Origin of the sequence: Campylobacter sp. 1569, assembly GCF_024723675.1 — a bacterium.
Taxonomy (GTDB): Bacteria; Campylobacterota; Campylobacteria; order Campylobacterales; family Campylobacteraceae; genus Campylobacter_D; species Campylobacter_D jejuni_C.
Genome location: NZ_JANQDB010000008.1, coordinates 1 through 57,671, shown reverse-complemented (window position 1 = coordinate 57,671; position 57,671 = coordinate 1). Strand labels below are relative to the sequence as shown.

At 29.9% G+C, this 57,671-nt stretch carries 53 protein-coding genes, 1 tRNA gene, 1 other RNA gene and 2 pseudogenes (1 of these 57 running past the window's edge); 20 read left to right on the top strand and 37 right to left on the bottom strand.

Features of this window, described 5'->3' with window-relative positions; all coding sequences use genetic code 11:
* Both pseB and dcd read right to left on the bottom strand, forming a co-directional pair.
* Positions 1 to 589 carry the 5' portion of a UDP-N-acetylglucosamine 4,6-dehydratase (inverting) gene (gene pseB, locus CAMP5060_RS05430; protein WP_337218032.1) on the bottom strand. 419 nt of this gene lie to the left of the window's left edge, so 589 of the gene's 1,008 nt are visible here — the first part of the coding sequence; its start codon is at positions 587 to 589; its stop codon lies off the left edge, out of view.
* A 50-nt stretch (positions 590 to 639) separates the two neighbouring features.
* The gene (dcd, locus tag CAMP5060_RS05425; RefSeq protein WP_214135933.1) at positions 640 to 1,200 is read right to left on the bottom strand and encodes a dCTP deaminase; all 561 of its coding nucleotides are present in this window, start codon (positions 1,198 to 1,200) and stop codon (positions 640 to 642) included.
* Between the two features lie 131 nt (positions 1,201 to 1,331).
* On the opposite strand from dcd, the gene accB reads away from it, so the two are divergent.
* Positions 1,332 to 1,781 (top strand): acetyl-CoA carboxylase biotin carboxyl carrier protein, encoded by a 450-nt coding sequence (gene accB / locus CAMP5060_RS05420; protein WP_214100210.1) that lies wholly within the window; start codon positions 1,332 to 1,334, stop codon positions 1,779 to 1,781.
* Position 1,782: 1 nt separating this feature from the next.
* Entirely contained in the window at positions 1,783 to 3,114 is a 1,332-nt protein-coding gene (locus CAMP5060_RS05415; RefSeq protein ID WP_039619123.1) for an acetyl-CoA carboxylase biotin carboxylase subunit, read from the top strand.
* Between the two features lie 17 nt (positions 3,115 to 3,131).
* Here CAMP5060_RS05415 and CAMP5060_RS05410 read toward each other — a convergent pair whose 3' ends face one another.
* Positions 3,132 to 3,959 (bottom strand): peptidylprolyl isomerase, encoded by an 828-nt coding sequence (locus CAMP5060_RS05410; RefSeq protein WP_337218031.1) that lies wholly within the window; start codon positions 3,957 to 3,959, stop codon positions 3,132 to 3,134.
* A 64-nt stretch (positions 3,960 to 4,023) separates the two neighbouring features.
* Here CAMP5060_RS05410 and gltX point away from each other — a divergent pair, with 64 nt between their 5' ends.
* The 4 genes from gltX (at position 4,024) to gdhA (ending at position 8,942) form a co-directional block, all read left to right on the top strand.
* Positions 4,024 to 5,415 carry a glutamate--tRNA ligase gene (gltX, locus tag CAMP5060_RS05405; RefSeq protein ID WP_039642190.1) on the top strand — a complete coding sequence of 464 codons (1,392 nt, stop codon included), beginning with the start codon at positions 4,024 to 4,026 and terminating at the stop codon, positions 5,413 to 5,415.
* Complete coding sequence (locus CAMP5060_RS05400) at positions 5,415 to 6,650, top strand: malic enzyme-like NAD(P)-binding protein (RefSeq protein WP_337218030.1); 1,236 nt, start codon at positions 5,415 to 5,417, stop codon at positions 6,648 to 6,650. Before gltX ends, CAMP5060_RS05400 begins: the two co-directional genes overlap by 1 nt.
* A 246-nt stretch (positions 6,651 to 6,896) precedes the next feature.
* Complete coding sequence (locus CAMP5060_RS05395; RefSeq protein WP_087700479.1) at positions 6,897 to 7,562, top strand: MqnA/MqnD/SBP family protein; 666 nt, start codon at positions 6,897 to 6,899, stop codon at positions 7,560 to 7,562.
* Between the two features lie 12 nt (positions 7,563 to 7,574).
* The gene (gene gdhA / locus CAMP5060_RS05390; protein ID WP_087700478.1) at positions 7,575 to 8,942 is read left to right on the top strand and encodes an NADP-specific glutamate dehydrogenase; all 1,368 of its coding nucleotides are present in this window, start codon (positions 7,575 to 7,577) and stop codon (positions 8,940 to 8,942) included.
* Between the two features lie 23 nt (positions 8,943 to 8,965).
* Here gdhA and CAMP5060_RS05385 read toward each other — a convergent pair whose 3' ends face one another.
* The 4 genes from CAMP5060_RS05385 to selA are packed head-to-tail and all read right to left on the bottom strand — an operon-like array spanning position 8,966 to position 13,375.
* Entirely contained in the window at positions 8,966 to 9,493 is a 528-nt protein-coding gene (locus CAMP5060_RS05385) for a hypothetical protein (protein WP_214100207.1), read from the bottom strand.
* Complete coding sequence (locus CAMP5060_RS05380) at positions 9,480 to 10,193, bottom strand: thioredoxin fold domain-containing protein (RefSeq protein WP_214100206.1); 714 nt, start codon at positions 10,191 to 10,193, stop codon at positions 9,480 to 9,482. The genes CAMP5060_RS05385 and CAMP5060_RS05380 overlap by 14 nt, the downstream gene beginning before the upstream one ends.
* Positions 10,194 to 10,245: 52 nt before the next feature.
* A complete protein-coding gene (gene selB / locus CAMP5060_RS05375) occupies positions 10,246 to 12,051 on the bottom strand; it encodes a selenocysteine-specific translation elongation factor (protein WP_337218029.1) in 1,806 nt (601 codons plus the stop codon).
* Positions 12,044 to 13,375 carry an L-seryl-tRNA(Sec) selenium transferase gene (gene selA, locus CAMP5060_RS05370; protein WP_214100205.1) on the bottom strand — a complete coding sequence of 444 codons (1,332 nt, stop codon included), beginning with the start codon at positions 13,373 to 13,375 and terminating at the stop codon, positions 12,044 to 12,046. The genes selB and selA overlap by 8 nt, the downstream gene beginning before the upstream one ends.
* Before the next feature lie 89 nt (positions 13,376 to 13,464).
* On the opposite strand from selA, the gene CAMP5060_RS05365 reads away from it, so the two are divergent.
* Positions 13,465 to 15,117 carry a 4Fe-4S dicluster domain-containing protein gene (locus CAMP5060_RS05365; RefSeq protein WP_214100204.1) on the top strand — a complete coding sequence of 551 codons (1,653 nt, stop codon included), beginning with the start codon at positions 13,465 to 13,467 and terminating at the stop codon, positions 15,115 to 15,117.
* 10 nt (positions 15,118 to 15,127) lie between these two features.
* Here the strand turns inward: CAMP5060_RS05365 and CAMP5060_RS05360 are convergent, their stop codons facing one another.
* From CAMP5060_RS05360 to modA, 4 genes are all read right to left on the bottom strand, one after another.
* Positions 15,128 to 15,442 (bottom strand): DMT family transporter, encoded by a 315-nt coding sequence (locus CAMP5060_RS05360; protein WP_087700472.1) that lies wholly within the window; start codon positions 15,440 to 15,442, stop codon positions 15,128 to 15,130.
* Positions 15,443 to 15,633: 191 nt separating this feature from the next.
* Complete coding sequence (locus CAMP5060_RS05355; protein ID WP_337218028.1) at positions 15,634 to 16,488, bottom strand: ABC transporter ATP-binding protein; 855 nt, start codon at positions 16,486 to 16,488, stop codon at positions 15,634 to 15,636.
* Positions 16,482 to 16,871 (bottom strand): hypothetical protein, encoded by a 390-nt coding sequence (locus CAMP5060_RS05350; RefSeq protein WP_039628889.1) that lies wholly within the window; start codon positions 16,869 to 16,871, stop codon positions 16,482 to 16,484. Before CAMP5060_RS05350 ends, CAMP5060_RS05355 begins: the two co-directional genes overlap by 7 nt.
* Positions 16,868 to 17,614: a molybdate ABC transporter substrate-binding protein gene (modA, locus tag CAMP5060_RS05345; protein ID WP_337218027.1), complete on the bottom strand. Its 747-nt coding sequence runs from the start codon at positions 17,612 to 17,614 to the stop codon at positions 16,868 to 16,870. Before modA ends, CAMP5060_RS05350 begins: the two co-directional genes overlap by 4 nt.
* Before the next feature lie 217 nt (positions 17,615 to 17,831).
* On the opposite strand from modA, the gene CAMP5060_RS05340 reads away from it, so the two are divergent.
* From CAMP5060_RS05340 to CAMP5060_RS05330, 3 genes are read left to right on the top strand one after another with little or no spacing between them, the layout of a single operon-like run.
* Positions 17,832 to 18,518 (top strand): MlaA family lipoprotein, encoded by a 687-nt coding sequence (locus CAMP5060_RS05340; protein ID WP_087700468.1) that lies wholly within the window; start codon positions 17,832 to 17,834, stop codon positions 18,516 to 18,518.
* Between the two features lie 9 nt (positions 18,519 to 18,527).
* Complete coding sequence (locus CAMP5060_RS05335) at positions 18,528 to 19,097, top strand: Tgt2/MlaC family protein (RefSeq protein ID WP_261530410.1); 570 nt, start codon at positions 18,528 to 18,530, stop codon at positions 19,095 to 19,097.
* A complete protein-coding gene (locus CAMP5060_RS05330; protein ID WP_087700466.1) occupies positions 19,097 to 21,562 on the top strand; it encodes an MMPL family transporter in 2,466 nt (821 codons plus the stop codon). Before CAMP5060_RS05335 ends, CAMP5060_RS05330 begins: the two co-directional genes overlap by 1 nt.
* A gap of 24 nt (positions 21,563 to 21,586) precedes the next feature.
* Here CAMP5060_RS05330 and rdgB read toward each other — a convergent pair whose 3' ends face one another.
* A complete protein-coding gene (gene rdgB, locus CAMP5060_RS05325; protein ID WP_214100198.1) occupies positions 21,587 to 22,204 on the bottom strand; it encodes an RdgB/HAM1 family non-canonical purine NTP pyrophosphatase in 618 nt (205 codons plus the stop codon).
* A gap of 76 nt (positions 22,205 to 22,280) precedes the next feature.
* On the opposite strand from rdgB, the gene CAMP5060_RS05320 reads away from it, so the two are divergent.
* Positions 22,281 to 23,582 carry an MFS transporter gene (locus tag CAMP5060_RS05320; protein WP_214135942.1) on the top strand — a complete coding sequence of 434 codons (1,302 nt, stop codon included), beginning with the start codon at positions 22,281 to 22,283 and terminating at the stop codon, positions 23,580 to 23,582.
* 6 nt (positions 23,583 to 23,588) lie between these two features.
* Here the strand turns inward: CAMP5060_RS05320 and CAMP5060_RS05315 are convergent, their stop codons facing one another.
* Together CAMP5060_RS05315 and ruvB are read right to left on the bottom strand one after the other, a co-directional pair.
* Positions 23,589 to 24,632, bottom strand: a complete 1,044-nt coding sequence (locus CAMP5060_RS05315; protein WP_337218026.1) for an AI-2E family transporter — start codon at positions 24,630 to 24,632, stop codon at positions 23,589 to 23,591.
* A complete protein-coding gene (ruvB, locus tag CAMP5060_RS05310) occupies positions 24,622 to 25,632 on the bottom strand; it encodes a Holliday junction branch migration DNA helicase RuvB (RefSeq protein ID WP_039619088.1) in 1,011 nt (336 codons plus the stop codon). Before ruvB ends, CAMP5060_RS05315 begins: the two co-directional genes overlap by 11 nt.
* An 87-nt stretch (positions 25,633 to 25,719) precedes the next feature.
* On the opposite strand from ruvB, the gene CAMP5060_RS05305 reads away from it, so the two are divergent.
* The 4 genes and pseudogenes from CAMP5060_RS05305 to CAMP5060_RS05290 all read left to right on the top strand — a co-directional run bounded on the left by CAMP5060_RS05305 (position 25,720) and on the right by CAMP5060_RS05290 (position 28,460).
* Positions 25,720 to 26,130 carry a histidine phosphotransferase gene (locus CAMP5060_RS05305; protein WP_261545132.1) on the top strand — a complete coding sequence of 137 codons (411 nt, stop codon included), beginning with the start codon at positions 25,720 to 25,722 and terminating at the stop codon, positions 26,128 to 26,130.
* 1 nt (position 26,131) lies between these two features.
* Positions 26,132 to 26,490, top strand: a transfer-messenger RNA (tmRNA) gene (ssrA, locus tag CAMP5060_RS05300).
* A gap of 243 nt (positions 26,491 to 26,733) precedes the next feature.
* A pseudogene (locus tag CAMP5060_RS05295) lies at positions 26,734 to 26,896 on the top strand (hypothetical protein); the annotation flags it as partial.
* 1 nt (position 26,897) lies between these two features.
* Positions 26,898 to 28,460 carry a DUF4435 domain-containing protein gene (locus CAMP5060_RS05290; protein WP_337218025.1) on the top strand — a complete coding sequence of 521 codons (1,563 nt, stop codon included), beginning with the start codon at positions 26,898 to 26,900 and terminating at the stop codon, positions 28,458 to 28,460.
* Between the two features lie 29 nt (positions 28,461 to 28,489).
* On the opposite strand, the gene CAMP5060_RS05285 is transcribed toward CAMP5060_RS05290, so the two are convergent.
* A complete protein-coding gene (locus tag CAMP5060_RS05285) occupies positions 28,490 to 29,419 on the bottom strand; it encodes a ribose-phosphate pyrophosphokinase (RefSeq protein ID WP_039619082.1) in 930 nt (309 codons plus the stop codon).
* A gap of 64 nt (positions 29,420 to 29,483) precedes the next feature.
* A complete protein-coding gene (locus CAMP5060_RS05280) occupies positions 29,484 to 29,888 on the bottom strand; it encodes an acyl-CoA thioesterase (RefSeq protein WP_039619080.1) in 405 nt (134 codons plus the stop codon).
* 64 nt (positions 29,889 to 29,952) lie between these two features.
* Between CAMP5060_RS05280 and ciaB the strand changes: the two genes are divergently transcribed.
* A complete protein-coding gene (gene ciaB / locus CAMP5060_RS05275; RefSeq protein WP_337218024.1) occupies positions 29,953 to 31,788 on the top strand; it encodes an invasion protein CiaB in 1,836 nt (611 codons plus the stop codon).
* An 18-nt stretch (positions 31,789 to 31,806) separates the two neighbouring features.
* Here the strand turns inward: ciaB and CAMP5060_RS05270 are convergent, their stop codons facing one another.
* From CAMP5060_RS05270 to CAMP5060_RS05175, 20 genes are all read right to left on the bottom strand, one after another.
* The gene (locus tag CAMP5060_RS05270) at positions 31,807 to 32,001 is read right to left on the bottom strand and encodes a hypothetical protein (RefSeq protein ID WP_214135946.1); all 195 of its coding nucleotides are present in this window, start codon (positions 31,999 to 32,001) and stop codon (positions 31,807 to 31,809) included.
* Entirely contained in the window at positions 31,994 to 33,463 is a 1,470-nt protein-coding gene (locus tag CAMP5060_RS05265) for a Y-family DNA polymerase (protein WP_337218023.1), read from the bottom strand. The genes CAMP5060_RS05270 and CAMP5060_RS05265 overlap by 8 nt, the downstream gene beginning before the upstream one ends.
* A gap of 97 nt (positions 33,464 to 33,560) precedes the next feature.
* Positions 33,561 to 33,650 (bottom strand) — tRNA-Ser (locus CAMP5060_RS05260).
* Positions 33,651 to 33,699: 49 nt separating this feature from the next.
* Positions 33,700 to 34,254, bottom strand: a complete 555-nt coding sequence (locus CAMP5060_RS05255) for a PepSY-associated TM helix domain-containing protein (protein WP_214135948.1) — start codon at positions 34,252 to 34,254, stop codon at positions 33,700 to 33,702.
* 63 nt (positions 34,255 to 34,317) lie between these two features.
* Complete coding sequence (gene pssA / locus CAMP5060_RS05250) at positions 34,318 to 35,028, bottom strand: CDP-diacylglycerol--serine O-phosphatidyltransferase (RefSeq protein WP_337218022.1); 711 nt, start codon at positions 35,026 to 35,028, stop codon at positions 34,318 to 34,320.
* Positions 35,025 to 35,642 (bottom strand): phosphatidylserine decarboxylase, encoded by a 618-nt coding sequence (locus CAMP5060_RS05245; protein WP_337218021.1) that lies wholly within the window; start codon positions 35,640 to 35,642, stop codon positions 35,025 to 35,027. Before CAMP5060_RS05245 ends, pssA begins: the two co-directional genes overlap by 4 nt.
* Positions 35,642 to 37,564 (bottom strand): ATP-dependent zinc metalloprotease FtsH, encoded by a 1,923-nt coding sequence (gene ftsH / locus CAMP5060_RS05240; RefSeq protein WP_337218020.1) that lies wholly within the window; start codon positions 37,562 to 37,564, stop codon positions 35,642 to 35,644. The genes CAMP5060_RS05245 and ftsH overlap by 1 nt, the downstream gene beginning before the upstream one ends.
* Positions 37,564 to 38,400: a 50S ribosomal protein L11 methyltransferase gene (locus CAMP5060_RS05235; RefSeq protein WP_214100190.1), complete on the bottom strand. Its 837-nt coding sequence runs from the start codon at positions 38,398 to 38,400 to the stop codon at positions 37,564 to 37,566. Before CAMP5060_RS05235 ends, ftsH begins: the two co-directional genes overlap by 1 nt.
* A 12-nt stretch (positions 38,401 to 38,412) precedes the next feature.
* A complete protein-coding gene (locus tag CAMP5060_RS05230; RefSeq protein ID WP_039619063.1) occupies positions 38,413 to 38,790 on the bottom strand; it encodes a chemotaxis response regulator CheY in 378 nt (125 codons plus the stop codon).
* A gap of 113 nt (positions 38,791 to 38,903) precedes the next feature.
* Positions 38,904 to 40,667: a UDP-N-acetylglucosamine 4,6-dehydratase (configuration-retaining) gene (gene pglF / locus CAMP5060_RS05225; RefSeq protein WP_214125766.1), complete on the bottom strand. Its 1,764-nt coding sequence runs from the start codon at positions 40,665 to 40,667 to the stop codon at positions 38,904 to 38,906.
* Position 40,668: 1 nt separating this feature from the next.
* Positions 40,669 to 41,829 (bottom strand): UDP-N-acetylbacillosamine transaminase, encoded by a 1,161-nt coding sequence (pglE, locus tag CAMP5060_RS05220; RefSeq protein ID WP_087699233.1) that lies wholly within the window; start codon positions 41,827 to 41,829, stop codon positions 40,669 to 40,671.
* Complete coding sequence (pglD, locus tag CAMP5060_RS05215) at positions 41,826 to 42,422, bottom strand: UDP-N-acetylbacillosamine N-acetyltransferase (RefSeq protein ID WP_214135951.1); 597 nt, start codon at positions 42,420 to 42,422, stop codon at positions 41,826 to 41,828. Before pglD ends, pglE begins: the two co-directional genes overlap by 4 nt.
* Entirely contained in the window at positions 42,409 to 43,011 is a 603-nt protein-coding gene (gene pglC, locus CAMP5060_RS05210) for an undecaprenyl phosphate N,N'-diacetylbacillosamine 1-phosphate transferase (protein WP_039626890.1), read from the bottom strand. Before pglC ends, pglD begins: the two co-directional genes overlap by 14 nt.
* The gene (gene pglA, locus CAMP5060_RS05205; RefSeq protein WP_337218019.1) at positions 43,004 to 44,131 is read right to left on the bottom strand and encodes a N,N'-diacetylbacillosaminyl-diphospho-undecaprenol alpha-1,3-N-acetylgalactosaminyltransferase; all 1,128 of its coding nucleotides are present in this window, start codon (positions 44,129 to 44,131) and stop codon (positions 43,004 to 43,006) included. Before pglA ends, pglC begins: the two co-directional genes overlap by 8 nt.
* Complete coding sequence (pglB, locus tag CAMP5060_RS05200; protein ID WP_214135954.1) at positions 44,128 to 46,266, bottom strand: undecaprenyl-diphosphooligosaccharide--protein glycotransferase; 2,139 nt, start codon at positions 46,264 to 46,266, stop codon at positions 44,128 to 44,130. Before pglB ends, pglA begins: the two co-directional genes overlap by 4 nt.
* Before the next feature lies 1 nt (position 46,267).
* Positions 46,268 to 47,368 (bottom strand): N-acetylgalactosamine-N,N'-diacetylbacillosaminyl-diphospho-undecaprenol 4-alpha-N-acetylgalactosaminyltransferase, encoded by a 1,101-nt coding sequence (pglJ, locus tag CAMP5060_RS05195; RefSeq protein ID WP_337218018.1) that lies wholly within the window; start codon positions 47,366 to 47,368, stop codon positions 46,268 to 46,270.
* Between the two features lies 1 nt (position 47,369).
* Complete coding sequence (gene pglH / locus CAMP5060_RS05190) at positions 47,370 to 48,434, bottom strand: GalNAc-alpha-(1->4)-GalNAc-alpha-(1->3)-diNAcBac-PP-undecaprenol alpha-1,4-N-acetyl-D-galactosaminyltransferase (RefSeq protein WP_214135956.1); 1,065 nt, start codon at positions 48,432 to 48,434, stop codon at positions 47,370 to 47,372.
* A complete protein-coding gene (pglK, locus tag CAMP5060_RS05185; protein WP_337218017.1) occupies positions 48,431 to 50,125 on the bottom strand; it encodes a BC-type lipopolysaccharide transporter PglK in 1,695 nt (564 codons plus the stop codon). Before pglK ends, pglH begins: the two co-directional genes overlap by 4 nt.
* Entirely contained in the window at positions 50,119 to 51,105 is a 987-nt protein-coding gene (galE, locus tag CAMP5060_RS05180) for a UDP-glucose 4-epimerase GalE (RefSeq protein ID WP_039626879.1), read from the bottom strand. Before galE ends, pglK begins: the two co-directional genes overlap by 7 nt.
* 58 nt (positions 51,106 to 51,163) lie before the next feature.
* Positions 51,164 to 51,943 (bottom strand): 3'-5' exonuclease, encoded by a 780-nt coding sequence (locus tag CAMP5060_RS05175; protein ID WP_337217109.1) that lies wholly within the window; start codon positions 51,941 to 51,943, stop codon positions 51,164 to 51,166.
* Between the two features lie 65 nt (positions 51,944 to 52,008).
* Here CAMP5060_RS05175 and waaC point away from each other — a divergent pair, with 65 nt between their 5' ends.
* The 4 genes and pseudogenes from waaC to CAMP5060_RS05155 all read left to right on the top strand — a co-directional run bounded on the left by waaC (position 52,009) and on the right by CAMP5060_RS05155 (position 56,630).
* Positions 52,009 to 53,028: a lipopolysaccharide heptosyltransferase I gene (gene waaC, locus CAMP5060_RS05170; protein ID WP_337218016.1), complete on the top strand. Its 1,020-nt coding sequence runs from the start codon at positions 52,009 to 52,011 to the stop codon at positions 53,026 to 53,028.
* A complete protein-coding gene (locus tag CAMP5060_RS05165; protein WP_337218015.1) occupies positions 53,025 to 53,897 on the top strand; it encodes a lipid A biosynthesis lauroyl acyltransferase in 873 nt (290 codons plus the stop codon). The genes waaC and CAMP5060_RS05165 overlap by 4 nt, the downstream gene beginning before the upstream one ends.
* Positions 53,898 to 53,905: 8 nt before the next feature.
* Positions 53,906 to 55,453 carry a glycosyltransferase family 2 protein gene (locus CAMP5060_RS05160; protein WP_337218014.1) on the top strand — a complete coding sequence of 516 codons (1,548 nt, stop codon included), beginning with the start codon at positions 53,906 to 53,908 and terminating at the stop codon, positions 55,451 to 55,453.
* Between the two features lie 3 nt (positions 55,454 to 55,456).
* Positions 55,457 to 56,630 (top strand): annotated as a pseudogene (locus tag CAMP5060_RS05155) (glycosyltransferase family 2 protein).
* On the opposite strand, the gene CAMP5060_RS05150 reads toward CAMP5060_RS05155, so the two are convergent.
* The gene (locus CAMP5060_RS05150) at positions 56,614 to 57,609 is read right to left on the bottom strand and encodes a capsular polysaccharide synthesis protein (protein ID WP_337218013.1); all 996 of its coding nucleotides are present in this window, start codon (positions 57,607 to 57,609) and stop codon (positions 56,614 to 56,616) included. The pseudogene CAMP5060_RS05155 and the gene CAMP5060_RS05150 overlap by 17 nt on opposite strands.
* Between the last annotated feature and the right edge of the window lie 62 nt (positions 57,610 to 57,671).

The window sequence follows — 57,671 nt, the reverse complement described above, 5'->3', positions numbered from 1 at the left end:
TTCTCTCATCTGTGATAGGAAGCTCTTTAGCGCCTTCATTGATTAGTTTTTTAAAAAATGGTATAACAGAACCTCTTGAGCCTACTACATTGCCATATCTTGTAACGCTAAATTTAGTATGAGAATTTCCTGCGATGTTATTTGCTGCTACAAAAAGCTTATCGCTTGCAAGCTTTGTAGCTCCGTATAAATTAATAGGATTGCATGCTTTATCGGTTGAAAGAGCGATACATTTTTCTACATTATTTTCCAAACACGCATCGATTACATTTTGTGCTCCATGGATATTAGTTTTTATGCATTCCATTGGATTATATTCTGCAATTGGTACATGTTTCATAGCAGCTGCATGGATAACAAAGTCAACATCTTTCATTGCTATATTTAATCTTTCTTTATCTCTTATATCACCTATGAAATAACGCATGCAAGTATCATTAAATTCTCTCGCCATTTCAAATTGTTTGAGTTCATCTCTTGAATAAATGATGATTTTTTTGGGTTTGTATTTTTGAAGTAAAGTTTTAGTATAAGTTTTTCCAAAACTTCCTGTACCACCAGTGATTAAAATACTTTTTCCATTAAACATATTTATTTTCCTATTACTTGACTAAGTTTTTATATCGGCTGAAAATAAAATTATTTTAAAATTCTTGGTAAAGTTATACCTGTTTGGGCTTGGTATTTGCCTTTTTTATCAGCATATGTTACATCACAAGGCTCATCTCCTTGTAAAAATAAAACTTGAGCTATACCCTCATTAGCATAAATTTTAGCAGGTAGTGGGGTTGTGTTTGAAATTTCTATAGTGATATGTCCTTCAAAACCTGGCTCAAAAGGGGTTACATTTACTATGATACCACATCTTGCATAAGTGCTTTTGCCAAGACAAATAGCCAAAACATCATTTGGCATTTTAAAATACTCAACCGTTCTTGCAAGTGCGAAAGAATTTGCAGGTACTATACATACATCGCCTACAAAATCTACTACATTTTCCTCTACAAAATTTTTAGGATCTACAACAGTGGAATTTACATTAGTAAAAATCTTAAATTCTCTTCCAACTCTTATATCATATCCATAGCTTGAAAGCCCATAACTAACTATACCTTTACCTATATTTGCTTCGCAAAATGGCTCTATCATATTGTGTTTTAATGCCATTTTTTTGATCCAATTATCTGCTTTTAAGCCCATTTTTGTCCTTTATAATTAAAGTGAATTTTTAAATTATATCTTAAAATAAAAGTAAAAAATAAATAATTGAAGTTATTTTTAGTATTTTTATATATAATTATAAATTAAGTCTTATAAATTAAGGAGAATATATGACAAAAGAAGAAATCAAAGAACTAATGCAACTTTTTGCAGAAGCAAATATAAGCAAGATTAAAATAAAAGAACAAGATGGATTTGAAATAGAACTTGAAAGAGATATGTGTTGTGAATTACCAGCTCCAGCTCCTGTTACTCCAGCCCCACAGCCAATTAATGTGAATGTAGTTAATGAAACCAAAGCAAGCTCAAACTCTTCTAATAAGCCAACTATCAACAGCCCTATGGTAGGTACTTTTTATCAAGCTCCAAGCCCAGGTGCAGCGCCTTTTGCTAAAGCAGGACAAACTATTAAAAAAGGAAGCACTATAGCAATTATTGAAGCGATGAAAATCATGAATGAAATCGAAGCTGAATATGATTGTAGGATAGTAGAAGTATTAGTTGCAGATGGTCAGCCTGTAGAATTTGGTATGCCTTTATTTGTGGTGGAGAAATTATAAAATGGAAATTAAAAAAGTTTTAATAGCAAATCGTGGAGAAATTGCATTAAGAGCTTTAAGAACTGTAAAAGAAATGGGAAAAAAAGCAATTTGTGTGTATTCTACCGCAGATAAAGACGCTTTGTATTTAAAATATGCTGATGCGAGTATTTGCATAGGAAATGCTAGAAGTTCAGAAAGTTATTTAAATATCCCAGCTATTATTAGTGCGGCTGAAATTAGCGAAGCTGATGCGATTTTTCCAGGATATGGATTTTTAAGTGAAAATCAAAATTTTGTTGAAATTTGTGCAAAACATAATATCAAATTTATAGGTCCTTCAGTAGCTGCTATGGCGCTAATGAGTGATAAAAGTAAAGCAAAACAAGTAATGCAAAGAGCCGGCGTGCCTGTAATCCCAGGAAGTGATGGAGCTTTAGGTGGGGTTGAGGCGGCTAAAAAGCTTGCTAAAGAAATAGGTTATCCTGTGATTTTAAAAGCAGCAGCAGGTGGTGGTGGCCGTGGTATGCGTGTAGTTGAAGATGAAAAAGATTTAGAAAAAGCTTATTGGTCGGCAGAAAGTGAAGCTATGAGTGCTTTTGGCGATGGCACTATGTATATGGAAAAATATATCCAAAACCCACGTCATATAGAAGTGCAAATCATAGGAGATAGCTTTGGTAATGTGATACATTTGGGTGAGAGAGATTGCTCTATGCAAAGACGCCATCAAAAACTTATAGAAGAATCTCCTGCAATTTTACTAGATGAAAAAACAAGAGCAAGACTTCATGAAACAGCAGTTAAAGCTGCGAAAGCTATTGATTATGAAGGTGCGGGAACTTTTGAGTTTTTAGTAGATAAAAATTTAGATTTTTATTTTATTGAAATGAATACGCGTTTGCAGGTTGAGCATTGTGTGAGTGAAATGGTAAGTGGGGTAGATATTATCGAGCTTATGATTAAAGTAGCAGAAGGGTATCCTTTACCAAAACAAGAAGAAATTAAACTTAAGGGTCATTCTATAGAATGTAGAATTACTGCAGAAGATTCTAAAACTTTCTTACCTTGCCCAGGTAAAATCACAAAATACGTAGCTCCAGCAGGACGTAATGTTAGAATGGAAAGCCATTGTTATCAAGATTATAGTGTGCCTCCTTATTATGATTCTATGATTGGAAAATTAGTTGTTTGGGGAGAAGATAGAAACACAGCTATAGCTAAAATGAAAATAGCCTTGCAAGAGCTTATTGTAGGTGGAATAAAAACAACCAAAGATTTTCATTTAGCGATGATGGATAATGCAGATTTTATCAATAATAATTATGATACAAATTATCTTTCAAGACATTAATTTAAGATAGGTTTAACCTATCTTAATTCCTCTATATGAGCGTTTGCTCTTATTTTATCAAGATGATTTTTTAAGGCTTGTTCTCTTTGGGTTAGAGTGTAAACATTACTAACTTGGTCTTTGATTAAATCAAATTCGATAGGGTTTTTGCCATATTTTTCTTTTACAAAATACACTATATAAGCATTTTCACCATTTAATACTGGAGTAAATTCTCCTATTTTTGTATTATTTAACAAAGCAAGTAATCTTGGATCTAAACTAGCCGCATTTAAACTAATGGCCTTTGATTTAATCTGAGAATTTTTATACATAGGGTTTTGTGCAAGCTGTTGTAAAAGTTCAGGATTGGTAGAATTGTAAACAACTAAGTCTATGTTTGAAAAAGTGCTAAATTTATCAAGATTGCTTTCATAAAAATGTTTTAGTGTTTCATCGTCAATATTGATTTTTGCATTTTGCATTATGCTTCTATAAAGTTTTTCTCTTTCAAGATCTTTTCTAACTTTGTTTTTAAAAACTTCAAAACTTAAACCATCTTTTTCTATCTTTGCTTGCAAACCATTGATGTCAGTTTTATTGCCTTTTGCTATTTGGGCTAATTTTTCATTAAGCTCAAAAGTGCTTACATAAATTCCTAGCTTTTTAACTTCACTTTGTTGAACTTTATCATCTACTAAAAATGCTATAGCCTTTTGCTTATCATTGGTTTTTAATTCTTTCATGGTTTGTTCTATATCATAAAGAGTAATAGGTTGATTTTCTACTACCATTGCCACACCGCCAATGGTTTGAGCATATAAAATATTTGCAGCAAAACAACAAGATATTAAAAATTTTCTCATATGAAACCTTTATTTAAGTGTAAATATAGCATTATAACAATAAAAATTTAAAAAAGGTAAAAATATGCAAGAAATTACAACACGTTTTGCTCCTTCTCCAACAGGATATTTGCACATAGGAGGGCTTAGAACGGCTTTATATAATTATCTTTATGCAAGAAAAAATAAGGGTAAATTTTTATTGCGTATTGAGGATACGGATTTAAAAAGAAATTCACAAGAAGCTACACAAGCTATTATAGAAGCATTTAAATGGTGCGGACTTGATTATGATGGGACGATTGAGTATCAATCCCAAAGATTTGATATTTATAAAAAATACATTCAAAAATTATTAGATGAGGGTAAGGCTTATTATTGTTATATGAGTAAAGAAGAGCTTGATGAGTTAAGAGCTAAGCAAGAAGCAGCTAAAGAGCGCCCAAAATATGATGGTAGATATAGAGATTTTAAAGGAACTCCGCCAAGTGGTATTGAGCCTGTAGTGCGTATAAAAGCACCACAAAGTGGAGAGATTAAATTTATAGATGGTATTAAAGGCGAGGTTAGTTTTAAGGCTGAAGATATTTTAGATGATTTTGTAATCGCAAGAAGTGATGGTAGCCCAATTTATAATTTAACCGTTGTAATTGATGATGCACTAATGGGTGTGAGCGATGTTATAAGAGGAGATGATCATTTATCAAATACTCCAAAACAAATCGTTCTTTATGAGGCACTAGGCTTTAAAATTCCTAAATTTTATCATGTGGCTATGATACATGGTGAAGATGGTAAAAAACTTTCTAAGCGTCATGGAGCAACTGATGTGATGGAATATAAAAATATGGGAATTTTGCCTCAAGCCTTGCTTAATTTTTTAGTGCGTCTTGGTTGGAGTCATGGTGATGATGAGATTTTTTCTTTAGAAAGTATGCAAGAACTTTTTGATCCAAATCATATCAATAAAAGCGCTTCTTGTTATAATTTTAAAAAGCTAGAATGGCTTAATGCTCATTATATTAAAACTTTACCTTTTGAAGAAATCAATAGACAATTAAAAGATTTAGGATTTGATTTAAGTCAGTATGAAAAAGCAGGATTTTTACTGGATATGTTAAGAGAGAGAGCTAAAACCCTGCATGATATTATTAGCGGGGCTAAAGTGTTACTAAATGACCCAAAAGAATATGATCAAAAGGCTGTAGACAAATTTCTTAATGTAACAAATTTAACTTATTTGGAAAAATACGCTATGGTTTTAAATGAGCAAAAAAATGCTTGTGAATTTGAAGAATTAACTAATCAATTCTTAGAAGAAAATAATCTTAAGTTAAAAGATCTAGCTCAAGCCATACGCATTGCACTCACTGGAAGCTCGGTAAGTCCTAGTATTTTTGAAGTATTAGAATTTTTAGGAGTGCAAAAAGCTAAGCTTAGAATAGAAAATTTACTAACTTACATGAAGGGGAAATAATGAATTTAAAAGAAGAGGCTTTAGAATACCACTTAGGTGGTAAAGTAGATATTGTTGCTAGAAAGCCTATGGATAGTGCGCATGATTTATCCTTGGCTTATTCTCCAGGGGTTGCTGAACCTTGTGTTGAGATAGCAAAAGATGAAACTTTAGCTTATAAATACACTAACAAAGCTAATTTAGTTGCTATAGTAAGTGATGGTAGTGCGGTTTTGGGGCTTGGCAATATAGGAGCAAGTGCAAGTAAGCCTGTGATGGAAGGAAAGGCTTGTTTGTTTAAAAAATTTGCTAATGTTAATGCTTATGATTTAGAAATCAACGCTCATAGTGTAGATGAGATTGCTACTTTTTGTAAAGCTATAGCGCCTACTTTTGGAGGGATCAATTTAGAGGATATTTCAGCACCAAAATGCTTTGAAATAGAAGCTGCTTTGCAAGATCTTGGAATTCCTGTAATGCATGATGATCAACACGGAACTGCAATCATTTCTACAGCAGGATTAATGAATGCTATGGAAATTAGCGGTAAAAAATTTGAAGATATTAAAGTAGTGGTAAGTGGTGCGGGTGCAGCGGGTATTGCAAGTGCTAGAATGTATAGAAATTTAGGGGTTAAAAATATCGTTTTAGTAGATAGCAAAGGTGTGATTAATACCCAAAGAGATGATTTAAATAAATACAAACTAGAATTTGTAAGCGATACTAAAGATAGTACTTTAAGAGAGGCCTTAAAAGGCGCTGATGTATTTTTGGGTTTGAGTGCACCTAAGATTTTAGATGATGAGATGATTTTAAGTATGGCTAAAGATCCTGTGATTTTTGCGCTAGCTAATCCTGTACCTGAAGTAATGCCTGAAGATGTTAAAAGAGTTAGAAATGATGCTATAGTTGGAACAGGTAGAAGTGATTATCCAAATCAAATTAATAATGTTTTAGGTTTTCCTTTTATCTTTAGAGGAGCTTTAGATGTAAAAGCGACTAAAATCACCGAAAATATGAAAGTTGCCGCTGCGAAAGCTTTGGCTGATTTGGCTAAACTTGAAGCAACTGATGAGGTAAAACAAGCTTATGGTGTAGAAGAGCTTAGCTTTGGCAGAGATTATGTGATACCAAAACCATTTGATAGCAGGGTAAAAGCTGTAGTTAGTGCTGCTGTGGCAAAAGCTGCGGTTGAAGATGGAGTGGCTTTGGTAAAAGAATTTGATTATCAAAAATATTTAGCAAGTTTACAATAATTTTTTTATATTAAGTTTTATTTAAAATAATTTTTTGAATAAAACTTAATTTTTATTTTCAATCTTTTAGTTTGACTTTTCGATTTATAATTTTCAATCCAATAAAATTAAGTAATAAAATAATTTCTTACACTAAATGTTAAAATTTGATATAAATTTTAGTATTGATTATATTTTTAATTAAATTAATTTATATTTAAGATATTTTTTTATAGGATACTAGTACTTAATCATAGAAAGGCTAAGATGATTTTTGGAAAGATAGATTATCTTAATTTACTCCCTTTACATATCTATCTTAAAAAAACAGCTTTTCCTAGCTATGTTAAGCAAACTACAGAATACAAAAAAGGGGTTCCTAGTAAGCTAAATCGCCATTTGTATTTTAGACGCATTGATGCAGCGATTATTTCAAGTATTGAAAGTCGTAGAAAAAAATACAAAACCTTAAATGTGGGAATTTGCGCAAGCAAAAAGGTAAAAAGCGTTTTAGTGAAAAAACATTCTCAAAGCAAAGAAGATGCAAGTTCTGCAACTTCTAATGCTCTTGCAAAAGTTTTAAAGCAAAAAGGGGAGGTTATCATCGGTGATAAGGCTTTAAAACTTTATTTGCAAAATCCAAAAGATTATATTGATTTGTGTGAATTATGGTATGAAAAGACAAAATTACCTTTTGTTTTTGCACGTTTTTCTTGCGTTAAAAATTTTTCTATTTATAAAAAAATGATGAAAAATTTCACAAAAAGTAAAATTTTCATTCCACAATATATTTTGTTAGATTATTCTAAATCAAGAAATCTTTCTCAAAAGGAAATTAGTGCATACTTAAAGCTAATTTACTACAAAATAGGAACAAAGGAGCAAATGGCGCTAAAAAAATTTTTAGCTAAAACAAGCAGCAAGATACTATAAAAAGGACAATTTATGAGTATGGCTAAACAATATATCAACGAAACTTTAGAAAAAATTCAAACAATTTCCCCAAGACAACCTATCTTTTTTCAAGCAGTAACTGAGGTATTAAATTCTTTAGAACCTTTACTTGAATCTAATAAAACTTACCAAGATCATGCAATATTAGAGCGTATTGTAATGCCTGAAAAAACAACTATATTTAGAGTTGTATATATTAATGATGCAGGTAAAGCTCAAACACATTTTGGCTATAGAGTACAGTTTAACTCTAGTTTAGGACCTTATAAAGGTGGACTTAGATTTCATCCTAGTGTGAATTTAGATGTTTTGAAATTTTTAGGTTTTGAACAAATTTTCAAAAACTCTTTAACGGGTTTAATGATAGGCGGTGCTAAAGGTGGAGCAAATTTTGATCCTAAAGGTAAAAGTGAAGCAGAAATTATGCGTTTTTGTCAAGCTTTTATGGCTGAACTTTCAAAAATCATAGGTGCAAGTACTGATGTGCCAGCGGGTGATATAGGGGTTGGTGCTAGGGAAATTGGATATATGTTCGGAGCTTATAAGAAAATTAGCTCTAATTTTGATGGAACCTTAACGGGAAAGAAAATTCCATGGGGTGGAAGTTTAGCAAGAACAGAAGCAACAGGATATGGTTGTGTGTATTTTACTCAAGAAATGCTAGCAAAATATAACAATGCATTAGAAGGAAAAGAGTGTGCAGTCTCAGGTAGTGGAAATGTGGCAATTTATACCATAGAAAAATTACACCAACTTGGAGCAAAAGCAATCACAATAAGCGATAGTGATGGATTTGTTTATGATAAAGATGGAATAGATTTGGATTTATTAAAAGAAATTAAAGAAGTAAAAAGAGCTAGGGTGAGTGATTATGCAGTGCTTAAAAAAGGTGCTGTTTTTACTCCAAAAAGTGCATATAAACAAGGTTGTAATGGAGTATGGAGTATACCTTGTGATATAGCTTTTCCAAGTGCTACGCAAAATGAGTTAAATTTAGAGGATATTAAAATCTTATATCACAATGGTTGTCGCATGGTAGCAGAGGGGGCTAATATGCCAAGCACACTTGAAGCGATTGATTTTATGTTAAATCAAAAAGACTTTTTATTTGCTCCAGCTAAAGCTGCAAATGCAGGTGGAGTAGCGACTTCTCAACTTGAAATGCAACAAAATGCAAGTATGTGCCAATGGAGTTTTGAGGAAGTTGATGCAAAATTGCATAAGATTATGAAAAATATTTTTGAAAATTCATATGAGTGTGCAAAAGCTTATAATCATGAAGGAAATTTAGTAGTAGGCTCAAATATAGCAGGCTTTAAAAAAGTAGCTGATGCGATGATTGATCATGGTTATATTTAAAAAAGATGGCTTAAATGCCATCTTTAACGCATATAAAAAAAGCTTGTTATTTGATTAGCAATTTTTTCCTCTAAAGACTCTTTGGCTCTGTCTATATTGCTAAGATAAGCAGTTCTTGCTAAAAGCGAGGTGCTTTGAGTAGAGTTTTTGGAGCTAATTTGTAAATTAACTTGTAAAAGATAGTAATTTTCTACTTCCATTTCAAAAACATCATCTATTTTATCAAAGTCATTATAAAAAAATCTCGCATTAGAAGCAATTAGTCTTTGCGCATAGGAAAATTTCTTAAAATCTACTATATTGATGTAAATTTTATAATCACTTTGTTCATTATTTAAAACCAATCCTAAATTTTGTAATTTTTGAGTGAGCTTAGCTTCTAAATTTGTGTTTAATTTTGAAGGGTTGTTGATGTGTAAAGAAAAACTTTGATTTTTATTAGCATGCAGGAAAATACCTTCATTGTTTGTTTGGATAAAAGTTTGCATAGGACCTGTGCAAGCACTTAAAAATAGTGCAAGCACAAGTAAGAAAAGATTATTTTTGAGCATCGATTATGGTTGGTACGGCACGAAGACCAAGTTTAGAGTATTTTGCAAAAGTTTCTCTTACTGCTTTAACCTCAGCTTCACTAGGTTTTTTATAATCTTTTATATCTTTATCATAGTATTTTTTCATAATGGCAATTTTTTGTGTATCGTCTTTAGCATTTTTACTTTCTTTATAAATTAATGCAGATTTTTCAAAAGCACTAGTATCATGGATAGGGGTTAAGATAAATTTCACTTGATGGGTTTTTAGTGTTTCTTCTATTTTATCTAAATGCATTCTACAATATGGACATTCTGGATCACTAAATACATAAAGTAAAGGTTTATTTTTATCGCCTAAAGAAATAAACATTTTTTCTTTTTTAAGTTCCACTAGAGCTTTTTTTGAAAATTCAGCTTGTTGTTTTTCCATAAGTTTTGCTTGATAAATTTGAGAATAAAACTCACCTTTTTTTACATCAATTACTTCAGTTGTGATGATATTATCTTGAGTGAAAACGATTTCTTGGAAATTTTTACCACTAATTTCAAAATTAACTATCACAGCTTCAAAGTTAGTATCAGGAATTTTTTCTCTACTAGAAACACTAATGTTTGCATTTGATAAATTTGGATTTTTTTTAAAAAAATTAATAATTTCTTCATTACTTGCAGCAAATAAAGAGCTAGCAAGAGTTAAAAGAGCTAAAGATTTTTTCATTTTTTTCCTTTATTTTAAATTTTTATACATTATAAAATGTAAATTTTAACACTTAGGCTTTTAACATTCTTTTTTCCTCAATTTTTATCACTTGAGGATAGTTTTTATCAAGGTATTCTAAATAAGCTATGGCATATTTTCTTGAAATTTGAAAATGATTTTTTACAAAAGCTACATCTAAATGATGATTTTGTAAAAGTTTTAAAAACTCTTGCATGAGATTTTCAAGAGCATTTTTTTCTATAAAAAGATTATGCGCTAATCTTTTGACTTTGTTTTCTTTAGTGAGTTTTTTTAAGATAAGATCTCCATTTTTCCTATCAAGTTCTAAATACTCATAAAGATTATAAGGTGCGGTAGGTTTTATACCTTCTTTTTTTAAAATTTCATAAAGCTCACAATGAGCCTTTTCTTGTAGTTTTTCAAAATCTTGTCCTTTTAAAAACCATATGCCATCTTTAAAATCTAATTTTTCTTGCATTTGCTTGAGCACATAAGCACAAAAGCTCTCACTTGCCCAGCTAAGCCTTAAGGCGATAGAATGAGGAGAGATTAAAGCATAAGGATTTTTAGAGAAAATAAAATTAATAAATTCTTTTAAAGTTTGCATAGCATTTAAATCATACACATTTAAAGCTTGCTCATCGACAAAAACATGATCTAAACTTTTTGCTAGGTTTAGGGCTTGCTCATGAGTGAGTTTAAAGCGTTGATAACTTGAAAGTAAGCCAAAGCCAAGTTTGTGAGTTTGTTTTAAAAACTCAAATACTTTTTTAAAATCTTTTTGTTCTAAAAGTGCTAGATACTTAGCTTTTATATCTTTTTTTAAAGGCTCACTCACTGCATTTAATACCACGCCACCACTTTTAATACGCCCATTTTCAAGCAAGATAAATTTATCATCAAAACACAAAGGTAAGTTTTTATCAAACTCTAAGCTAATATAAGTTTTATCTTCAAATTCTTTGATTACATTAATTTTTGCATTAAGCTTTTTTGAGCCACTACAAAATTCTAAAATACTCCCGTGTTTAATCTCTGTATTAAAAACTACTCCATCGATACTTTTAAAGCTTTTAAAAACACCTTTTTTGCTTAATACATAGCCTTTTTTTAACTCATGATAATCACAATTTAAACTCAAAGCAACTCTATTATAAGCTTTTGCTTCTAAAACATTTTCTTCATGAATTTGTATATTTTTTACAATGATATCTTTTTGATTTTCAAGGCAAAAGATTTTTTCATTTTTGCTGATTTTTCCTTCATTTAAGCTTCCTGTTACTACCGTTCCTATACCTTTTAGAGAAAAAACTCTATCAATGTAGTATCTAAAAATTAAATTTTCATCATTTTCTTTAGGCTTTAAACTAAGTAGATAGTTTTTTAAATTTAATATACTTTGCTCATCATAAATGCTTGTTGGAAAAACTTTTAAGATATTGATTTTAAAGGCTTTTAATTCTTTTAAAAGCTCTACTTGTTTTTGTGCTAAATCCTTGCATAAATCAACCTTACTCAAAATAAGCACCACATCTTTTACACCTAAAAATTCCAAAACCCTTAAATGCTCTATACTTTGAGCCTTTAAACCCTCGTTTATATCTATGACAAACATACATACTCTAAAGCCAAAAGTACCACTTATCATAGTTTTAATCAAACTTTCATGCCCAGGCACATCAATAAAAGCAATGTTTAAATTTTCACTTTTTAAATTTGAAAAGCTAAGATTAATCGTAATGCCTTTTTCTTGCTCTTCTTTTAAATCATCACCCTCAAAACCATTTAAAGCTTTAATAAGCGAAGTTTTACCATGGTCAATATGCCCAGCAGTGCCTATGATGATACTATGCATGAAATACCTCTTTAATAATGCTTATTATTTTATTTAAATCTTTTTCTAAAATACTTCTAAAATCTAGCACAAAATGCCCATTTTCAACACGGCCGATCACGCCTTTTTTTCTAAATTTTTCTTGTAAAAGCAAAGCTTTTTCATCAAAACTTAACACAAAAGTATCTAAGCTTTTATCAGGCATAGATCCACCACCTACTAAACTTTTAGAAGCTTTCAACTCACATTTAATAGGAATTTTTTCTTTGACAAAGAGTGCCTTTTTTTCTATGGTTTTTAAATCATCATTTAAAAGTTTTAGCGTGGGAATTTTTTCATATTCTTTTTCTAAGTATGCTTTGGTAGTTTCATTTAAAAAAGCTAGAGTGATTTTATCAACCCTTAGCATTCTTAGAAGTTGATTTTTCTTTAGTTGTTGAATGTATTTTTTCTTTCCAAGTATAATGCCTGCTTGAGTAGAGCCAAAAAGTTTATCGCCGCTAAAACTTAAAATATCACAATGTTTTAAAAGCTCTTTTGCACTCGGCTCATTTTTACTAAGTTGTTTATTAATCTTTTCACACCATCCAGCACCCAAATCATAATAAGATATGAGTTTTTTCTTTTTTGTTAAAGCGTGAATTTCACTTAAGCTCACCTCTTCAAAAAATCCTTTAAAAGCAAAGTTAGAGCGGTGGGTTTTCAAGATCATTTTAGTATTTTCATTGATAGCTTTTTCATAATCATATAAATGAGTTTTATTAGTCGTGCCTATTTCTTTTAGCTTAACACCAGCTGCTAGCATAACTTCAGGAATTCTAAAATTTCCCCCAATTTCAACTAGCTCACTTCTTGAAGTAATAACTTCCTCATTTTTTGCTAAGGTGTTTAAGATCAAAAATACAGCCGAGGCGTTATTATTAACAACTAAACAATCTTCACAATCAAATAATATTTTTAAATTCGCACTAAGTGCGTCATACCTTGAACCTCTTTTACCACTTTGCATGTTAAACTCTAAATTAGAATAAGAGCAGATGATTTCTTTAGTTCTTTCAAAAATACTCTCATCAATAATACTACGACCAAGATTAGTGTGTATGATAACTCCAGTAGCATTGATTAAACTTTGGCTTTGCATATTTAAAAACTCATCAATACTTTGAGCAATTTTACTTAGTAAATCTTGTAAGCTAAAATTTAAATTTTCATTTTTACTTAGTTCTTTTTTACAATTTGAAACAACTATTTTTGCAAAATGAGATCTTAAATACAAAGGGTAGCTAGCCAAGTTTTCATCATTTATAAGCGTGTTTATGGGTGGAAAATTTCTAAATTTGTTCATCTTAAACCTTAAGAATAAATTAGTAAAATTATAACTTTTTTATAATGAAATTTATATAATTAAGATTAAAAAATTTAAAAGAGAGTGTTATGAAAGATTTTGTATTTTTAGAAAATGAAGATTTAATTCCTTTAAGTGATAATATTAGCATAGTTCAAAAAGCCTGTAACGAAGAAGTTTTTATAGGAAATTCAAAGCTTTTAAACCCTGAAGTTTATGCACCTGAGATTAATTTTTACCTTAAAAATTCACAAGATGATGTGCTTAAAAAAGCCAAAACTATTGAGTCTTTATATAAGATTAGATCTAAAGTTTATGATTTAGGGCTTGATTTAGAATACACCAAAGAAGTGGGTAAAAATGTAATTATTGTAAGCAATGAGGAACAAAATGAGCTTATAGAAAGCTTAAAAAAACAAGAATACAAGGTTTTAAAACTAAGCAATGAGCAATGTTTGGGTGTTTTAGGTTGCGTGGGCGAGCTTTGCGTGATAGCTTTAAAAGATGATGAGCAAGTAGAGATTGATTGTGATTTTTTCTTATATGATGTAAAAAAAGAAAGTTTTGATCAACAAAGTGGTTGTTATGATTTAACTACTTTAAGTCAAGAAGAACTTATAAAACTTTTAAATTCTAATTCTCCAAAATATAAATTTAGAAATTATATTAGTTATGATGATAGCATTTGTCAATACCATGAAAGAAGAAGTATTCATTGTGGAAAATGTGCTGAAATTTGTCCTAGTGTGGCTATTTTAAAAGATGATGAGCAAAGAAAATTAGAATTTTCCCATGTGGATTGTTTAAGCTGTGGTGATTGTGTGGGGATTTGTCCTAGTGGGGCGCTTGATTATGCACCTATGCCACGCAATAGTTTTTATGAAATTTTAAAATTTTATGAAGATAAAATCATTTTAATTATCCCTGAGAAAATGTCTATAGAAAATTTAAATATCACTTTAAAAGAAGATGTAATGCCTTTTATGATTAAAGGCGAAAGCTATCTTGATCAAGCACATTTTTTAGCTATGCTTCAAACAAGTGGTGCGAGTGTGATTTTTTATAGTGATGGCTTATCGCAAGGTGCTTTAGAAGTGATAGCTTTGATGAATGAAATTTTTCAAAGAAAATTTAAACAAAATGCAATTTTTCTAGCTAAAGATGAAAAAGAACTTTTAGAGGCTATAAAACAAGCGCATTTTATAGAAAATCTTAAATTTATATCTTATAATCCTGCGCTTTTAAAAAGAGAAGATTTTGCTATAAGATTAAGAGAGCTTATAAAAGAAGAAAATTTAGGCAATATCCCAAGCAAAGAATGGATACGCTATGGAAAAATCACTATCAATACAGATACCTGTACCTTATGTCTTTCTTGTGTGGGAGCTTGTAATGTAGGAGCTTTAGTGGCTGATGCTAAGGATAATTCTTTGAAATTTAATGCAAGCTTATGTACTACCTGTGGATATTGTGAGGCAAGTTGTGCTGAAAAAGATACTTTAATGCTTCAAAGAAGTGGGATAGATCTAGAAAAAGAGTATTTTTCTTTTATGGTTTTAGCTCAAGATGAACTTTTTGCTTGTGTAGAGTGTGGGAAAGAATTTGCTACTAAAAAGGCCATTGAAAAAATTGCTAGCATTATGAAGCCAAGATTTATGGGCGATGAGGCTAAGATAAAAACACTATATTGCTGTGCTGAATGTAAAGCAAAAGTAATGATACAAAATATGAATGTGCTTTAAGCCAAAAGGCTTAAGCACTAAGTTTTAATCCCACCACTCCAGTGATGATTAAAATAATAAAAATGATTTTATTAAGAGTTATTGCTTCTTTAAAGATTAAAAATCCCACCACGCTAACTAATGCCAAACCACAACCTGCCCAAGTTGCATAAGCTATGCTTAAATCAATTTTTTTCAAAGCATAAAATAAACCTACTAAAGAAAATGAAAAAAACACCGCAAAAACGATTAAATAAAGATTATTTTTACTTATGCTTGCATACTTCATCGAGCTTGTTGCAATCACTTCAAAAACTATACTAATTGCTAATACTAACCAATGCATTTTATATCCTTTTAAATTAATTTAAAAATGAAACTATAAAAGGATAAAAGGTGGTGCAGTAGGGGCTATAAAATAACCACAAGATAATCTTATCTTCCATTTTGTCCATAAGCTAGTGTAAAATTTTAAGATAAAAAATCCATAAGTCATTTATAACCTTGTAATAATTTATCTTATTTTAGCATTGTTTTTTATATCTTAGTTAAATTTAGCGCAAAAGCTTTTTGACTTAAAAGCACTTCATCATTTTCTTTAAAATCTTTAGCTTCTAAAGGGCTTAGTGCTACTTGGCTGATTTGATTACCTATGGCAAGTATGGCTATAAATATGCTATCTTGTTTTTGTAGTTTTAAAATGCGTGCTTTTATGGCAAATTTTTGCGAGCCTTGTGTCTTTAAAAAAACTTCATTAGGCGAGCCTTCTTTGATGATGGCTCCATTTTCTAAAATGATGACTTTGTTAGCTAGTTTATAAACTTCACTTACATCATGGCTGATTAAAATAGTAGTGATTTTATAAGTTTTATGTATATTTAAAAGATAATCATGCAAGTGTAGTTTTATCTCATTATCTAAGGCACTAAATGGCTCATCTAAAAGTAAAAGTTTGGGTTTTTGCATAATAGCTCTTGCTAAAGCTACGCGTTGTTTTTGTCCCCCGCTTAGTTCTAAAATATGACTTTTTTTGTGTTTGCTTAAATCTAAAAGTTCTAAAAGCTCATTAGCAAATTTTAGATCTTTTTTGGCAAAAAGTAAGTTTTGCTCTACATTCATATTTTCAAATAAAGCATAATCTTGAAAAACAAAGCCAAGTTTTCTTTTTTGTGGGCTTAGAAAGTTTTTATCATCAAAAAATATCGTATTATTAAAAGTGCAAATTCCTTGTGCTTTTTCAAAACCTGCTAAAATTCTCAAAAGCGTAGTTTTGCCACTGCCACTTTTTCCAAAAATAGCACAAAAATCTCCTTCTTTAACTTCAAATTTAACCTTAAGTTTAAATTCTTTTCCTTTATTTTTAAAGATTTTTTCAAAGTCAAGTTTTAACATAAATACTCTTTGATAAATAAAGCACTAGGATGTACATAAGCAAATACAAAATCATTTTTTTGATAATTTTGTTCTAAAAACTCATGGGTACTAATTTGAGCTTCGAAAGTGCAAATTTCATTTTCTAATCTTATGATAGTGATGATTTGTCCTTGAAAAATATCAATGATTTTTGCATAAAAGGTATTTAAAAATGAGTTTTCTAAATTTTTTTTACTAAGCAAGCACTCGCTACTTTTAAAAGCTAGTAAAACTTCTTGATCAATGCTTGCTTTTTCATCAAGTTCTAAAGCAAGCATAAATAATTTATGTTTATTTATAAGAAATTCTACCCAGTTTATATTTTCATGATTTTTTATAGTATTTATTTTAGCTTTAATCATGGGATATTATAGCCATAAGCTTTGAAAATTTCCTTAGCCTTTTTGCTTAAAATAAAATCATAAAATTTCTTAGCTTTGGCATTATCTTTACCATAAGAAGTGATAACAATGCCTTGATTGATTGGTTCATAAAGCTTTGGATCGATTAAAATATAATTTTTTCCTTCTTGGAGTTTATAAGATTTTAGCGTATCTTCATATAAAGCACTTGCTGCTATAAAACCCACATCGGCTGCTTTTAGTGTTTGAGTAAGTGCTTCTCCTATAGATTTTGCCTCGATGATTTTAGTTTTTGTTTGCTCATAAATTTTAGCATTTTGTAAAGTTTCTATGCTAGCTTGACCATAAGGAGCAGCTTTGGGATTAGCTATGGTGATGATTTTGACTTTTTCTTCTTTAAGCGTGTCTAATCCTTTGCTTAAATCCATTCTAACACTGAGTAAAGCTAAAGCTCCTTGAGCATAAATAACAGGTTTTGTACTAGCAAAATTATCATCATACAAGCTTTGTGTAAATTTCATATTTGCAGCCATAAATATATCAAATGGCGCTCCATTTTTGATTTGCGAAACTAAATTTCCACTAGCGCCTAAGCTTACATTGATACTAATATCAGGGTTTTCTTTTTGAAATTCTTTTTGTAAGGCTTTAAAAGCATAAGCTACATTTGCAGCTGCAGCGATATTTACATCAGCACTATAGCCAAAAATACACAAAAAAAGTAGGGTAAAAATTTTTTTCATTTTTTATCCTTTTAATAGTAAATTTTGAAAAAATTATAGCTTATTTTTAAAAGCAAAAATAAATTTATATTTTTTGCATATTTTCTAAGACTTATTTCATAAGCAAATAAAAATTTTTAATTTTTTTAAAGAATATTTTAAAAGCATTTTAATGTAAAAATTTATTTTAATTTTTGTATAATCTGAAATTTCAATTTATAAGATTAAAGGAAAAAGCTTGTTAAAATACATACTAACCTTGTGTTTATTTTTTAACACTTTGATTTTAGCAAATGACTTTGAAGATTTTGAACAAGAATATCAAAAAAAAGAAGTCAAAGATAGCTTTTATACCTATAATAAAGCTATGAGTAAATTTAATTATGATCTTTATACTTATTTTTTAAGACCGGTTGTGCTTTCTTATAAAAGTGTTACTCCAAGCTTTATAAGAACAGGTGTGAAAAATGCTTTTGATACCACAAGATCACCTTTTAGATTTATCAATCATCTTTTAAGTTTAGAATTTAGAAAAGCTGGTGAGGAATTTGGAAGATTTTGTGTAAATGTGATTTTTGGTTTTGGTTTGTTAGATAGTGCGAGCAAAACTTCTTTAAAAAGTTATGAAGCTGATTTTGGAACGACTTTGGGTAAATGGGGAGTGGGTAGTGGAGCGCATTTAGTACTTCCACTTTTAGGTCCTTATAATGTAAGAGATGCTTTAGCTTTACCTGTAAATTGGTTTATGGTGCCTGAGGGGTATATTGAGAATTTTTGGGTTGGTGTGGGTGTAAATGCTGCATTAAAACTCAATGAATTAAGTTTTGAGTATGAAAAAATAGATGATATTTACCAAAATAGTGTAGATTATTATACTTTTATACGCGATGCGTATGAACAAAGACGCCAAGAACTCATCAAATAAGGAGATAAAATGAAAAAAATCATAGTTTTGCTTTGTAGTGTAGTATTTGCTTTTGCTCTAAATTTGCAAGATATTTCTAAAACTATGCAAGAAAAGATCGATGAGAGTTTAAAAATTTTAGATCAAAATAAAAACAATAAAGCTAAAGCAGCGGAAAAAATCTTTGCTTTATTTGATGGTGTTTTTGATTATGAGCTTATGGCTAAACTTAGTCTTTCTACAAGATATGAAAAATTAAGCGAAAACGAAAAAAATGAATTTAACAAAGCTTTTGAAAAAAACCTTAAAAAAAGTTTCACAGATAAGCTTGCTTTGTATGATTCTCAAAAATTAAAAGTGATTAATTTAGAAGAAAAAAACAAAAGAGTCTTTTTGAAAACTTCTATGATGGTAGATGGCAAAGAAAATTTTGTAATCTTTAAATTTTATGATAAAAATAATGATTGGCAAATTTATGATGTAGATATTTTTGGTATAAGTATCATACAAACTTATCGCTCACAATTTAAAGATGTCTTGCAAAATGGTGATTTTAAAACCTTGCTTGAAAAGCTTTCTAGTGTTGATTTTTCTAAATAATGCTAAGTAAAATTTTAAAAATCTTTCTTAATTTCCCAAAGCTAACTTTGGGGATTACTTTAGTCTTTTGTATATTTTTTAGTTTTTTTGCTAAAAATTTAAGTGTTGATGCAAGTGCTGAAAGCTTGCTTTTAGAGCATGATGAGGGTTTGAAACTATATAGAGAAGTTTCAGCGCGTTATGGTAATGATAATTTTTTAATGCTTGCTTTTGCTCCTAAAAATAAAGATATTTTTACTAAAGAAAATTTAGAAACTATAAAAAACTTAACCCTTGATTTAGAAAAAATCAATGGTGTGCAAAAGGTATTTTCTATCGCTAATGCGCCTTTGCTTGCAAGTTCTAAAGGCAAAGAGTTAAAAGAGCTTATCCAAAATATACCTAATATTTTTAGTCAAGATGTGGATATTAATCTGGCTAAAAAAGAAATTTTAAACCAACCCTTTTATAAAAATAATATCATCTCGAAAGATGGAAAAACAACGGGAATTTTGATTTATCTAGCACCTGATCTTGTTTATAATGACTTGATTAATTCAAGAGATAATGCAAAAAGTGAAAATGAAAAAGAGCATTTTAGAGCCTTGATTAAAAAACACCAAGAAAGCTCAAGGGAATTTAGCGCAAAAAGATTAGAAAAAATCACTAAAATAGTATCTAAATATAGTCAAAATGGAGACTTTTTACACCTTGGCGGTGTAGAAATGATTGCTAATGATATGATTAATTATGTAAAAAGTGACTTAAAAATTTATGGACTTAGTTTAGTAGGACTTTTATTTATAGCACTTTGGTGGTTTTTTGGCTCTTTGCGTTTGGTGTTTTTGGCTTTGGGAATTTGTGTGATTTCACTTTTTACTTCAAGCGGGATTTTCGCGCTTTTGGGCTTTGATATTACTGTGGTATCTTCAAACTATGTAGCTTTAGTGCTTATTATCACTGTTTCTGTTGTGATACACTTAATCGTGCATTTTATAGAAAATTTACACAAACACCCAAAAGCTAGTGTTTATAAGCTTTTACTCTCAACCTTACTTGATAAAGCAAGTCCTAGCTTTTTTGCTATTTTAACCACAGTTGTTGGGTTTTTAAGTTTTGTTTTTTCAGATATTGAGCCTATTATTAAACTTGGTATTATGATGAGTCTTGGTATCAGCGTGAGTTTGATTTTAGCTTATATTTATTTTGCAAGCATTTTGGTATTAATGCCACGTTTAAATTTTAAAGAGCTTAATCAAAATTCGTTGAAATTTTTAAGTTTTTGTGCAAATGTAAGTTTAAAACATAGAAAAGTTATCTATGGCATAAGTTTATTTTGTGTGGCTTTTGCTTTGTATGGAATTTTGCAAATTAAAGTAGAAAATAGCTTTGTGAGTTATTTTAAAGATAGTTCTAGGATTAAACAAGGTTTGTTGATTATAGATAAAGAACTAGGTGGAACTATGCCTTTAGATGTGATTGTCAAATTTAAGCAAGGTCCAAAACAAAATGAAAGTTTAGATGAGTTTGAACAGGAATTTGATGATTTAGCTAAGGATGATAGGTATTTTTTTAGTAGTGAAAAAACAAGAATAGCTGCTAAGGTTCATGAGTTTTTAAGTAAGCAAAAATATGTAGGTTCTGTGCTTAGCTTGCAAAGTTTGCTAGAGCTTGGAAAAAGCATTAATGATGGTAAGGCTTTAGATGATTTTGCCTTAGCGTTTTTATATGAAAATTTAGATGAGAATTTTAAAAAGCAAGTTTTAACCCCTTTTGTAAGTGTAGAAAATAATGAGTTGCGATTTAGCGTGCGTATGCTAGATAGTGATCCAAATTTAAGACGCGATGTTTTTTTAAAACAGCTTGAAAAAGACTTAAAAGAGCTTTTGCAAAATGATAATGTAGAGGTTAAAATCAGTGGTATTATGCCTTTATATAATAATATGCTTCAAAGTCTTTTTTCATCACAATTTGACACTTTAGCCTTTGTGGTGCTTGTTATTTTTGCTTTATTTGTGGTGATTTTTAGAAGTTTTGTTTACGCTTTTGTAGCGATTTTGGCCAATCTCATACCTTTAGCTTTGGTATTTGGCTTAATGGGTATTTTGAATATACCACTTGATATTATGAGTATTACCATAGCTGCTATTTGTATCGGAATAGGGGTTGATGATATGATTCATTATATTCATCGTTTTAAAGAAGAATTAAAACATAAAAGCTTAGAAGAGGCTATAAAAGCTTCGCATATAGGCATAGGAAGTGCGATTTATTATACTAGTGTTACGATTATTCTAGGTTTTTTAGTGATGATTAGCAGTAATTTTATCCCAACGATTTATTTTGGTTTGCTTACGGTTTTAGCTATGAGTTTGCTTTTATTTGGTTCGCTTTTTTTATTACCAAGTTTTATTTTAAGCTATCATTATCTTAAGCAAAATTATAATAAAGTAAAATCCAAATCACATAAACACCAAAAGCAATAAGCATATATTTTATAAATTGTTTCATCAATGCTCCATTTTTTCTAATGCTCTTAAGATATAAGTAGCAAACATTAGCGCTTGTGAGCGGTGTGAAATTTTTAATTTTACTTGCTCATCTAATTCACCTAAAGTTTTATCAAAACCCTTTGGGATAAATAAAGGATCATATCCAAAGCCATTATTACCTCTTGGAGTATCAATAGCAAGGCCATGCATATATCCATGCGTGCTAAAATGTCCATATTTTGAGCTTATGGCTATGGCTGCAGTGTAAAAAGCTTTGCTTTGATGTAAGTTTTTTTCATGTAAAGATTGGATGAGTTTGTTTCTATTGGCCTCATCAGTGCCTTCTTGAGAGTATCTTGCAGAAAAAATCCCTGGTGCATTGTCTAAAGCCTCTACGCTTATACCACTATCATCACTTAAGGTGATAAATTCATCTTGTTTTTTGCCTAAAGCATTAAAAATAGCTTTAGATTTTATCAAAGCATTTTCTTTAAAACTTGTGCCATCTTCGATGATTTCAAAAGGAGTGATGATTTCATTTAAGGCATAAATTTCGTAAGTAGTTAAAAATTTTTTGATTTCTTCTACTTTGTGTGCGTTAGAAGTTGCTAGAATGATTTTTAATTTTTTCTTCATAAATTACTCTTTTTGTTTTGACTTTAAAAAAAGTTTATCAAAATCATAGTAAAATTATCCTTTATAAGGAGAAAAGATGTTAAAAACCGTTTTACCTTTGTCTTTTATTGTAGGAACTAGATTTTTTGGATTGTTTATAGTTTTACCGGTTTTAAGTTTATATGCTTTAAATTTAAAAGGAGCCAATGAGTTTTTAGTAGGGCTTTTAGTAGGTGTGTATGCTCTAACCCAAATGGCATTGCAAGTTCCTTTTGGAATCATTTCAGATAAAATAGGGCGTAAAAAAACTATGTTAATAGGACTTGTGGTGTTTATCATAGGTTCTTTGGTGTGTTCGTATGCTGATGATATTTATACGATGATGTTTGGAAGGCTTTTACAAGGAGCAGGGGCCATAGGAGCAGTAGCTACTGCTATGATAAGTGATTTTATCAATGAAGAAAATCGTGGTAAGGCTATGGCTATCATGGGTTCATTTATAGGACTTTCTTTTGCAGCTTCTTTGGTGCTTTCTCCTTTAATGAGTGCTAAATTTGGACTTTCAAGTTTGTTTGATTTAAGTGCGATTTTGAGTTTAATTTGTATCGTGCTTTTATTTAGCGTTGTGCCAAAAGAGCATACAATAGTACATGAAAATACTAAAACCCCATTAAAAAAACTTCTAAAAGAAAAAAACTTAGCTTTGATGAATCTTACTAATTGTATGCAAAAAATGCTTATGAGTATTGCGTTTTTAAGTATTCCTTTGGTTTTAGTACATGAGTTTAATTACCCAAGTGAGAATTTATGGCATGTTTATGTTAGCTCTATGGTGCTTGGGTTTTTAGCTATGGGTTTATCAGGATCTTTAGGAGAAAAAAGAGGCTTAAGCAAAGAAATATTGCTTTTAGGTGTGGCATTTTTCATCATTGCTTATATTATATTTGCTTTTTCACATAATGCTTTAGTGTTTATGGTGGGTGTTGTAGTGTTTTTTATAGGATTTAATTTACATGAGCCTATTATGCAAAGTTGTGCGAGTAAATTTGCTAAGGTAAATGAAAAAGGTGCGGCTTTGGGTGTGTTTAATGCTTTTGGCTATTTTGGAAGCTTTTTAGGTGGTGTCGTTGGAGGGTATTTTTTACACCATTTTAGTTTAGTTACTCTTGCTTTTATTTTGATAGCTTTGTCTGTAATTTGGTTTGTGTTACTTTTGTTTTTACAAAGTCCGGCAGATTTTAAAAATGTCTATTTATCTTTAGAAACAAAACATGATTTAAATAATATTAAAGGTATAAATGGAGTTTTAGATGTGTATAAAAACTCTAAATTTTTAGTGATTAAATATAATAAAAAACTTACAAGCGAAGAAGAAATTTTAGCGATTATTGAAAAATAATCGCTTTTATACAAAATGCTTTTCTTTTAAAATCACATATAATTTTAAAGTAGAAATAAAGAAAGTTAAAATAGCAGGTCCAAGGATAATACCCCAAAAGCCAAAACTTGAAATTCCTGCTATCATCGCAAAGAAAATTAAAAGTTCGTTAATTTGCGTTGGAATTTGAACAAGTTTTTCATTGATCCATTTAATGATATAGGGTTTTACTAAAGTATCTGCGATAAAAGATATCATTATCACGCTATAAATGAAAATCACTAAAGCACCGCTTAAATTGTTATTTGCAAATTCATATAAAGAAACAGGTATATAAACTAAGGCCCCACCTACCACAGGGATTAAAGAGCTAAAGCAAAATAATATCCCCATTAAAATCGCATCATAACCATAAAATTTAGTAATGATAGCAAAAAGCACCCCTTGTAAAATAGCATTTAACACCATAGAGTAAAACACCACAGACATTACATTACTCACTTCGCTTAAAATGCCTTGAGTTTCTTCTTTTTTCATAGGTACTATGCTTTTTATATAGCCAATGAGTTGGGCTCCATAAAGATTAGCAAAGAAATAAAACACGCAAATTAATACCATATCAGTTAGAAATTTAGTGCCAAATTTAGTTGCGCTTGAAAGATAGGTTAAAACATTTTTAGAGATAGAATTTAAGTCAATACTTGCTAATGCTTCTTTGATTTTAGGTTCTATAAAACTTAAAGATTCAGGTAGGTGTAGGGAATAATTTTTAAAATATTCTATGGTATTGTGAAAATAGCTTATATCAAAACCTTTTGCAGCCTTTGCTAGTTCTATAATAGCATATACAAAAGGGATAAAAAATAAAGCTAACATAAAAGCAGTAGTAGCTGCTGCTGCAACGACTTTTTTACCTTTGAAAATACTTAAGAATTTAACATTAACATTAGAAGTAGAAACAGCCATTAAACTTGCTATGGCTATATTCATCAAAAAAGGTTTAAACAAAAAAAGTACCCAAAATAAAATGATTAAAATAAAACTAATCAAGAAAAAATTACTACTTTTCATCAAATAAACCCTTGTTGTATTTTAATTTTAAAACATCAAAGCTTTTTAAGCTTGCAATGCGACCTTTGGCTGTTCTTTCTATATAGCCATTTGCTAGTAAATATGGCTCTATCACATCTTCTATGGTATTTTCATCTTCACTTAATGCTGCAGCTATACTAGAAAGTCCTATAGGTTTTCTTTTAGCTTCAGTTAAAAGCTCTAAATACCGCAAATCCATCGCGTCAAAACCAAGCTCATTTACCCCTAAAGAATCAAGTGCTTCTTTAGCTCTTTTTTCGCTAATGATTTCCTCATCATTTACATCAGCAAAGTCTCTTACACGCTTAAGCAATCTTAAAGCAATCCTTGGGGTTGAGCGACTGCGTTTGGCTATTTCCAAAGAAGCTTTTTTTTCACAAGTTTTATTAAGCTTTAGAGCTGCTTTTTCTAAAATAATAGCAAGCTCTTCATTTTTATAAAATTCCAAGCGAAATTGCATACCAAAGCGATCGCGTAAAGGATTGCTTAGCATACCTGCTCTTGTAGTAGCACCTATTAAAGTAAATTTGGGCAAATCGATTTTGATTGTTTGTGCAGCAGGACCACTACCTATAATAATATCAAGACGAAAATCTTCCATAGCAGGGTAAAGCACTTCTTCTATGGCAGGACTTAAGCGATGAATTTCATCGATAAATAAAATATCTCCCTCGCTAAGATTAGTTAAAATCGCAGCTAAATCTCCGCTTTTTTCTATCATGGGTGCAGCAGTAGTTTTGATATTTGCATTCATTTCATATGAGATAATGTTTGCTAAAGTTGTTTTACCAAGTCCTGCAGGCCCACTAAAAAGGATATGATCTAAACATTCATTTCTTTTTTTAGCAGCTTTGATAAAAATTTCTAAATTTTTTTTAATGTTTTCTTGTCCTATGTAGCCATCAAAATTTGAAGGTCTAAGACTTGTTTCATAAGTTTCATCAGGGGAGAATTTTTCAATCTCTACGATTCTATCCATATTTTTTCCATTTTATTTTGTAAGAAATTTTAATTTTATCTAAAATTTGCTAAAATAAACATTTAAACTTAGATTATAGAAGTTTTTATGGGAATTTTAGAGCAATTAGAGTTAGATTACGAGCTTGAAGAAATCGAGCGTTTTTTGTATTTTTTTAGAAGTCTTTGCGATGTTTTAGAGCCTTTGATAGTAAAGCTAAGCAGTGATAGCTCAAAATACAAAGAAGCTTTAAAAGACTTAGAGCAAAATATCCACAATGTAGTTTGGGCTGCTAAAAGATTAAATTTAGATGAAATTGTAAATTTTTGCACATTCTGTGAGGAAATTATGCAAGAAGCAGCTAAATTTGATGGGCCTGCTAGCGATGAATTTGTGGATTGGATGTTTTTAGTGGGTGAGCAGCTTGATAGATATTGCAGTGATTATGAAAAAAATGCTTCTTTTTTAAGCGTATTTAACCCTCAAATTGCAAATGTTCCTGATAAAATTTCTAAATAACGGGGACGACTTGGCTTCGACAGGAGTAGAGTGGCCTTGGTGGCATGTCGCTTTGAGCAAAGCGTATAAAGCTCAAATTAAAATTAAACGCAAACAACGTTAAATTTGCTCCTGCTTACGCTAAAGCTGCGTAAGTTCAGTTGAGCCTGAATTTTAAGTGATACTATCTAGCTTAGAATTTGGTCATTTTTGATAGTGTAGATTGAAATTTGACAAGTTTTGATTGAAGTTAAAGTCTTAGTCTAGCTTGAAATTTTGGAAGGTGAGTTTGGCTAGATGAAGTTTTCACCTTTGCTAAGCATGTAGATGCCGTGGTTGTTTTATTTTTGGACAGGGGTTCAATTCCCCTCGTCTCCACCAAAATTAATTTTTCATAGTATGTATTTTGATTTATTAGAATTTAGTATTTTAATAATATAATTTCATCAAAGGCTTCTTATTATTGATAAGACTTCAAGGAAGGCTTCTTTTTAGATAGATGGTAATGTTTTTATTAATTCTAAATTTAAATTCATTATAAAGCTTGATAGTATTTCTTAGCATTTTAAAAAGTTCTTTTTGTTATCATTTTAAAAATACTAAAGTTGTTCTATGAATTTTTATGAAGAAATTCAAAATAATGAAATTTATAAAACTCTAGCCAAAAATGCTTTATTAGTTAAAGAACTTTATAGTTTAAGTGATGATGAAATTTTCTTACATGATAAGCACTTTTAAAGTCTTAAACGAAAAACAAAGTGAATATATAGCATTATTAAGGAATTAAGATGGAAGAATATATTTATTATTTACCTGATGAAAATGGAGATAAAAAAGAATTTAAAACAAATGCAAATTCTATCATAATCGTAGGTGCTAATGGCTCAGGTAAAAGTAGACTTGGAGCTTGGATGGAAAAAGAATATGGAAATTTATATAGAATTCCAGCTCAAAGAGACACGACTATACCGGAGCATATAACAAGATATAATTATAAACAAGCTAAAAATAATTTGTTTAAAGGATATATTGATCCGCATCCTAGTTATGATATTTTTTATTATAAATACAACGGTCATTTAAATGCAACAACAAAACTTTGTAGTGATTATGATAAACTTTTGGGTTATTTTTTAGCTTACGAACAAGAACAACTAAGGCGAGAACATAAAAACAGTATTGCAACTGAAAATATTACAGATAAAACTATAAATATATGGAAAGAAATTTTTCCTCATAGAAAAATAGATCTTATAAAAGATGAATTTTTATGTTTTATTTCTAATATAGGTAATAGTTATGATGTTAGAAAAATGAGCGATGGAGAAAGAGCTTTATTATACTTGATAATGTATGTTTTGTGTATTGAAGAAAAAATTATCTTAATCGATGAGCCAGAATTACACTTACATCCATCTTTAACTAACAGGCTTTGGAGTGTTTTAGAAAAGCATAGGCAAGATTGTTTATTTATATACATAACGCATGATTTAAATTTTGCTGCAAATCATATAGAAGCGGATAAATTTTGGATTAAATCCTACAATGGGCAAAAATGGGAAATAGAAAAAATAGAAAAAAACGATATACCGCAAGAATTATTTTTAAAACTTTTAGGTGCTAGAAGAGATATTTTATTTGTAGAGGGAAAAAGTGAAAGTTTAGACACTAAAATTTATAGCATACTATATCCACAATATCAAATCATACCATGTAGTAGTTGTGAAAATGTTTTAAACTATACAAAAACTTTCAACGAACAAAATGCCTTGCATGGTTTTAATGCTTATGGGATTATAGATAGAGATTTTAGAACACAAGAAGAAATAGATAGTGCAAATAAAAATCAAGTGAAGGTTTTAGAAGTAGCTGAAGTAGAAAATTTATTTTTATTAGAATGTATTATTTTGGCTATTTTAGAACAATCAGACGCAAGAGAAAAATTTGAAGAAGTAAAAGATTATATCTTTGAAACAAAATTTAAAAATGTTCTACAAAATCAAATTTCAGAAAAATTAGAAAAAGAAGTAAAACATAAATTAAAATCTATATTTAAAGAATCAAAAACACCCAAACAAATACAAGAAAAGATTAGTTCTTTGGAGCAACTAATAGGTTTTGAAAACTTACATAAAGATATTGAAAATAAATTTAATTCTGTATATGAAAGTAAAGACTATGATGAATTATTAAAAATATTTAATCAAAAAGGAATTCTTGAAAATGGTGTATTTTTAAGTAAAGTAGGCAAAACAAAAGATACTTATACAAAATCGGTTTTAAAATTATTAAGAGAAAATGAAGAGCTTAGAAAAGAAGTTTTAAAATACATTCCAAGCTTTACAGAATAATTCTTTGCAAGGATAACCTTGCAAAGAATTTATACAAATAAAGAATTCACACTTTCATTGTGATAAACTCTGCGTATTACCTCTCCAAAAATAGGTGCTACGCTTAGGACTTTGATTTTATCCATTTGTTGTTTTAAAGGTATAGTGTCAGTTACTACTAGCTCATCAAGCGCATCTTTAGCTATTCTTTCATAAGCTACGCCACTAAGTACAGGGTGAGTACAGCAAGCTATAACTGACTTTGCGCCTTTGCTTTTAAATACTTCAGCAGCTTTTACTATGGTTCCTGCTGTATCGATGATATCATCTACTAAGATCACTTCTTTATCTTTTACATCGCCGATGACATTCATTACTTCGCTTTCATTAGCTTTTTCGCGTCTTTTATCTACTATAACTATATCAAGTCCTAAAGCTTTTGCTACGCTTCTAGCTCTTGCTATACCACCTATGTCAGGACTTGCGATGATAGGATTTTTGTAGTTTTTATTTTTGATATAATCATTAAAAATAATACTTCCATAAAGATTATCCACAGGTATATCAAAAAAGCCTTGAATTTGTCCAGCATGTAAGTCTATGGTAGCTACTCTATCCACTCCTGCTGATTCTATAAGATTTGCTACTAATTTTGCAGTAATTGGCACTCTAGGGCTTGCTTTTCTATCTTGTCTAGCATAGCCAAAATAAGGGATGATAGCCGTGATAGAGCTTGCACTTGAGCGACGCAATGCATCTGTCATGATTAAAAGCTCCATTAGATTATCATTTGTTGGAGCACAAGTGCTTTGTATGATAAACACATCTTTACCACGTACGCTTTCATCTATTTGAATACTAATTTCACCATCGCTAAAACGCTTCACACCCGCATTGCTTAGAGGCAATGAAAGGTATTTTGAGATTTTTTTAGCAAATTCCTCATTTGCTGAACCAGAAAATATTTTATATCCACGCATATATAAGCCTTAGAAAGTTTTTTATGATGATATAAAAAGTTTTTTAAAAATACAATAAAACATATTAAAAGCCATGTAATCTTTTTAAATCCGCATCAATAGGAAATTTATTTCCATCTTTATCTACGCTCACATAAGTTACTACAGCTGAGGTTACATGCATACAATACACACGACCATATTCATTAGCTCTTTGAGTAACTACTTCTACTTCTACGGTGATGGATGTATTACCTGCTTTGATTATTTTTGCATAGCAAGATACCAAATCGCCTACGAAAATTGGCTCCTTAAAAATGATTTTATCCACTGCTACGGTTACTACTCTTTGCGGAGAAAGCTCCCTTGCGGCAATGGCTCCAGCTAGATCAATTTGTGACATGATCCAACCACCAAAGATATTACCAGCGGGGTTTGTATTGCTTGGCATAGCTATAACTCTTAGCTTAGGTTCTCCCATATCTTTCATACATTCTCCTTGTGTTTTAAAAAAAACATTATAATTAAGTTTTAAAAATAAAGAAAGGTAAAAAATGAATGATTTTAAGCAAATAGCAAAAATTGTGAAAAATAGGAAACAAAATATCAATAGTCTTTATAATATACTTCAAACTAATCAAAGTCATCCTTTGATAGATAGAGCTTTAGAACTAGCTAATCTTGAAAATGAAAAAAGCAATGTTTTGGCAATGTTGCGTCGTTTGGTGGATTTAAAAGAGGAAAATTTAGTCCAAGAACTTGAGAAAAAAGGTTTAAATGAAGAAGAAATTTCTCAAATAAAATATAAAGTTTTTTCTTTGGTAAGAGCCTTTTATGAAGTAGAACACCAAGATTTAATCGATGAGATTAAGAGTAAAAATTTACTTGATGAGTTTTATTTGGCTTTAGTTCAAGGTGTGCATAATATAGGTGTAGTTATGAATTCTTTTGAGCTTGTTTGGAGCAAGCAAATTTTAGATACAAATAATAAAATCTTAAAAGAACAATTTCCAAATTTAAGCGATGCTTTGGAGTTTTTAAAACAAAATGAGCTTTATCAGCTTAATCAAGATGGTGAAATTTGCGAAAGAAGCTATGGGGCTTTAGTTAAAATAGGAACACTTTGGAGATTTTTACCTTATGCAAAAGCTTTTGAAAATGAAGTTTTAAAGCTTGAATATGAGTTTGATAAACTTTTAGAAAAACTAAGAAATTGTGCGCTAGATGATGAAAAAAATGCTTATATTGATTATATAGAAAAATTAAAATTTGCATTTTGTGAAAAAGATAATAATGAAGTAGTTAAAAAATGGCAAGAAGCAGAGCTTGCGTGGATGGAAGTAAAATGTCCATTACAAATTGGTCATCCTTTAGAATACTATGAGGACTCTTATACACATGCAGTAGCACTTGAGTGGGATATACGTTTAGAAGATGTGAGTGATTTTAATGGGAGCGAGTTTAAAGATAAAATCAAAGAAAGCTTTGCAATGGTGTATGCAAATTTAGATGAAGAAGATGAAGCTTTGTTTGATGAGGTAAATTTTAATCTTGAAAAAACTCAGCTTTATATTTGTATGCCTATGATTTTTTATGGAGCAGAGCTTAAGGGGCTTTTTTCTGCTCAAGTAGTGCCAAATGATGAGTATGTAAGCAATATAGCAGGTAAAAAGATCTTTGCTTTTTTAAATTATGTTTATGAAAATGCTAAAACCAAACCTTTTATGAAGCTTTCTTCTATGGTATTTGAAAAAGAATTTTTAGATTATGGTAGAGAAATTTTATTTTATAATGAAAAATTATGGAAAAGAATTTATGAAGTTTCCACTATAGGTCATGAGTTTGGGCATATTTTCTTTGTGGCAAATGATAGCGAAAAGAAAATGAATGAAAGTGGCGTGTTTAAAAATATAGAAGAGTTTAAAGCTACTGCGGGTGGGCTTGTAAATTTCTTCTTACATGAAGAAGATGATTTAAAGCTTCCTGTATTTTATGAGCTTATTAAAAGGGCTATAGGATTGATCGCTTGGCAGAGAGTAGAGGAGGTTAAGCCTTATTATACAGAAGGTTTGATTCATTTATCATTGTTGTTTAAATCAGGGGTGTTATCTTTTGCAAATGAGAAATTAAACATTAAATTTGATGAGGAAGCTTATGAAGCCTTTAAGGCTGTGTTTATGCAAAATTATTATAAGCTAGCAAGACATTATATGCTAAAAGAAGATGCTAAAAATTATTTAGAAGAATTTTGTGTTTTAGAAGATGAGGTATTTTTACCACTTGATGAAGAGTGTAAGGAATTTGTAAAATACTACTATGAATTACATAAACTTTATGGTAATGAAATCGATGAAAGCGGAGAGTTTGAAAAATACTCTAATGTAAAATAAAATTTTATCAAGAAGAATTTAGCTTTCTTCTTGATATTTGCTATTTTCTAATGCTTTTTCCATATCTTTTTGCGTTTTTAAAATCGCTTTACTAAAACCATTTAGTACTGAAAATGGAGCAAATTGTGCCGCTCTTTTTTCTCTTGACATTAGTGGGAATTGTTTTGATTTTTGATACTTTATATCTATTATATCTTTATAATCATCATGCATTATGACCTCCTATTAAAGAAGTAATTTCTTTAGTTTCATTATTTAAGCTTGAAGCTTTTAAAATAGCCTTTTTACCAAATTTTTGCATGATTTGAAGTCTTGCTTTTTGGAGTTTTTCTTCTTTTTCAAGTTGATTTTTTTCTTGTAAAATTGCATTAAAATCACTAAATAAATTTAATTCTTGGAAATTTTCTTGTGCTTTATCTGTGATATTATTTAAACTTAGGCTGATTTTTCTAATGCTTAAGTTTTTATCGCTGATTTTGCAAAAAAGCTCTAAGGCTTTTTTATTGATGATTTTTAAAGAATGGGTAAAATTTTCTAAATTTATACTTCCATGAGCATTTTTAGGTATAGTTCTTCCATAACTATCTTTAGTGATAGCTCCTTTGTAAGAACCCAAAAAACTTGAATTTTCTAAATTGCTTTTATCATATTGTATATCTAGTGTGATATGGTTTGTTTTAAGGTTATTTTGAATAAGTTCAAGTACTAAATGATCCACAAGCTCTTTTAAAACTTTTATTGTTTGATTATTATCATATGCAAAAGGCAAAACTTTAGCCATGACTTTAGAGTGATTTTGCGATTTGTAGTTTTTAATATCTTTCATCGTGCAAGTTTCAATACCCCATGCATGATCGATTAATAATTCAGCATTAACACCAAAGTGTTTATAAAGCAAAGCTTCGTGTTTTAAAGAAAATCTTGCAAGATCTCCCATAGTATGAATGTTTAAATTCGCAAGTTTTAAGGCAATGCCTTTACCTATACGCCAAAAATCTTTTAAAGGTTTATGCTGCCATAATTTATATCTGTATAATTTTTCATCTAAAAAGGCTATAAGCAAGCCATTTTCATCTACTTTTTGTCTTTTAGCAAGTATATCCATGGAGATTTTAGCTAAGTATAAATTTGTGCCTATGCCTGCTGTTGCGGTGATTTTACTTGTATGTAAAATATCAAGTAAAACCTTAGTAAGTAGCTCATAAGCTGAAAGTTTGTATTTTTCAAGATAAGAACCAAGATCGATAAAAACTTCATCAATAGAGTATATATGGATATCTTTTGCATCAAAATACTTCAAATAAATGCTGTATATTTTTGTGCTAAATTCTATATAAGTTGCCATTCTAGGTTTAGCGATGATGTAATCTAATTCTAAATTTAAATCATTTTCAAGTTCTAATGTATCAAAACTTTTAGCTTTAAAGCGGTGTTTTTGAGTTTGTTTTAGTCTTTCTTGATTGATTGAATGGATTTTTTGTTTAAACTCAAAAAGCCTTAACCTACCGGGTATATTGTAAGTTTTCAGCGCAGGTGAAACTGCTAGTATGATGGTTTTATCTGTTCTTGATTCATCTGCTACAATAAGATTAGTTGTTAAAGGATCTAGATTTCTTAAAACACATTCAGCTGAAGCGTAAAAAGATTTCAAATCAATAGAAGCATAAATTTGCATAGTATGTGAAGCTTGCCTTTAGATTTATTAAGTTTGATAGTATTAATTATAACAATAGAAACTATTAAAATATATGAAAGAAAATGAATTTTTAAGGTGGCGGACAGAGAGGGATTTGAACCCTCGAGACCCGTTAAGATCTGCACCCTTAGCAGGGGTGTGGTTTCAGCCACTCACCCATCTGTCCGCATTAAAAGGGAAAGTATATCTTATTGTTTATAAGATATACCTTAAATTTATACACTAAGATAAGCTATGATTAAAGTTATAACAAAACCAGTGCCTAAAACTGCGATTTGTTTGCCTCTGTCTTTGCGTATAGCTATGATAGTGATTAAAAGTCCTGAAATATAAAGAATTATCATAGCAAGCGCAAAAGCTAGTCCAAGCACAGAAAAGTACCACATACCTTTGTCTTTATGAAGTAAAATCATATTGCCAAGTAAGCTTCTTTCTTTTGTAATAATTTCATAGTTATTTTCATCTATTTTAACAATACTTGCAGTATAGTTTATAGCACCAAGCTCTATACCATCACCTTTTTTGTTAAGTTTTGGTTCTAAAGATGAAGGAAGTTTTAAGTTATTTTTCTTTAAAAAATCAATTAAAAATTCAGCTTCAGCACCTTCTTGGATAATGGCTTGAACTTTTTGACTTTGAATTTTAGCTCCACTTTCTCCATCAAAACCAGCTATATAAGCAAAACCAGTAACAGCATATAAAAATGCTAGTGGCAAGAAAAATAAGCTAATGTAAATGTGAATTTGTCTGAATAATTTGTTCTTATTCATTTTTTAACTCCTTTTTTAAAATAATAAAAAGTATATTATTAAAAAATGAAGTGAAAATAAAATTTAATCTTTTTTAAATTTGCGTGCTAAGGTAAAAAAGCTGCGCGCGATTCCATAAAGCACATATAAGCTTGCAACGATTAATGCACTTTCTAAAAAATACAAATAAAGCATAGAGAATAAGACTACCAAAAGGATTAATACTTTTAAAACATTTGCACGTTTTAAATCGATTTTTTTAAAACTAGGGTATCTTATATTACTTACCATTAAAAAAGCTAAAAGTATTTGAATACATACTATCATTAAAGAAAAATCATGTAAAAAATCATAATATAAATAAGCACTTACCCATAAAGCACTTACAACTGCTGCTGTTGGTATGGGAAGTCCTATAAAAACTGAAGGCTCATAAGTGCCTGTGGTGACATTAAATCTTGCTAAGCGTATGGCACCAAAAACCACAAACAAACCTGCTATTAAGGAACCAAAACGACCATATTCATAACCTATACACATATAAAAAAGCATAGCAGGTGCTACGCCAAAGGCTATTAGATCTGCTAGTGAGTCAAACTCAACTCCAAATTTAGAAGTTGAATTTGTAGCTCTTGCAACGCGTCCATCTAAACCATCACAAATTAATGACAAAATGATATAAATTAATGCTTTATCAAAATTTTGATTAATAGAAGCAATTACTGAAATAATGCCTAAAAATATTGAAGCAGCTGTAAAAAGATTAGGTAAAATATAAATTAACTTAAAATTCATGGATTTAAATACCCTATCAATGCACCAATACGTACTTTGTCATTTTCATTTACACAAATTCTAGTATCTTTTGGAAGCAATAAACTCACACTGCCATCAAACATAAAGCCAATATTTTGTCCATGGTTTAAATGATGACCAAAATCATCAATATGAGCTTTTCTATTTAAAGCACCAAAAATGATACGTAATGCACATTGTTTGCCTTTAGAGCGTGCTAAAAATAGCATTCTTTCGCCCATTAAATTTGTATTTTTCATAAATGGACATAAAAAAAGCCCGCGCCTTAGCCTAGTTTCTTCTATATCCATATCAAGTGGAGCTATGATATTGCCTTGATGAATGATATTGTTTATAATTTGTACCTCTATGCATTCGCCAAGCTCTTTATATGAGCTTGTTTTAATGCTTTTTATTTTTCCTTCTATGGGAGCTATGATAGTATTTGGATCTGCTATATAATTAACTTTACTAGTTCTAAAAAGACAAATAAAAAGTATAAAAATACACCATAAAAGCCAAGAAAATCCCCATATAAATTGAGCTATTGCAAAAACTATAGCTAGAGCTATGAGTAAATTCCAGCCAGCCTTTGCAATAAAATTTGTTTTCATTAGTTATCCTTAGTAGCTTCTTGCTCTTTTTCTTCTAAGCGCGTTGGAAGATTATTTTCTTCTTCATAATTTTTAATAATCTCTCTTACTTTAGCGCCATCAATAGTTTCTTCTTCATAGAGTGCTTGTACCATTACTTCTATAGCACCGCTATAAGCTTTTAAAATTTCTTTTACACCAGCATAGCGTTCATCTAAGGTTTTCTTTACATACTCATCTAAATCTTGGGCCATTTTATCAGAATAATCTTTGATAGTTTGTCCACCACTTAAGAAAGTATTTCTTTGTTTTTCAAGCACCATTAAACCTGCGATTTCGCTCATGCCATACATAGAAATCATAGCTTTTATGATGTCAGTTGCACGTTCAAGGTCATTGCTTGCACCAGTTGAAATTTCTTTAATGAAAATTTCTTCAGCTGCACGCCCACCTAAAAGCACATCAACTTCAGCTAAAAGTTCATGTTTTTGCATTAAAAATTTATTTTCTTCAGGGGTATTGAGTGTATATCCTAAAGCTGCTAAACCACGCGGTATAACAGAAACTTTACTTACTTTTTTAGCACCTTTTGTGGTTTCAGCGATTAAAGCATGGCCGCATTCATGATAAGTTACGATTTTTTTCTCTTTATCATTAATTCTACGTGATTTTTTCTCAAGTCCTGCTATAGCTCTTTCTACTGCTTCAACTAAGTCTTTTTGTTCTACATGTTTTTTAGAATCTCTACCTGCAAGTAAAGCTGCTTCGTTAATGATATTTGCTAAATCAGCACCCGCAAGACCTGCTGTTAATCTTGCGATATCTTCTACCTTTACTTCAGGCGAAATTTTAACATCTTTCATATGAACTTTTAAAATATCACATCTACCTTTAAAATCAGGCTTATCTACTAAAACTTGTCTGTCAAAGCGTCCCGGTCTAAGCAATGCTGCATCAAGTACTTCAGGACGATTTGTCGCTGCTAGTACGATTACTGGCGAACTTTCAGTACCAAAGCCATCCATTTCTGCTAGAAGTTGATTTAAGGTTTGTTCTCTTTCGTCATTTCCACCCATCATACCACTTGCTGCACGTGATTTACCTATGGCATCAATTTCATCTATAAATACAATAGCTGGAGCTTCTTTTTTAGCATTTTCAAATAAATCTCTAACTCTGCTAGCTCCAACACCTACAAACATTTCTATAAAAGATGAGCCTGATACACTAAAAAATGGTACATCAGCTTCACCTGCTACTGCTTTTGCAAGCAAAGTTTTACCTGTACCTGGAGGGCCTACAAGTAATAGTCCTTTTGGAATTTTTGCTCCAAGATTGATATATCTTTCGGGATATTTTAAAAAATCAACAATTTCTTTAACTTCTTCTTTTGCTTCCTCGACACCTGCAACATCATTGAATTTAACTTTTGGTTTTTCCGAATTTACAAGTTTTTTAGAGCTTCCTATACCAAGTATGGATCCACCCATATTTTTTTGCATACGAGAGGCTAAAAACATCCATATACCAAAGAAAATAAATACCGGTAAAACCCAAGAAAGCAAGATATCTATAAACCAATTACTCTCATTAAAAGCTCCATAAGAAACGCCTTTTGAATCAAGCAAAGGCACAAAAGTAGCATCATTTGGAACTTTTTTAGTAATATATACCATATTTCCTGCTTTAGACACAGCTTTTATAGTGGTTTGACCTATATTAACTTGGGCAATTTGATTATTTTCAATTAAAGTTTTTAATTCAGAATAAGTAACTTTTTTGGTATTTTCTCCGCTCATAATACCCATGCTACCATCATCTGAAAATCCTTTAAATAAAAGAATCATCACAATGGCAAAAATAGTAAAAATAAAAATAGGGTTTTTATTGAAAAAGCTATTATTGTTTGGATTATCTTTTGGTTCGTTTGGTTTTTTATTCATTATTTTGTTTCCTTTTTGTAAGCTAAACTCAACCATTCTCCTTTGTGTTTACATTCTAACAAAGTCAAATCTTTGAATTTATCTTTAATTCTTTCTTCATATTTGTTTAAAATACCAGATAAGATTAAAATTCCACCTTCTTTGGTTTTTTCTTTAAGATCTTTTTCTAGTATGATTAAAATATCAGCAATGATATTTGCCACAACTATATCATATTTATGTAAGCTTTTATTAATAGAACCTACCCAAATATCATCAAAGCTAACTTGATTTAATTTTGCATTTTCCTTGCTTGCAACTATGGCTAGCTCATCTGTATCACAAGCTTGTACTTTAGCTCCAAGCTTTGCCATGATGATACTTAAAATCCCACTTCCACAGCCTACATCTAAGCAAAATTTGGAATTATCTGTGTATTTTTGTAAAAATTCTATACAAGTATAAGTGCTTTCATGATGTCCTGAGCCAAAAGCTAAGGCAGGATCTATAATGATATTGATTTTATCTTGCATAGGTTTTTGCCAAGTGGTATGAATGTGAATATTGTCAATAGTTAAAGCTTGTATGCCTTTTTTATATTCTTCTATCCAGTTTTTATTTTCTTTTTTTTCTAAAGTAGAATGAAAATAAATCTTAGTGTTAAATTTTTCACACAATTTTTGATGAAAATTTTGTAAGGCTATTTGAATAAGTTCTATATCTTCTTCTGATCGTATATAAATACCATCATTTTTTTCTTCTATGGCATCTATATCTAGAGAAAAAATAAGATCAAGGAATAAATCTAAATATTCCTTGTCTGTTTGAAAAAAAAGTTCGTAATAATGTGTTTGCATAAAAACTTATAATTAGCCTTCGTTTGTTCCTAAAACATCTTCAAGTTTTTCTTTTAATACTTGAGGTGTAAAAGGTTTTACGATATAGTTGTTTACACCTGCTTTTAAAGCTGTAATAACTTCTGCCTTACCGCCTTCTGTGGTTACCATAATAATAGGCATATCAGCGTATTTTTCTTCCGCTCTTACTTTTTTTACTAGTTCTAAGCCGTTCATTTCAGGCATATTCCAGTCGGTAATTAAAATTTTAATATCATCATTTTGTGAAAGCAAATCCCAAGCTTCAACTCCATGTTCAGCTTCTAAAACATCTTTATGGCCTAATCTTACAAGAGTGTTTTTGATTATTCTTCTCATGGTAGAACTATCATCAACTACTAATAACTTCACTTTTTTTCCTTTGTCTTGATATAATTACATAAAAGTGTAATTGTATCGTTTTTATTTTTATTAATCAATTAAAAGTATGTATTATATCATTTAAAAATAAAATTAGAATTTAATCACTCTCCGTTTTTGTTATGATTAAACTCAGGCACAATTTCCTTTAAAACTTTTGCAGGATCTGTACTTTGGAGTAATCTTTCTATTTCTTGATTTAAAATTTTCAAATCTTTAATTTCACTAGTGGTAACAAATATACTTTCATATTGAGTTTTTAAATCATCTTCATGGATTAAAAGTTCTTCATAAAGTTTTTCGCCTTTTCTTAGTCCAGTGATTTTAATTTCTAACTTTTTATTAGAAAGTAAAAGCATTTTTTTAGCTAAATCCATGATTTTAACAGGCTCGCCCATATCAAGCACAAATAACTCCCCACCTTTTGCAATAGCCGCAGCTTGTAAAACAAGTTGCACAGCCTCATCTACTAGCATAAAATAACGTACTATATCAGGATGAGTAAGAGTAAGTGGCTCATTAGCTGCAATTTGAGCTTTAAATTTAGGTATAACACTTCCACTTGAGCCTAAAACATTACCAAAACGCACACAAGCTACTTCAAAATTTTCACAACTTGAACTTAGCGCATAAAGCTCACAAATTCTTTTTGTACAACCCATGATATTAGTTGGTCTTACAGCTTTATCAGTACTTATCATAACAAATTTGGCAACCTTGTAAGTTTTTGCAAGATCGATTAAATTTTTAGTACCTATGATGTTATTTAAAATAGCTGAATGTGGATTTTGCTCACACAAAGGCACGTGCTTGTAGGCTGCTGCGTGTAAGATCAAATCTATGTTTTTTTCTTGTAAAAGTTTTTCTAAAGCTTCTTTGTCTAATATACTCATCATAATAGGCTCGATTTTTTCTTTATGTAAGCTTAATTCTTCATTGATTTTATATAAATTATACTCGCTATGATCAAGCATGATTAAGTGTTTTGCACCAAATTTAATACATTGTTTACAAAGCTCACTTCCTATAGTTCCACCAGCTCCACTAACTAAAACTATTTTATCTTTGATAAAATCAATCACACAAGCATTATCTAAATCTTTTGGCTTACGCGCTAATAAATCTTCAATGCTTATATCTCTTGCTTCATTTTGCGTAAAAGAAAAAAGTTTTATATCATTAATCCCATAAGCAATAAGCTCATCAAAAAGCTTTTTAAGTTCTTCTTGCTCAAGTTTTAAAGCAATGATAGCAGTATGAATACCTTCAGCGGTATATTTTCTAATTGCTTCTTTTTCTTCAACTATAAATTTATCACAATAAGTACCTATTAAATTTTTACGCTCATCTACCACAGCTACAGGAAAAAGTCCTAAGCTCCCTTCTTTAGCTCCTTTTAATAAATGCAAAGCCTTTGAAGTAGCACCAACTACTATACAAGGATGTTCTTCATTATATTTTGGCTTTCTAAAATCAACTATCATTCTTTTGCTTATACGCAAACTTCCAATTAACATACAAGATAAAACGAAGTCTATTCCTATAACGCTTCTTGGAAAAGGATTAAAAAAATCATCATAAAAATAATAAATTGCTAAAAATACAAGCTCAGCCAAAGCTAAAGCAATAACTAATTTACGCGCTTCATTAAGTGAGAAAAATCTCCAAGCAACTTGATAAATTCTAAAAAAAGCTAGAAAAATGATTTTAAGTAAAATCAAAATCACAGCACTTTTAAACATACCTTCATAAAATTCACTTGGGATATCTGCACTAAAGCGTAAAGAAAAAGACAAATAAATACTTATAACAAAAAGTAAAATATCAGCGCCTAGGAAAAAACCTAAACGTTTGCTTTTATAATCCATCTTAGTCCTTTAAGGTGTTTAAGATTAAAGTAGAAACTTCCTCTACATCGGCTTTACTCATAGTAGTTGCACTTGGAAGGCAAATTCCGTTACTAAAGAAAAACTCACTATTACCATTTAAGTAAGCATCGCATCCTTTGTAAAGTTCTTGCAAATGCATAGGTTTCCAAAGTGGACGGCTTTCGATTTTATTATCTTTTAAAACTTGTATGATTTTTAAAATTTTATCTTGAATTTGAACATTTTTATTTTCACATATACAATGTTTTTCATAGGTATTAAGTTTATTTAAATCAAAATCAAGTAAAGCAGTGCTTAGCCAGCGATTTGACTTGGTATTTTCAAGCTCATCTAAAAAAGTAAAAGTCCCGCTTAAAAATTCTTTATACCAGCTATAAATTTCACGCTTTTTACTTACTCTTTCTTCTAAAACTTCCATTTGAGCAGTGCCGATTGCACCTAAGATATTACTCATTCTATAATTATAGCCATATTCTTTATGCTCATAATGAAGGCAATTTTCTCTAGCTTGGGTACTATAAAATCTTGCTTTTTCAAGATTAGCATGATTTTCACTCACAAGCATGCCACCACCACCTGTTGTGATGATTTTATTACCATTGAAAGAATATATTCCAAAATCCCCAAAAGTACCTAAAGCTTTATTTTTGTAAAAACTTCCCAAAGCTTCAGCAGCATCTTCGATTAAAAAAATCTCATTTTCTTTACAAATTTGGATAATCTCATCCATTTTAGAAGCATTACCATAAAGGTGTGTTAAAATGAGAGCTTTTGGCTTTTTAGGACTTTCTTTGATAGCTTTTTTTAATAAATTTACATCTAAATTATAAGTTTCATCACAATCAATAAATACAGGCGTAGCATTCATGTAAGAAATAGGCGCTACTGAAGCAATAAAAGTAAAACTTGAAGCTAAAACCACATCGCCTTCTTTGATGCCCAAAACTCTTAAAGCTAGATGAATGGCTGCAGTGGCTGCATTTAGAGCAAGTGCATTAGAGCTTTTTGTATAATCTTTAATACTTTGTTCTAAGGCATTAACAAACTCACCCAAAGGTGCTATATAATTACTTTCAAAAGCTTTATGTATGTATTCTAATTCTTTTCCGCTCATATGTGGCGCTGATAGAAAAAATCTCATTTTACCTCCTTTATTTTCTTAGCAGGAACTCCAGCATAAATGCCTTTAGAAGTTAAGTTTTTAACCACAACCGCTCCCGCACCTAAAGTTATATCATCATTTAAACTTATACAAGGAATAACACTTGAATTAACTCCTAAAAAACAACGTTTTCCTATTTTTACATTTCCTGTTAGTTTAGCTCCAACGCTAATATGGCTAAACTCATCTACAAAACACTCATGCTCAATCACACAAGCAGTATTTAAAATCACACCTTTTGCTATACTAGCTTTAGCATTAACTACGACATTTGGCATGATCAAAATACCCTCATCATCTAAAAAAGCACTTGGGCTAATAATAGCACTTTTGTGTATCAAATTAACTAATCTAAATCCATCATCTTTTGCTTTTTTGAAAAGTTTTTCTCTAATAGAGTTTGCACCAATAGCAATAAACATATCGTGTTTTTCTAAGTCGGAGTGATATTTTAAGCCTTTATTATCATCCAAAAAGACGATTTTTTCATATCCTAAATTTCTAGCTACATCAGCACAGACTAAACCATGCCCACTAGAACCATATATATAAATACTTTTAGTTGTGTCCATTGAATTTATCCGTTGTAGCTACTCCTTCTTTATTAACCCCACTTCTTTTTAAAACTTTAATAATGGTCATAAAAAAGATTTTAAGGTCAAATAAAAAAGAGCAATTTTGCACATATTCTACATCATATTTAAATTTTTGCTCCCAAGAAATAGCATTGCGTCCATTAATCTGTGCCCAACCTGTAATGCCTGGTCTTACATCGTGGCGTTTTTTTTGTTCTTGATTGTATAAGGGTAAGTATTCTACAAGTAAAGGTCTTGGGCCTATGAAGCTCATATCGCCTTTTAATACATTAAAAAGCTGTGGTAATTCATCTAAACTCAAGCTTCTAACTAGCTTACCAAAAGGCTTTAAGCGTAATTCATCAGGAAGTAATTCTCCATTTTCATCGGTTTCATCACTCATAGTTTTAAATTTGTAAATATAAAAAATTTTTTCATTTAATCCTGGTCTTGCTTGTTTAAAAAGCACACTTCCTTGAACGATTTTTAAAACAATACCTATAAGCACTATAAAGGGTAAAAAAATAATCAATAAAATCAAAGCCAAAAAAAAGTCAAAAACACGCTTTAAACCATTTTTATACATTTGTAAAACCCCTATAAAAGTCAAGATATTTCAAAGCTATGATATTTTCATCATAATTTTGTGCTCTAAGAAAAGCATTTTGCGCTAAAGTATTTTTTAGTTTTTCATCTTCTAATAAAACCGCGATTTTTTCAGCTAAATCCTTGCTATCTTTGCTTTTACAAATTAAACCATCTATGGCATTATCCACTGCTTCAATGCAACCCTCAGCATCGCTTACCACGCATGCTTTTTTACAAGCTTGTGCTTCTAAAACCGTTCTTGGATAGCCTTCTTTATAACTTGGTAAAACAAAAATATCGCATAAATTTAATAAATGTGCAATATCACTTCTTGCACCAAGATAAAAAACATCATTTGAGTTTAAAAATTCTAATGGTGCGCAAGATTTATTATCATCTCTTCCACCTACTAAAACAAAATTTGCCTTATCTTTTAAAATTTGGCTTGCTTCATAAAATTCTTTAATTCCTTTATGCCAAAGTGCTCTTGAAATCATTAAAACGATAGGTTTATCAGGCATATTGTGTTCTTTTAAAAAAGCTTGTTTTTCTTCTGTGCTAATTTTTAAAGGTAAAAATTGTTTTAAATTTAGGCCTACAGATTTGATGATTTTGATTTTTTCTTCTTTTAAGCCTAAATTTTTCATAAATAAAGCATTGCTTTCATTGACAAAAATAAAACCATTAGCAAGTTTAAAAGAAATTTTATAAAGTAAATTAATGCTCATTCTTACTAATTTGCTTTTAAAATCATCATCTATATAAAAACTTCCTAAGCCCTCAACTAAACCAAAAGTGTATTTAACACCCGCCATTTTAGCTGCTATAATACCTGTTGTATTGCTTTTGTGAGCACTTGTTTGTAAAAGATCTAAATTTAAACTTTTGAGTGTATTTTTTAAACTAAGTAAATTTTTAAAAACAATTAAAGGATTAACACTTGATCTAGCTAAATCATAAAAGCAAACCTTATAGCCTAGCTCTTGTAACCTAATAGCAAAATCATCTTTTGGAGTGATGATTATAACTTCATGATTATTTTTTTCTAAAGCCCTAATGAGTGTAAGACGAAAATAATACACACTCATTGCACTATGGGTTAAAATTCCTATTTTCATCTTTTTAACCTATAAATTTTTGCTCTTGCATCATTAGTGACTTGTTCAAATAAATCTTGATCGTATTGATTTAATAAAAACATTTGTATGTAGGCACTATTATAAAGATTTTCATCTAAAATCACAAAGCTTTTGTATTCTCTTAAAAAGAGTAAATAAATTTGAGCCTTTGAATCAATTTCATTGTAATAAAATTTACCATTAGTGATGGATTCTATATCTACAAAAGCTTTTAAAGGTATAGTTGTACCTTCTAGTTTTAAAGCTCTAAAATCATTAATAATTTCTACTCCATTATCAAGCATAACAGAACCTGTTGTTTTATCTTGAGCTATGGCATTAGCTTGGGAGAAAAATAAACTTTTTTCTTGCTCTCCATTGTCAGGATTTGTATTTGCAAATTGTGCCACCACAGGCATGATACGCAACATTCTATAAGGCATATAAATATATACATCTCTTGTTTTATTGGTATCAAATTTAAAATCTTTATCATTTAAACTTTCTAAAAAATCTTTAGCACTTGTTTGGTTATAATCTTTAACCATAGCTTTTAAAACATCAGGGTAGTTTTCTTTGAAAGATTTTTCAGTGTATTCTACGCTAAGTCTTGCCATATTAGCTGCTGGAATTTGTTCTTTGCTTAATACAAAAGATGAGAAAAAATTATCTTTTCCTAGGTGTTTTCCACCATCGATCAAGGTTTTTACATCGCTATAATAGCGTATTGGATAACCATAATCCCACCAAGCAACGACATAATCTTCTCTTTGAGCTTTATTTTTTAAATCATTTAAAATACTAGCTTCATAAGAAGTAAAAACAGTAGAGGATTTATAATAATAAATATGCATCAAAGCAGGGCTTATACTAAAAAATGCAATGAGTATGAGTAAGATATTTTTATTTCTTAGACTAAGTTTGATTTGTTTTTTTTCTAAAAAATTAAAAAAAGCATATAAAAAATACCCAAAACCCAAAGCCATCACAGGAACTGCATAAATGGTAAATCTAAGTCCAGCTCTTAAAGCCATAAAACCTAGTGCAAGCATAGGTAGAGCCAAAAGCATACTTTTGTGATCTTTGCAAAGCAAGATAAAACCTATAAAAGAAAGGATAAATACTAAAACACTAGAACTAATTCTTTGCATAAACACTTCAGGATCGATAGTATTTACTTCCATAATGGTTTCATTGACATTAAAATACATAAAGGCAGCATCTTTTAAATTTTGCACATCAGAAGCTTTAAAAACATAAAATTTAATTTGATATAAAACAGGATCTAAGCCACCACTTAAATGTAAAATCAAAATGCTAATAAAAATCAAAGCCCAAATCATATAAAAATTAATTTTTTCTTCTTTAAAAGCAAAAATAGCAAATAATAATACAATCAAAGCAAGTTTATATTGCCATGCTAGCATACTTAAAGCTATGATCATCAAAGCAATAGCTAGATAAAAAATCTTTTCTTTTCTATGAAATACTAAAGTATAAAGTCCAAAAAGTCCTATCATGGCAAAATTTAAAGAATAACTCGATGGATACCACCACAAATAAATCATGATGAAAACCGGACTTAAAAGTAGGGTAAAAATGTCTTTATTAATAGTTAAGCGTATAAAGGTAAGCAAAATAAGCATTGGTAAAACTAACACTAGCATATCTGTATCATAATACCCACTCATAGTGCGGTTATAATAACTATTTGCAATGCTTCCAAGTAAGGCTGCTATAAAGCCATAGGTAGTGAGTTTATACTCTCTTGCGATTAATATAATAGGCACAACAATCAAAGAAGCAAAAAAAGTACTCATATATAAAATAATACTTTCAAAGCTAAAAGGTAAAATACTATAAAGCCAATAAGTTAAAGTAGAAAGTGAGCTTCCAAAATAAGATAAGTCATTGGGTTGATGAAAACCTGCTATCATATCCCTTGCACCTTCTGCAAACGCATAGCCATCATTAGTAGTAATCATAAGTTGATCATTAAAGAAAAACTCATAAAACTCACTTGCCCAAGCTACCCAGTATAACCTACACAAAACACTAAAAGCAAAGGCTATAAGGATTAAAATACAGGTATATTTTATAGAATTATTATCAGTGAAATTTTGTTGTAGTTTCATTTTATGCCTTGTTGAAAAATTCAAATAATTGCTTTGCTATGCTAATTTTATCAAATTCTTTTGCACGCAAAAAAGCCTTTTGTCTATATGAAGCTTTTAATGCTTCATCATTGCACATTTTCTCTAAGCCTTCTTGCATGGCTTTTTCATCATCTACTTTTACTAAAAGTCCAAACTCATCATCTAAAAATAGCTCCCTTGCGCCACTTTTATGATCAGTGCAAAGTACGGCAGTATTACAAGCTAGGCATTCGATTAAAACATTAGAAAAGCCTTCAAAACTTGAAGCAAAAGCAAAAAAGTCACATTTGCTCATGTATTTATAAGGATTTTTATCAAAACCTAGTAAAAAGACTTTATCTTTTAAATTTAAAGTTTCTATTAAAGCTAAAAGCTCATCTTTTAAAATGCCCTCGCCTAAAATGACTAATTTTAAATCAGTTTTAACCTTTGCATAAGCTCTTATAAGCATAGCATGATTTTTACCACGATCAAGCCTACCAACGCTTAATATAAAAGGATCTTTAAAGTCTATTTTTTCTTTAGATTTTTCTATAATGTTTTCTAAGTCTATGGCATTGTATAAAATATCGCATTTTTTAGCCTCTATGTTGAAATTTTGTATTAAATCTTCTTTGTTTCCTATAGAATTTGCTAAGATTAAATCTGCCTTATTATAAAGTTTTTTAATAAGAAATTTATTGATAAAAGAATTTAGATTATTATGTTTATAAATCACACTTGGAGTGGTGCATTCATTGATAATAAGGGTTGACTTAAGTCCTAGGGATTTTGCCATTAATGCAATATAATTAGGTCTGTTTAATAATACAAATTGCAAATTGATTTTTAAATCTTCACAAAGCTTTTTGTATTTTATAGCTAGCAATGGTAGTTTTAAAAATTTAGCTAAGTTACTTTCACTTGGATTTGATTTTTCAAGGTAGTGGATATTAACTTCAGGAATATCATATGATATTTTATCATTCATTAAAATTAAATGTATTTCATATTTTAAATTTAACACAGGTAATAGCGTAGATACAACCCTTTCAGCGCCACCACTTCCTAAAGAATAAATAAAAATTGCTAGTTTTTTCATTTTAAACCCTTACTTCTTTGATTAAATCAAGCCATTTTTGTGCTACATTGGTCACTTCATAATCTTTACATCGCTGCTGTGCATTAAGCGCTAGTGTTTTTCTTAAATTTTCATCTTGCATTAAAAGGGCGAGTTTTTCGCTTAAAGCTTTTTCATCATCTAAATCTACCAAAAATCCATCTTTTCCATCATCAATTAAATCTTTATGGCCACTTGTGTATTTAGTGCTAATGCGTGCTACTTGATAATATAAACTTTCAAGCAAAACCGTTGGCAAGCCTTCTATGAAAGAGCAAAGGCAGATTATTTTTGCTTTTTTATAAAGTTCTTGCATATTTTCAACTTTACCTAGAAAATTAACTTTGATATTTAAATTCTTGGCTTCTTGTTCTAAATCTTGTCTTAATTCTCCATCGCCTGCTATGAAAAAGTTGTATTGTTTTTGTAAATTTGTATCTAGTCTTGCTATGGCTTTTAAAAACATAGAAGCATTTTTATTATGATCAAGTCTGCCTACAAAAATGACATTATTTTCTTTTTCTAAATTTTCTTTAATAGGGCTAAAATGACAAGGATTTGGCATATTGATAACTTTTTTAACAAAGTTTTCATAGTAATTTTTATCATCATTACTTAGCACAGTTAGAGCATTTGCATGAGGAAAACTTATACGGCGTAAAAACTTCCAAATTTTAGATTTTAAATAAGTATAAGAGCTATGCTCGCTAATAATTAAAGGTATATTGGAGCCTTTATTTGCCCAAATGCAAGCAATATTAGTTGTATCTAAAAATGAGATAAAAACATCGCTTTTGTGGTCTTTAAGTGCTTGTTTTAAGGCTTTGAATTTTTTAATGCGTGAGGCTATTTTATTATAAAGAGTGGAAAAGTCAAACTGCTCTAGGGTAAAAAGTTTGATTTTTGGCTCAAGCTTGTAAAAAGAGTCTTCTTTGTGAAATTTAATAATATTTATTTCATGATTTTTGCAAAGTTCATTAGCTAAAGTGACTAATACTCTTTCAGCACCGCCTGAATTTAAAGTAGCTATGATGAAAGTGATTTTCATACTTGTTCCTTTAAATGCCCATGTTTTACTTCAAATACTCTATCACAACCTTGTATAGTTGAGAGCCTATGGGCTATGATGATGAGGGTTTTATCTTTTGAAATTTTATAGATTTCTTCCATGATTTTTGCTTCACTTTCTTGATCAAGAGCACTAGTTGCTTCATCTAAAACTAAAATTTCAGGTTGTTGATAAAGTGCTCTTGCTATGGCTATTCTTTGTCTTTGGCCTCCACTTAAAAACGAACCTGAATCACCTACCTTAGTATGCACTCCATCTTCAAGTGAATTTACAAAGCTTTCAAGATTAGCTTGTTTGATCACTTTGTGTAAAAGCGCTTCATCTACTTCTTCTCCAAAGCTAATATTTTTAGCAATAGAATCATTAAAAAGATAAATTTGTTGAGGTATGTAGCCAATTTTACTTCTAAAACTTTTTATATTGCTCTCATCAAGCTTAATTCCATCTACAAAAATAGCTCCATCACTTGGTTTTAAAAGTCCTATGATAAGATCAACTAAAGTACTTTTACCACTTCCACTTTTACCTATAAAAGCGATTTTTTCATTTTTATTAAGCTCAAAATTTAAATTTTTAAATAAGTTTTTCTTACCCTTATAAGCAAAGAAAAGATTTTTTAAAACGATTTTTTCTTTAAATTCAATATTTTCATCACCTAGCTTTTCTTCTTTTTCATTGAGCATATTATAAATAATATCTAAAGAGTTTTTATAATATGTGATTTCATTATAACTTGTGATGATACGATTAGCACTTGGCATAAGCCTATAAAGAGCCACCACAAAAATAGTAATAGTTGCTAAGATAGATGAAATATCACTTTCATATCTTAAAACTAAATACACCACAATAAAACAAAGCATACAAAAACCTATACCTTCAAGGTAAATTCTAGGAATGCTTGACATGCTTTCATTGCTAATATTTGCTTTGGCAAAAAGCCCACTTTGAATTTCATAAAGCTTTTGTGTGCTTTGTTCTTTGGTTTTGAGTTTGATGATTTTAAGGTTGTTTAAATTTGCATTTAAAATTTCAAAATAATTTTTCATTGCTTCTTCTCTAGCTATGGAAGCTTTTTTTACTAAGGGCGAGAGGATTTTAATCAAAATAAAAGCATTTAAAAGTAAAAAAGCACTTAAAGCTAGGGTGATTTTATAGTTGATAATTAGCAATAAAGTATAAAGTAAAAACACCACAAAGCTTTCACTTAGCATAAGTAAAAAAGCGCTAATTAAAGTGCTTAAATGAAATACTTCTTGAGTGATAGTTTTTAAAAGTTCTGATTGATTTTTGTTAGTAAAATTTTCATATTCAAGGTGTAGGTATTTATCAAAAATACGACAAGCAAGGCTGTGGTAACGCCCTTTAGAAAAACGCGCAAGCAAATGAAAATAAAAGGCATTTAAAAAGGCTCTAAAAATATAAAAGGCGATTAATATACAGCCAAAATAAGCAATAATCTTATAACTTGGTAAATTTAAATACTCATATATAGGTTGAAAATAGGAACTTTTTTCTAAAAGCTCAAAATTACTCGCTACCGATACAAAAGGCATGATTAAAGAAATAGCAAAGCTTTCTATAAATCCTATAAAAATAGAAAAAATTAGCAAAGCAAATAAAAATTTCTTATCATGAGCATTGAGTATGAAAAAAAGTTTTTTTAACACTGCTTTTCCCACTCATAAGCACTTTTGCAGATTAATTCTAAATCATCATATTTTGGTTTCCAGTTGGTTAGAGTTTTGATTTTATCCGCATTTGAAATAAGCACAGAAGGATCCCCAGCTCTTTTTGGTGCAAGTTCTACTGTAAAATCTACCCCACTTACTTTTTTCATAGTTTCAATAACTTCTTTTACGCTAAAGCCATGTCCATAGCCTACATTGAAAATATTACTTTCATTGTTTTCTAAGTATTCTAAAGCAGCTAAATGCGCACTTGAAATATCATCAACATGGATAAAATCTCTAATACAAGTGCCATCTTTAGTATTATAATCATCGCCAAAAATATAAAGTTTTTCTCTTTTTCCTGTGGCTACTTCAGCAGCAACCTTGATGAGCAAAGTAGCTTTTGGATAGCGTTGTCCTATAGGATAACTCATACAAGCACCTGCTACATTGAAGTATCTTAAAATGCAATATTTAAATTCAGGATTAGCCATATTAGCATCTTGTAAGACTTTTTCACTCATTAGTTTGCTTTGTCCATAAGGATTAATCGGTGCTAATGGACTTTGCTCATCTACGATAGGAGTTTGTGGCTCTCCATAAGTCGCTGCGGTTGAAGAAAAAATGAATTTTTTCACACCTGTTTCTAAACAAGTTTGGATTAGATTACTTGTGTTTGCGGTATTGTTCATATAGTATTTTAAAGGATTTTCCATACTTTCAGGAACTTCAATGCTAGCTGCAAAATGCACAATCGCATCAAATTTTTCTTCTTTGAAAAGTTTTTTAATCCCAGCATAATCGCTTAAATCTTGCTCAAAAAACTTAAAAGGTCTGATTTTAGAAAGTTCATCTAAACTTTTTTTACTGCCTTTTGAAAGATTATCTAATACACAAATTTCATGATTTGTTTCTAAAAATTGTTTTAAAGTATGAGAGCCTATGTATCCTGCGCCACCGGTGATTAAAATTTTCATTTTTATCCTTTTTGTGATATTTAATAATAGTTATTTTAATATACTTTTCTTAATTAATTTAAAACTTGCTCTTTTCTTTTTCTATGGCTTCTAAAAATGGCTTTTGATAGCTTTTATCGCTGTGTTTTTGCAAAAGTTCTTCTTTGAAATTTTCTAAAATATTAAGATAATCTTCTTGGGTTAAATTAGCTTTGATGAGTTCGTATTTTAAAAATAGCATATAGGTGTTTAACACATCGCTTTCACAATATTCGTGAATTTTTTCTAATTTGTTTTGATAAAAAAGTTCTAATACTTCATTTCCATGCACATCAAACTTTCCAGGAAGTCCTGCCATAGCGCAAAGCGTGTCAAGTCTTAATCCTTTTTGACCAAAACTTCCTAAAGATTCTAATAAATCACAATGTTTATTTTCTACAAATTTGCTTTTGTAGTTATTCCATTTATCGCTTGCGTCCAAATAAGCACTTGCGTTGATATTGTATTTTAATGCTCTTATAACAAGCAAAGGCATATCATAGCTTTTACCATTAAAACTTACAAGGCGGGGTTGGTGTTTATCTATGAAGTTAAAAAACTCTTCTAACATTTGCTGTTCATTTTCGCCTTTGATTTTATTGACTTTGATGAAATTTCCAAATTTATCTGCAATCACTGCACAAATGCTTACAACTTTATGAAAAGGTAGGGGTAAAAATTCACTTCCACTTTCTTCTTTTTGTCTTTCTAAAGCTTGCTTGCTAATGCTTAAATCATCGCCATTAAAATCATAAAGATGTTTTATCAATTCTACATCAGGAATGCTCTCACAATCAAAAACGCAAATATATTCTTGCATGATAAACCTTTTTTTAAAAAATCTTTGTTAAAATCATAACAGAAAATTTAAAAATAAAGTAGCATATGAAAATAGGTTTGGTTAAATTATCCGCACTTGGAGATATCATCCATGCGGTAATTGTTTTACAATTTATTAAAAAGCATTATCCTAAGGCGAGTATTGATTGGTTTGTAGATGCAAGATTTGCAGGATTATTGCAAGATCATCCAATGATCAATGAAGTTTATGCCCTGCCTTTAAAAGATAGAAAATTCAAAGAAGTTTTTGCAATACTTTTTGAAGCTAGGCAAAACAAATATGATGTTGTGATTGACTTGCAAGGCTTGATTAAATCTGCTTTAGTGAGTAAATTTTTATGTGCTAATACTTTTGGTTTTGATCAAGAAAGTATCAAAGAGGGTTTTGCGAGCAATTTTTATACGCATAAATTTGCGTGTAATTATGAAGAAAATATTATTGTGCGTAATCTTTCTTTGGTAGCTTATGTGTTAAATGAGCATTTTGATCATAGCGATATAGAGTTAAAACAAAGTTGTTTTAGCGTAGATGATGAGTTAAAAGAAGAGCTAGAACAAAGGCTTTCTTTAAGTGAAAGTACGCCAAATATACTTATACATGTAGGCTCATCTATGCCTAATAAAATTTACCCAAAAGAGCGTTTAATACTACTTTGTAGAATGCTTTTAGAGTATTTTACTAGTGCAAAAATCATGCTTGGTTGGGGTAATGTTAATGAGTTTAATTTTGCTAAAGATATAGTTTTAAATTTAAAACATTTGAAAATAGAACTTGTACCAAAATTAAGCTTAGGTGAGCTTTGTGCTTTAACTAAGGCAAGCGATTTGATTATCGGAAATGATAGCGGGCCTACTCATTTAGCCTTTGCACTAAACAAGCCTTCTATAACGATTTTTGGTGCTACTCCTAGTCAAAGAAATGCTTATGAAACAAATATCAATAAAACAATCAATGCAGGTAAAAAAATATTGCATTCAAAACATATAGATAAAAGTGATTTTTGCATACAAAATATCGATGAAAAAGATATTTTTAAACTAGCTTGTGAGCTTTTAGAAAAATGATAAATTATGTATATCTAAGCCTTTTTTATATACTAAAAGCTCTTGTGAAGATTTTACCTTCAAAACTTTTAAGTTCTTTTGCAAATTTGGTTGCTTTGATCACTTATAGGCTTAATCACAAACACCGCAAAATCATTGACACAAACTTAAAAATTTGCTTTCCTGAAAAAGATCAAAAATGGCGTGATGAAACTAGCCTTAATATCTATAAAAATTTTGCTAAATTTGGGATTGATTTTATCAAAAATCAAAATGCAAGTAAAGAAGAAATCATCAATAAAATTTACTTTGATGGTGAGGAGCAAATTTTAAATATAATGCAAAGTAAAAGACCTTTGATCGTAACTACGGCTCATTATGGTAACTGGGAACTTTTGGCTTTATCTTTTGGGGCTAAGTTTCAAGGAATTTCCATAGTTGGAAGAGCACTTGATAGTATGGTAATGGATAAAATTTTAAGTAAAAATCGCACGCAGTTTAACATAGAGCTTATAGAAAAAAAGGGCGGGCTTAAAAAAATGCTAAAAGCCTTAAAAGAAGGTAGATCGCTTGGAATTTTAACCGATCAAGATGCGGTGGATAGTGAAAGTGTAAAAATACAATATTTTAATCAAGAAGTAAATTTCATAGCAGGTGCGAGTGTACTTGCTAAAAAAACAAATGCTATGATTTTACCTTGTTTTGTGTATCAAAAAGATGAGAAATTTTTTGTAAAAACTTTTAAGGCTTTAGACGCAAGCAAGGCAAGTATAGAAGAGCTTACTAAGTACCAAGCAAAGTGTTGTGAAGAGATGATTAAATTTAAACCTGATGAGTATTTTTTCTTTCATAAGAGATTTAAAAGATACAATCATGAGTTGTATTTGTAGGATATAAAATGGATTTAAAGCAAATTAGTGTGATAATGATTGTTAAAAATGCTCAAAAAACCTTAAAGGTTTGCTTGGAATCTTTGCAAGAATTTGGCGAGATAGTTTTAATAGAAAATGATAGCAATGATGATACTTTAAAAATTGCTTATGAGTTTAGTAAAAGTTATAAAAATATCAAGATTTATCAACATAATTTCATAGGCTTTGGGCCTTTGAAAAATTTAGCCATAAGTTATGCTGGTAATGATTGGATTTTTAATATTGACGCAGATGAGCTTGCTAAGAAAGAATTTTTACAAGAGTTAGGGCAAATTGAGCCTAATAAAGAAGATATCATAGCCTTACCAAGAGAAAATTTATACAATAGAGAATGGATTAAAGCTTGTGGGTGGTGGCCTGATTATGTAATGCGTGTGTTTAATAAAACCCATACTAGTTTTAATGAAAATTTAGTGCATGAGAGTTTGATTTTACATGAAGATAGTAAAAAAATTAAGTTGCAAAATGGTTTGAGGCATTTTGCTTTTGAAGATATCGATGGTTTGTTAGATAAACTTCAAAAATACTCTAAGCTTTGGGCTTTGCAAAATTTACACAAAGAAAGTAGCATTTGCAAGGCATTGCTAAGAGGAATTTGGACTTTTTTTAGAAATTATGTTTTGAAAAAAGGGATTTTTTATGGTTATAAAGGTTTTATCATAAGTACTTGCAATGGACTTGGAGCTTTTTTTAAATATATGAAATTATATGAACTTAAAAAGCAAAAGCCAAAAACTTGTGCTTTGATTATCACAACCTATAATCAAAAAGAAAGACTTGCTTTAGTGCTTGATAGCGTTAAAAATTTAGAGCCTTTACCAGATGAGGTTTTAATAGCTGATGATGGAAGCAGGGAAGATACAGCCAAGCTTATACAAGCTTATCAAAAAGATTTTCCTTGTAAGTTAGAGCATATTTGGCAAGAAGATGAGGGATTTCGTGCTGCGGCAAGTCGCAATAAGGCAATTAATGCTTCTAATAGCGAATATATTATCTTAATTGATGGGGATATGATTTTAGAGAAAAACTTCATCGGTGATCATTTAAAATTTGCTAGTTTAAAGACTATTTTACAAGGCTCAAGAGCTATTTTAAATGAAAAAGAAAGCAAAGAACTTTTAAGCAAAAATGATTTTAGTTTGGCATTTAACAAAAAGGGTTTTAAAAATCAAAGAAATATTTTTTTAGCTAAATGTGTATATAAATTTTCAAAGTTAACTAAGAAATTTTTTAAAAAATCACAACTTGTTAAAGGTAGTAAAACTTGCAATATGAGTTTTTATAAAAGTGATTTTGAAGCCATTGAGGGATTTAATGAAAAATTTATAGGCTGGGGTAGGGAAGATAGCGAGTTTGTAGCTAGGTTTTTATTTAATAATGGAGTGTTTAAAAGACTTAAATTTAATGCCCTAGCTTATCATATTTACCATGAAGAAAATAGCAAAAATATGCTTGAAATCAATCATCAAATTTATCTTGAAACTATAAAAAATGAAAAAACAACTTGGAGATAAAGTATGAAAAAAGTAGGCGTAGTAATCCCCATATACAATGTAGAAAAATATCTAAAAGAATGTTTAGATAGTGTAATTAATCAAACTTATACTAATTTAGAAATCATACTAGTAAATGATGGTAGTACAGATGAAAACTCACTCAATATTGCAAAAGAATATACTTTAAAAGATAAAAGAATTACTCTTTTTGATAAAAAAAATGGTGGTTTGAGTAGTGCAAGAAATGTAGGTATAGAATATTTTTATGGTGAATATGAAACACAATATATTGAAAAAGAAAATGAATTAAATGTTTTTAAGATTATTGGCGATAATCCACAAAATATTTATAAAATTTATAAGTACAAAAATGCTTTAGCGAGTGATAAGCTAGAAATTTCAAAGATTGATTATATTATCTTTTTAGATTCTGATAATTATTGGGAGTTAAACTGCATAGAAGAGTGTGTTGTAAGAATGCAAAATGTAGATGTATTATGGTTTGACCATGCTTGTATTTATGATGATGGTATAGAAGATAAGGGTCAAAAAACAAGAATGAATGTATTTAATTTTACTCAAGAATGCACTATCACTCCAAGAGACTATGCTAAGCAAGCTATAAAAGTAGGTTCGAGGGATATCTCATTTAGCTGGGGTGGTATGATAGATTTTTCATTTTTAAAACAATTAAAACTTAAATTTATCAACAAAATCATCAATGAAGATATTCATTTTGGCATGGTTTTGTTTGCGAGTGCTGATAGTATCTATATTTTACCAAAAAGATTGTACTTATGCCGTTTGAGGGCAAATAGTATATCAAATCATGATAAAAAAGTTACAAAGGCAAATGTGTCAGAGTATTTTAAAGACTTGTATGAATTTTTTGGAGAAAATGCTAAAGAGGCAAAAAACTATTTAAAAGCAGCAAGTAGGATGATAACAGCTTTGGAGTTGATAGAATTTTTTAAAGATCAAAAAAGTGAAAATTCTCAAGCCATAAAAGAAGCTTTTTTGCCTTTTTATGTAAAAAAGGCTTTGATGATTAAAAAAATTAAAAAAGATCCTTTAAATTTAAAGGAAAAATTACCTATAATCAAACCTTTTATCCAGACAAAAATCCCTTATGATCTTTGGAAAATTTGCCAAAAAATAAAAGGTATTTTTAGATAAAATCAACTTTGCAAGATGATTTTATCTATCATTGAATCTTTTTTTATAGATTTAAAATGCGTGAGTTTGTGTAAAAAACTTTGTTTTTGAATTTCTTCCCAAAGAGTTGAATTAAATTTTTCTTTGGCGCTAAATTGCAATAAATGACATTCTATATCGCTCATGTTTTTATAAGTATCATTTATAAAGCCATGTTCTTTTAAAAGTTCAAAGATAATTTGAAAAGTAAAATAATAAAAGTTATTAGAATTTTTCTCATTTGACCAATAGTATATAAGTATGTCTTTCATAGCTTGGATATTTTTATGATGAGATTTTGAGATTATAAAACTATTTAGCATTTTAACCTTAAAATCATCATTCCAATTAAAATATCCATAAGAAAAATATCCACTTTTAATAAATTTTTTCAATTTTTCTTTGCTAGGTTTTATTTTTGATCTTTCAAAGGTAAAAAAGTCTTTATCGCAAAGTTCACTAGGAATTTTAGAGCTTAAAAATATACTTGCATCACACCATATGCCACCATAAGTTGCAAGCAAACATACTCTTAAAAGATCTGAAAAAAAAGTTATAGTTTTTTCTCCAAAAAAATTATTTTCTAATTTTTTTATAACGTATGGTGGAAAATCAAGGTAATCTTTTATATTATCTTTATCTAAAATGATGATTGTGTAGTCATCTTTCATTTGATTTTGCACTGAATTGAAACATTGTTGTATCATAGGTGAGGCTTGATTTTTACCTTGATACCAAAACTGCCAAATGATTTTATCGTTTATAAAATGATGTTTTTTTTCAAAATCAAAATGAGGAATTTTTCCTTCTAAAAAAGGATTGATATAGTTACTTGAAAGATAACTAGCTACTTTAGGGTGTTCTAACTTATATTGGATATGATTTCTTAATTTTCTTCTTGTTGATTTTATGGGTATAAATGAGCTTAGTTTTTTTGTTAGATTATTATAAAGCAAATGGTTGTTTTGATATATTTGCATAATAAATTCCTAAAAAGTTTTTTTGATATAATATCAAAAATAATCAAGGTTATGCATATATG

Coding starts and splice junctions, on each gene's coding strand:
- dcd (WP_214135933.1), bottom strand. CDS start 1,200: ATGGGCTTAAAAGCAGATAATTGGATCAAAAAAATGGCATTAAAACAC.
- accB (WP_214100210.1), top strand. CDS start 1,332: ATGACAAAAGAAGAAATCAAAGAACTAATGCAACTTTTTGCAGAAGCA.
- CAMP5060_RS05415 (WP_039619123.1), top strand. CDS start 1,783: ATGGAAATTAAAAAAGTTTTAATAGCAAATCGTGGAGAAATTGCATTA.
- CAMP5060_RS05410 (WP_337218031.1), bottom strand. CDS start 3,959: ATGAGAAAATTTTTAATATCTTGTTGTTTTGCTGCAAATATTTTATAT.
- gltX (WP_039642190.1), top strand. CDS start 4,024: ATGCAAGAAATTACAACACGTTTTGCTCCTTCTCCAACAGGATATTTG.
- CAMP5060_RS05400 (WP_337218030.1), top strand. CDS start 5,415: ATGAATTTAAAAGAAGAGGCTTTAGAATACCACTTAGGTGGTAAAGTA.
- CAMP5060_RS05395 (WP_087700479.1), top strand. CDS start 6,897: ATGATTTTTGGAAAGATAGATTATCTTAATTTACTCCCTTTACATATC.
- gdhA (WP_087700478.1), top strand. CDS start 7,575: ATGAGTATGGCTAAACAATATATCAACGAAACTTTAGAAAAAATTCAA.
- CAMP5060_RS05385 (WP_214100207.1), bottom strand. CDS start 9,493: ATGCTCAAAAATAATCTTTTCTTACTTGTGCTTGCACTATTTTTAAGT.
- CAMP5060_RS05380 (WP_214100206.1), bottom strand. CDS start 10,193: ATGAAAAAATCTTTAGCTCTTTTAACTCTTGCTAGCTCTTTATTTGCT.
- selB (WP_337218029.1), bottom strand. CDS start 12,051: ATGCATAGTATCATCATAGGCACTGCTGGGCATATTGACCATGGTAAA.
- selA (WP_214100205.1), bottom strand. CDS start 13,375: ATGAACAAATTTAGAAATTTTCCACCCATAAACACGCTTATAAATGAT.
- CAMP5060_RS05365 (WP_214100204.1), top strand. CDS start 13,465: ATGAAAGATTTTGTATTTTTAGAAAATGAAGATTTAATTCCTTTAAGT.
- CAMP5060_RS05360 (WP_087700472.1), bottom strand. CDS start 15,442: ATGCATTGGTTAGTATTAGCAATTAGTATAGTTTTTGAAGTGATTGCA.
- CAMP5060_RS05355 (WP_337218028.1), bottom strand. CDS start 16,488: ATGTTAAAACTTGACTTTGAAAAAATCTTTAAAAATAAAGGAAAAGAA.
- CAMP5060_RS05350 (WP_039628889.1), bottom strand. CDS start 16,871: ATGATTAAAGCTAAAATAAATACTATAAAAAATCATGAAAATATAAAC.
- modA (WP_337218027.1), bottom strand. CDS start 17,614: ATGAAAAAAATTTTTACCCTACTTTTTTTGTGTATTTTTGGCTATAGT.
- CAMP5060_RS05335 (WP_261530410.1), top strand. CDS start 18,528: ATGAAAAAAATCATAGTTTTGCTTTGTAGTGTAGTATTTGCTTTTGCT.
- CAMP5060_RS05330 (WP_087700466.1), top strand. CDS start 19,097: ATGCTAAGTAAAATTTTAAAAATCTTTCTTAATTTCCCAAAGCTAACT.
- rdgB (WP_214100198.1), bottom strand. CDS start 22,204: ATGAAGAAAAAATTAAAAATCATTCTAGCAACTTCTAACGCACACAAA.
- CAMP5060_RS05320 (WP_214135942.1), top strand. CDS start 22,281: ATGTTAAAAACCGTTTTACCTTTGTCTTTTATTGTAGGAACTAGATTT.
- CAMP5060_RS05315 (WP_337218026.1), bottom strand. CDS start 24,632: ATGAAAAGTAGTAATTTTTTCTTGATTAGTTTTATTTTAATCATTTTA.
- ruvB (WP_039619088.1), bottom strand. CDS start 25,632: ATGGATAGAATCGTAGAGATTGAAAAATTCTCCCCTGATGAAACTTAT.
- CAMP5060_RS05305 (WP_261545132.1), top strand. CDS start 25,720: ATGGGAATTTTAGAGCAATTAGAGTTAGATTACGAGCTTGAAGAAATC.
- CAMP5060_RS05290 (WP_337218025.1), top strand. CDS start 26,898: ATGGAAGAATATATTTATTATTTACCTGATGAAAATGGAGATAAAAAA.
- CAMP5060_RS05285 (WP_039619082.1), bottom strand. CDS start 29,419: ATGCGTGGATATAAAATATTTTCTGGTTCAGCAAATGAGGAATTTGCT.
- CAMP5060_RS05280 (WP_039619080.1), bottom strand. CDS start 29,888: ATGAAAGATATGGGAGAACCTAAGCTAAGAGTTATAGCTATGCCAAGC.
- ciaB (WP_337218024.1), top strand. CDS start 29,953: ATGAATGATTTTAAGCAAATAGCAAAAATTGTGAAAAATAGGAAACAA.
- CAMP5060_RS05270 (WP_214135946.1), bottom strand. CDS start 32,001: ATGCATGATGATTATAAAGATATAATAGATATAAAGTATCAAAAATCA.
- CAMP5060_RS05265 (WP_337218023.1), bottom strand. CDS start 33,463: ATGCAAATTTATGCTTCTATTGATTTGAAATCTTTTTACGCTTCAGCT.
- CAMP5060_RS05255 (WP_214135948.1), bottom strand. CDS start 34,254: ATGAATAAGAACAAATTATTCAGACAAATTCACATTTACATTAGCTTA.
- pssA (WP_337218022.1), bottom strand. CDS start 35,028: ATGAATTTTAAGTTAATTTATATTTTACCTAATCTTTTTACAGCTGCT.
- CAMP5060_RS05245 (WP_337218021.1), bottom strand. CDS start 35,642: ATGAAAACAAATTTTATTGCAAAGGCTGGCTGGAATTTACTCATAGCT.
- ftsH (WP_337218020.1), bottom strand. CDS start 37,564: ATGAATAAAAAACCAAACGAACCAAAAGATAATCCAAACAATAATAGC.
- CAMP5060_RS05235 (WP_214100190.1), bottom strand. CDS start 38,400: ATGCAAACACATTATTACGAACTTTTTTTTCAAACAGACAAGGAATAT.
- pglF (WP_214125766.1), bottom strand. CDS start 40,667: ATGGATTATAAAAGCAAACGTTTAGGTTTTTTCCTAGGCGCTGATATT.
- pglE (WP_087699233.1), bottom strand. CDS start 41,829: ATGAGATTTTTTCTATCAGCGCCACATATGAGCGGAAAAGAATTAGAA.
- pglD (WP_214135951.1), bottom strand. CDS start 42,422: ATGGACACAACTAAAAGTATTTATATATATGGTTCTAGTGGGCATGGT.
- pglC (WP_039626890.1), bottom strand. CDS start 43,011: ATGTATAAAAATGGTTTAAAGCGTGTTTTTGACTTTTTTTTGGCTTTG.
- pglA (WP_337218019.1), bottom strand. CDS start 44,131: ATGAAAATAGGAATTTTAACCCATAGTGCAATGAGTGTGTATTATTTT.
- pglB (WP_214135954.1), bottom strand. CDS start 46,266: ATGAAACTACAACAAAATTTCACTGATAATAATTCTATAAAATATACC.
- pglJ (WP_337218018.1), bottom strand. CDS start 47,368: ATGAAAAAACTAGCAATTTTTATTTATTCTTTAGGAAGTGGTGGCGCT.
- pglH (WP_214135956.1), bottom strand. CDS start 48,434: ATGAAAATCACTTTCATCATAGCTACTTTAAATTCAGGCGGTGCTGAA.
- galE (WP_039626879.1), bottom strand. CDS start 51,105: ATGAAAATTTTAATCACCGGTGGCGCAGGATACATAGGCTCTCATACT.
- CAMP5060_RS05175 (WP_337217109.1), bottom strand. CDS start 51,943: ATGCAAGAATATATTTGCGTTTTTGATTGTGAGAGCATTCCTGATGTA.
- waaC (WP_337218016.1), top strand. CDS start 52,009: ATGAAAATAGGTTTGGTTAAATTATCCGCACTTGGAGATATCATCCAT.
- CAMP5060_RS05165 (WP_337218015.1), top strand. CDS start 53,025: ATGATAAATTATGTATATCTAAGCCTTTTTTATATACTAAAAGCTCTT.
- CAMP5060_RS05160 (WP_337218014.1), top strand. CDS start 53,906: ATGGATTTAAAGCAAATTAGTGTGATAATGATTGTTAAAAATGCTCAA.
- CAMP5060_RS05150 (WP_337218013.1), bottom strand. CDS start 57,609: ATGCAAATATATCAAAACAACCATTTGCTTTATAATAATCTAACAAAA.